This window comes from Luteimonas saliphila (assembly GCF_016774335.1).
Taxonomy (GTDB): domain Bacteria; phylum Pseudomonadota; class Gammaproteobacteria; order Xanthomonadales; family Xanthomonadaceae; genus Luteimonas; species Luteimonas saliphila.
The window spans coordinates 127,152-184,822 of sequence record NZ_JAETWA010000042.1; the positions used below are offsets into that span (position 1 = coordinate 127,152).

Sequence of the window (57,671 nt, forward strand, 5' to 3'; positions counted from 1 at the left end):
TCGGCGGTCTTGTAGCCATCGAACTGCGCGACCAGCTTGCCGGTCCGCTCCTTGAATGCGGCCGCGTCCGCCTCGGTCCACCAGTTCTCGAACTTTCCGGTCGCGCCGAAGCGGCTGCCCTGGTCGTCATAGCCGTGGCTCATCTCGTGGCCGATCACCGCGCCGATGCCGCCGTAGTTCATCTCGTCGGTGGCCTCCGGATCGAAGAACGGCGGCTGCAGGATCGCGGCCGGGAAAACGATCTCGTTCTGCAGCGGGTTGTAGTAGGCGTTGACCATCTGCGGCGGCATCTGCCATTCGGTCCTGTCGACGGGCTCGCCGATCTTGCCGATCTGCCATCTGTAGTTGAACTCCTGTGCGGCCAGGACGTTGTCCAGGTAGCTCTCGCGCCCGGTTTCCAGTCCGTTCCAGTCGCGCCACTTGTCGGTGTAACCGATCTTTGTGGTGAAGGCGGCCTGCTTCTCCAGCGCCTTGGCCTTGGTCTCGCCGCTCATCCATTCCAGGTTCTGGATGCGCGCCTTCAGCGCCTCGCCCAGGTTGGCGACCAGCGCTTCCATCTTGGCCTTGGACTCGGCCGGAAAGGCGACGTCGACGTACATCTGGCCCATGGCCTCGTCGACCTGGCCGTTGATGGTGTCGAGCACCCGCTTCCAGCGCGGCTTCATTTCCTTCTGGCCGCTGAGGGTCTTGTTGTGGAAGTCGTAGTGCTGCTGCACGAACGCCTCCGACAGATACGGCGAGGCGCCATCGACCACATGGAAGCGCAGATAGCTCTTCCACTGCTCGACCGGAACGTCGGACAGCATCGCGTCGACTTCCTTGAAATAGTCCGGCACCGAGACCGAGAACAGCTTCGGCTGCGCGATCCCCTGGGCTTCGAAGAACTTCGTCCAGGAGAAGTTCGGCGTCAGCTTGTCGGCGTCGGCGACCTGCATCGGGTTGTAGTACAGGGAGACGTCGCGCGAGAACTCCGCACGCGACTTGGACACCTTGGCCAGCCGCGTTTCGAACGCCATCACGTCCTTGGCCTGGCGCTGGGCATCGGCAGCAGGCACACCGGACAGTTCCAGCACCTTGGCGATGTGGCTCACGTAGGCGTCGCGGATCTGCGCGTGCGTGTCGTCGCTGTAGTAGGTGGTGTCGGGCAGGCCCAGGCCGCCCTGGCCGGTGGCGGCGATATTGATCGACGAGTCTTGGAAGTCGGGCATCGCGCCGACGCCGATCAGGAAACCCTGGCCCTTGGCCGCGGTCTGCTGCAGCCAGGCGACGACGCCGGCGCTGTCGGACAGCGCGTCGATCGCGGCCAGCTCGTCCTTCAGCGGCTCGATGCCCTGGGCGTTGATCTTCGCCTCGTCCATGCCGGTCGCCCAGAAATCGCCGACCAGCTTCGCCACCCCGGTGGCGCCGGCATCTGCGGCGGCCTGCTGCGCGAGCTGCTGTTGCACGGCGGTGGAGCGTTCGTCGAGCATTTCGAACGCGCCCCAGCTGGTGCGGTCGCCCGGGATCGGGTTGGCGGCGAGGAACTTCGCGTTGGCGTAGCCGGCGAAGTCGGTGCAGGCGTTCTTCGAGGTGTCGAGATCGGCGACCTGGAACCGGTTGACCGGAGGCAGCCTGCCTTCGTCGAGGGCCGGTGGCCTGGCGGCGGGCGTGGCGTCGGTGGCGCCGGGCGACGCGTCGCGCTGGCACGCGGAAACGGCCAGGGTCACGGCGAGGGACAGCAACAGCAATCTGGGCGCGGTGGGGCTCACGGGGATCTCCGGGGTCGGGTGGAACGGCGACGGCAACCGCCGGGGCCGGCTGCGCGGCACTGTACGCCGGCGCATGCGCGCTCGAAGGTGTCGAAGGTCATGCCGGCCGCGGGCACGCGATCCGCGCGCCGCCGCGATTGCGTGCAGAATCAGCCGTTTGGCGAAGGAGGCGGGCATGCAGGTGCATTTCCACGGCGCGGCGGGCGAGGTCACCGGTTCGATGCACCTGGTCGAGGCCGCGGGCAAGCGCGTGCTGCTGGACTGCGGCATGATCCAGGGCGGGCGCGCCACCGAAGCCCGCAACTTCGATCCCTTCCCGTTCGATCCCGCCTCGATCGACGCGCTGGTGGTGAGCCACGCCCACATCGACCACATCGGCCGCCTCCCGCGGCTGGTCTGGCAGGGCTTCCGCGGCCCGGTCTTCGTCCAGCGCGCCGGCGCGGACCTGATGCCGATCATGCTGCTCGACGCGGCGTCGCTGGCCGAGAACGACGCCGACCGCGAGAACCGCAGGCGTCGCGGCGGCGAGCCCGAGGCGATGCCGCTGTTCACCCGCGACGACGTGCACGACGTGCTCGACCTGCTCGAGCCGCTCGCCTACGACGCGCGCACGCAGATCCTGCCGGGCGTCGAGATCGCCTTCCGCGATGCCGGCCACATCCTCGGGTCCTCGATCGTCGAGCTGTGGGCCGACGGGCGCAAGCTGGTGTTCTCCGGCGACCTCGGCCCCAAAGGCACGCCGATCCTGCGCGACCCGGTGCAGGTGCGCGAGGCCGACCTGGTGCTGATGGAATCCACCTACGGCGACCGCAACCACCGCGACCGCCTCGACACCGTCCACGAGTTCGGCGAGCTGCTCGAGCAGGCCTGGAACGATCGCGGCAAGGTGCTGATCCCCGCCTTCGCGGTCGGCCGTTCGCAGGAACTGCTGTACTGGTTCGCCCGTTACTGGGACGAGTGGGGGCTCTCGCGCTGGCGGATTTTCCTCGACAGCCCGATGGCGGCGAAGGTGGTCGGGGTCTACGACCGCCATCAGCAGTTGTTCGACGCCGACGCGCAGCGGGTCTGGAAGGACCGCCCGAACCCGTTCACCCTGCCGAACCTGCACATCACCGCCTCGACCGAGGAATCGATCGCGATCAACCGCATCGAGAACGGCGCGATCGTGATCGCCGGCAGCGGCATGGCCAATGGCGGTCGCATCCTGCATCACTTCCGCCACAACATCGACCGACGCAACAGCCATGTCGTCTTCGTCGGCTACCAGGCCGAGGGAACCCTGGGCCGGCGCCTGGTCGACGGCGCGAAATGGGTCCGCATCCACGGCCACGACCATCGCGTGAACGCGCGCATCCACACCATCGGCGGACTCTCGGCGCACACCGACCAGCGCGGCCTGATCGAGTGGTACGAGGGCTTCGAGGGCCGTCCGCCGCTGGTGCTGGTGCACGGCGAGGACAGGGCGCGCGAAGCGCTGGCGGGCGAACTCGGCGAGCGCGACGGTCTGGACGTGCGGCTGGCGCGACCGGGGATGGTGGTCGAGGTCTGAGGCAACCGGCCGGGTGACCTCCGGCACCCTGACCAGTCACACGGGCTGGCGCCGCGTCCTCCCCGTTAACATCCATGCGGCCGGGCACGAAGCCCGAGGGGACCTTCGATGCTTGCGATCCGCGACCTGTGCAAGACCTACGCCAATGGCGTGCATGCGCTCGACCATGTGAGCCTCGACATCCCGCGCGGGATGTTCGGCCTGCTCGGGCCCAATGGCGCCGGCAAGTCCTCGTTGATGCGCACGCTGGCGACGCTGCAGGAAGCCGACAGCGGCAGCGCCACGCTCGAAGGCGCCGACGGCAAGCCGATCGACGTGCTGCGCGACAAGGACGCGGTGCGCCGCCAGCTCGGCTACCTGCCGCAGGATTTCGGCGTGTATCCGAAGGTCAGCGCCGAGGACCTGCTCGAGCATTTCGCGGTACTCAAGGGGCTGACCGCGCGCGCGCAACGGCGCGAGGTCGTCGACGGCTTGTTGAAGCAGGTCAACCTGTGGGACGCGCGCAAGCGCAAGCTCGGCGGGTTTTCCGGCGGCATGCGCCAGCGCTTCGGGATCGCCCAGGCGCTGCTCGGCAACCCGCGGCTGGTGATCGTCGACGAGCCCACCGCCGGCCTGGATCCCGAGGAGCGCAACCGTTTCCTCAACCTGCTGGCGGAGATCGGCGAGCAGGTGGCGGTGATCCTGTCCACGCACATCGTCGAGGACGTCACCGACCTGTGCCCGACGATGGCGATCCTCGACAGGGGGCAGGTGCTGCTGACCGGGCGTCCGGCCGATGCCATCGCCGCGCTGCAAGGCCAGGTGTGGCGCAAGCAGGTCGACAAGGCCGAGGTCGCCGGCCACGAGGCCGCGCACGTGGTGCTGTCGAAGCGCCTCGTGGCCGGGCAGCCCGTACTGCACGTCTTCAGCCCGGACCGGCCCGAAGCGGGTTTCGAGCCGGTCGCGCCGGACCTCGAGGACGTGTACTTCCAGCGCCTGCGCCTGCACGCGCGCCAGGCGGCCTGACGGGGCACGCGCATGACCTTCGAGTTCTTCCGCTTCGAACTGCGCGAGCAGTTGCGCTCCCCGCTGCTGTGGCTGCTGGCGGCGCTGTTCGCGCTGCTGGCATTCGGTGCGGCCTCCAGCGATGCCATCCAGATCGGCGGCAGCATCGGCAACGTGCACCGCAACGCGCCGGTGGTGATCGCCACCTGGATGACGGCGTTCACGCTGCTCGGGATGCTGATCGTGACCATCTTCGTCGCCGGCGCGCTGCTGCGCGACTTCGAACTGGGAACGTCGGAGCTGTTCTTCGCCAGCCCGATCGGCAAGCGGCAGTACCTCGCCGGACGGTTCGCGGCGGCCATGGTCGCCAGCCTGCTGCTCTACGTGCTGGTCGCGCTCGGCCTGTTCGTCGCGCAGTTCATGCCCTGGATCGACGAGGCGCGGCTCGGGCCGGTGTCGCTGGTGCCGTATGCCTGGACATTCGCGGTGATGGTGCTGCCGAACGTGCTGTTCACCGGCGCGCTGCTCGCGCTGCTTGCGGTCACCACGCGCAGCATCCTGTGGGTGTACATCGGCGTGATCGCGTTCTTCGTGCTGTACGCGGTGAGCGGCACGCTGCTGCGCGATCTGGACGACGTCAGGCTCGCCACGCTGCTCGATCCGCTCGGGCTCCGCGCGATGGGGCGTACCGTACGCTACTGGTCGGCCGAGGAGCGCAACAGCCGGCTGCCGGAGATGGCGTCGTACCTCTGGGCCAACCGCGCGCTATGGGGCGCGATCTCTCTGGCGCTGCTGGGCGCGGCGTTCGCGCTGTTCCGGACCGGGCGTCCGGGCACCTCGGCCCGGCGCTGGGGTCGCAGGGCGAAGGCCGAGCGACAGGATCCCGTAGCTCCTGCGCGCCACGGCATTCCGGCGCCGCGCGGCATTCCCCGCTTCGATACCCGCACCGCCTGGCGCCAGTTTCTCCGCCAGTTGCGCTTCGATACCGCGGGCGTCTTCCGGAGCGTGCCGTTCCTGGTGCTCCTGGTGTTCGGCCTCACCAATTTCGTGCCCCAGGCACTGGACCTGTCGACGCTGTACGACACGCCGGTCTGGCCGGTGACCTCGCAGATGCTGCAGGCGTTGCAGCAGAGCTACAGCTTCCTGCTCGTGATCGTGGTGCTGTTCTACGCCGGCGAACTGGTCTGGAAGGAGCGCGACGCGAAGATCGACGAAGTGACCGACGCGATGCCGGTGCCGGACTGGGTCCCGCTGCTGGCCAAGTTCTGCACGCTGGTCGCCGTGGTCGCCAGCTTCCAGCTTGCCGGCGCGCTGGTCGCCGTCGGCATCCAGCTGTCGGGCGGCTACACCAATCTGGAGCCGCTGACCTACGCCAGGACGCTTGCGGTCGACTCGGTGTTCTACGTGCTGATGGGCGGCTTGGCCCTCGCCCTGCAGGTGCTCGGCAACAACAAGTTCCTGGGATATGCGCTGCTGATCGCGGTGCTGGCGCTGCAGATCGCGCTCGAGGCGATGGACACGCAGCACAGCCTGTACAGCTTCGCCGCCTGGCCCAATGCGCCGTATTCGGATATGAACGGTTACGGCCACTTCCTTGCCGGGCAGTTCGCGTTCCAGGCCTACTGGGCGTTGTTCCTCGGAGCCCTGCTGCTGCTGTCGACGGCGCTGTGGGTGCGAGGCGTCGGCGGCGGACGGCGGCAGCGCCTCGCCCTGGCCCGGCAGCGGCTGCGCGGCGCGGCCCGCTGGGGGTGTCGCTTGCCGTCGTGGTGGCCGTGTTCGTCGCCTGGGGCGGGTTCCTGTTCTGGAACACCAACGTACGCAACGAATTCATCTATCCGGAGACGCAGCTCGATCGGCAGGCGCGCTACGAGCGAGATTACAAACAGTACGAGCACCTGCCGCAGCCGAAGATCGTCGCCAGCCGGCCGCTGGTCGACCTGCGGCCGGAGGCCCAGTCGATGACCGCCGACGTGGTCCATACCGTACACAATCCATACCCGTCCGCGATCGCCGAGGTGCACCTGCAGATGATCGACGACAGGGCGCTGGCCTCGGTCGAACTGGGCGGGCAGACCCTGGTCATGCACGACGGGGAGGTCGGCTACCGCATCTACCGGTTGTCGCGCCCGCTGCAGCCGGGCGAGCGGCGCGAGGTCCGCTTCCGCGTCGAGTACCGTCCCACGGGCATCAGCAACGGCCAGGCGCAGACGCAGTTCGTGGACAACGGCAGCTTCTTCAACAGCCGCCTGTTCCCGTCGTTCGGCTACAACCCGCGCGCCGAGATCGAGGATCGCAACGACCGGCGCAAGCGCGACCTCGGCGAACCACGGCGGATGCCGAAGCTGGAGGACGAGGCCGCGCGCGCCAACACCTACCTCGGCGACGACGGCGACTGGATCGATTTCTCGACCATCGTCTGCACCGCGCCCGACCAGGTGGCGCTGGCGCCGGGCTACCTCGAACGCGAGTTCATGCGCGACGGCCGACGCTGCTTCAGCTACGTCATGGACCAGCCGATGCTCAACTTCTACGCCTTCCTGTCGGCGCGTTGGCAGGTGAAGAAGGGCCTCTACAAGGACATCCCGATCGAGGTGTACCACCACCCGGCGCATGCGTTCAACATCGACCGGATGATCGAGGCGACGCAGAAATCGCTGGCCTACTTCGAGGCGCACTTCACGCCTTACCAGCATCGCCAGTTCCGGATCATCGAGTTCCCGGGATACGCACGCTTCGCCCAGTCGTTCGCAAACACGATTCCGTACTCGGAATCGATCGGCTTCATCACCGACCTGCGCGACCCCGACAGGATCGACTACGTGTTCTACGTCACCGCCCACGAAGCCGCGCACCAGTGGTGGGCGCACCAGGTGATCGGCGCGAACGTGCAGGGCGCGACCATGCTGTCGGAGACGCTGGCACAGTACTCGGCGCTGATGGTGATGGAACAGGAGTACGGTCGCGCCAACATGCGCCAGTTCCTGCGCTACGAGCTGGACCGCTACCTGGGTGGGCGCGGCGGCGAACGGATCGAGGAGCTGCCGCTGTATCGCAACGAGGACCAGCAGTACATCCATTACCAGAAAGGCGCGCTGGTGATGTACCGCCTGCGCGAGGAGCTCGGCGAGGCCGCGGTGAACCGGGCGCTGCGGCGCTTCCTCCGGGACAAGGGCTACCAGCGCGCACCGTTCGCCACCTCGCGCGAGCTGGTGGCCTACTTCCGTGAGGAGGCGGGACCCGGACAGCAGGCGTTGATCACCGACCTGTTCGAGAAGATCGTGTTCTACGACAACCGCGTGGTCGAGGCGACGTCGAAGAAGCGTGCCGACGGGAAGTACGACGTGACCCTTCGCCTGCATGCGGCCAAGCGCGAGGCCGACGGCAAGGGCAAGGAGACGCCCGCGGGACTCGACGACTGGATCGAGATCGGCGTGTTCGCACGTGGCGCATCGGGCAAGGAACGCGACGAGAAGGTGCTCTACCTCGAGCGCCACCACGTGACCACGGAGGATCCGGTGGTCACCGTGACAGTCGACGACGCGCCGTTCGAAGCCGGCTTCGACCCCTACAACAAGCTGATCGACCGGGTCGCCGACGACAATCGCAAACGGGTCTCGATGTGACGCCGCGATGCAACGCCCCGGCGCAGGGTCGCGACGACGCGCGCCGGGTTCGGCCGCGGATCAGGAGCCCGATGCAGACGGCGCCTGCGCGCCGGCGTCGTCGTCGAGCCGCCGGCTTTCGCGGCGCGGCGGGGTGAACGGCGTCGGCTTCGGTGCGGTGCCGCCGGTGTTGTTGATCAACAGCGGGATGCCGGCTCGGGTGTCGTTGCCGGCGATCTCCAGTTCGAAGCGCTCGGCGTCGAGCCGGCGCACGTGTTCGGCGATCCGCGCGGCCTCGTCGGCATCGACGCCGATCTCGCGCAGCGCGGCCTCGCCGAACGCCACCGCGGATTCGAAGGTCTCGCGGATCTGGAAGTCGACGCCGGCGTTGACCAGCTTCAGCGAATGCTCGCGATCGAACGAGCGCACCAGCAGCTTCGCCTGCGGGAAGTGCTGCGTCACCAGTTCGACCACGGTATCGGCGGTGGCGCGGTCGTCGATGCAGACCGCGATCGCGCGCGCGCTGTGCGCGCCCGACGCGTGCAGCACGTCGAGCCGGCCGCCGTCGCCGTAGTAGACCTTGAAGCCGAACTCCGCCGCGCTGGTGATCATCTCGATGTCGGTATCGATGATGGTCACGTCCACGTCGCGCGCCAGCAGCGACTGGCTCATCACCTGGCCGAAGCGGCCGAAGCCGATGATCAGCACGCTGCCGCCCTGGCCGGCCACGGCTTCCACGCCGTCCAGAGAGGGCCGTTCCCTGGGCGACAGCCGGCGCATGGCCAGTACCGCGAGCGGGGTCAGCACCATCGACAGCACCACGATCGCGGTGAGGTTGTCGTTGACCTCGGCATCGATGATGCCGGCGGTTTCCGCCGCCGCGTAGAGCACGAACGCGAACTCGCCGCCCTGCGCCATCAGCGTGGCGCGATCGAGCGCGTCGCCGTGGCTGCTGCGCAGCAGGCGTGCGATCAGGTAGATGCACGCGCCCTTGGCCAGCATCATCGCCGGCACCGCGAGTGCGATCATCGCCCAGTTCGCCTGCACCACCGCAAGGTCGAGCGACATGCCCACGGCAACGAAGAACAGACCCAGCAGAATGCCGCGGAACGGTTCGATGTCGGCCTCGATCTGGTGGCGGAAGGTCGATTCCGACAGCAGCACGCCGGCGATGAACGCGCCCATCGCCATCGACAGCCCGCCCATCTCCATCAGCACCGCGGCGCCGAGCACCACCAGCAGCGCCGCGGCGGTCATCACCTCGCGCGCCTTGGCGGCGGCGAGGATCCGGAACAGCGGGTTGAGCAGGAACACGCCGGCGACGATCAGTGCGGCCAGCGAGGCCACCGCGATGCCGAAGCCGACCAGTCGCGGCGGCGCTTCCGGATCGACCGGCGCGTGCGACATGAACGCCACCAGCGCCAGCAGCGGCACGATCAGCAGGTCCTCGAACAGCAGGATCGAGACCATGCGCTGGCCGCGCGGCAGGGCGATGTCGCCACGCTCGCCCAGCAACTGCATCACGATCGCGGTGGAGGTGAGCACGAAGCCGGCGCCGGCGATGAACGCCACCGGCGGCGACAGGCCGAATGCGAGGCCGACCCCGGTCAGCGCCAGGGTGCAGGCGGCGATCTGCAACGCGCCGAGGCCGAAGATCTGCCGCCGCAGACTCCAAAGGTGCGAAGGACGCATCTCCAGCCCGACCACGAACAGGAACATCACCACGCCCAGCTCGGCGAAATGCAGGATCGATTGCGGGTGCGAGAACCAGGCCAGGCCGAACGGCCCGATCACCAGGCCCGCGGCGAGGTAGCCCAGCACCGGGCCGAGGCCCAGCTTGCGGAACAGCGGCACCGCGACCACGGCGGCGCCCAGCAGCGCGACCGCCTTGATCAGGTGGTCGGGATCGGCGCCGGCGGCCACGTCCTCAGCGCCTGCGCGCGGGCGCGGCCAGCGACAGCAGCAGGAAGCCGCCGACGATCGCGATGTTCTTCATGAAGTGCAGCAGCTGCGCGCTGCGCGCCGGCTCGGCCAGCGACCAGAACGGGTGCGAGAGCACGGCGTCGGCCACCATCAGCAGCGCCGCCAGCAGCGCGGTCCAGCGCAGCTTCCAGCCGGCCGCCATCAACAGCCCCAGCACGAGCTCGGCGGCGCTGAAACTCAGGGTGGCGCCGCTGGTCGGCACGCCCTGGGAGGCATTCCACAGGCGCCAGCCGCCCATCACGATGAAGACGCTGGCCAGCAGCAGGCGGGCGAGGGTGGTGCCGGGGTTCGACGAGGGCGAACGGAAGGACATGCGGCGCTCGGAAGGCGGGACCCGCATAAGGGTGGCATAGCGCCCCGGGCGCTTCCACCCTGGCGGCGCTGGCCCGCGGGCCCGCTGAGCGGCCGTCGGCATCCGGGGGGCATCCGGGGCGATGCGGTCGGCGCTGGAAGAGGATGCCAGCCGTGCCCCCTCTAGGGTGAACGCCCGTGGCGACCGGCGCGGTCCCCCGCTGGCGCGGCGCCCCCGGAATCCGTACAATGCCGGCGTTTGCAAAACGGCTGCCCGCCGCGTTCCGACGCGGCACAACGATCCTGGCAGGCCGGCCACGGGTAACTCCCGCGGCGTCCTCTCCCGCACGTCTTTCGTCGCGCAGACACGGTCCGGAATCTCCGGTTGCCGTCAAAACTTTGCCCGCAACGCGGATCTGGATGGTTCCGGGCAAGCCAGTCGAAGGCGCTTCTTCGATGACCGTGTCCACGCCGTGGCTTCACGGCGCGAAGCGCGGTTGGCTGCCACGGAGTCCTTACCAAATGACGTTTGAATCCCTCGGGCTTTCGCCCGCGTTGCTGCGCGCGCTGTCCGATTCCAACTACACCACGCCCACGCCGATCCAGGCGCAGGCGATTCCGCCCGCGCTCGCCGGCAACGACATCCTCGGCGCGGCGCAGACCGGCACCGGCAAGACCGCCGCGTTCGGCCTGCCGCTGCTGCAGAAGCTCGCCAAGGAAACCCCGGCCAAGGGCCCGCGCAAGGCGCGCGCCCTGGTGCTGGTCCCCACCCGCGAGCTGGCGGTGCAGGTCAGCGACAGCCTCAAGACCTATGGCCGCCACCTGCGGCTCAACGTGACCATGATCTTCGGTGGCGTCGGCATGCAGCCGCAGATCGACAACCTGCGCCGTGGCGTCGACATCCTGGTCGCCTGCCCGGGCCGCCTGCTCGACCATCTCGACTCGGGCCACGCCAAGCTCGACGGCATCGAGCTGCTGGTGCTCGACGAGGCCGACCGCATGCTCGACATGGGCTTCCTGCCCTCGATCAAGCGGGTGCTCGCGCGCGTGCCCAAGCAGCGCCAGACGATGCTGTTCTCGGCCACGTTCGAGCCGCGCATCCGCGCCCTCGCCATGGAACTGCTCGACCGTCCGACCGAAGTGCAGGTGGCCGCGCAGAACACCATCGCCGAGACCATCGTGCACCGCGTGCATCCGGTCGACGCCTCGCGCAAGCGCGACCTGCTGGTGGAGATCCTGTCGACCCGCCACACCGACCAGGTGCTGGTGTTCGGCAAGACCAAGCACGGCTGCAACCGCCTCGCCGAGCAGCTCGAGAAGGCCGGCCTGCCGGCGCTCGCGATCCACGGCAACAAGAGCCAGGCGCAGCGGCAGAAGGCGCTGGACCAGTTCAAGTCCGGCAAGGCCCGGATCCTGGTGGCCACCGACGTGGCCGCGCGCGGGCTCGACATCCCGAACCTGCCGCTGGTGATCAACCACGACCTGCCGATGGTGGCCGAGGACTACGTGCACCGGATCGGGCGCACCGGCCGCAACGGCCTGCAGGGCGAGGCGCTGTCGCTGGTGTCGCCGGAAGAGGGCGGCCTGCTGCGCGACATCCAGCGCATGCTCAAGGCCGACATCGCGATGGAGACCGTGCGCGGCTTCGAGCCTTCGCAGGCACTCCGCCTCGATGGCAACCAGCCCGGTCGCCGTGGCAGCGGCCCGAAGCCCGCCGGCGGCCAGCGTCCGCCGCGCAAGCCCGCGCATCGCGCGCACGGCAAGCCGCAGGACCGCGGCGCGCATGCGCATGCCGGTCCGAAGCAGTCGCGCGGCGGCGATCGCCGCGGCGGGCAGGGTGCCGGACGCTCGCGCGACGGCGGCAGCGTCCGCGCCTGACGCTTCATGCATGAAAAAGAGTCTTCCCCCGACCGGGGGAAGCTCTGCGTGTGTTCGTGGACCGAGGGCGAGGTGCGGATGCCCTCGGGTACGAATGTCCCCCGGCGACGGCCTGTGGCCGTCGCCTCCTCCTTGATTTCGCACCCAAGGACATCCGCACCTCGCGTGACGGAACGTTGGCGCTCCAAGAAAAGCGCATGCACCCGCAAGCCGAGCCTCGCCGTAGCCGGTGGCCCTTCGCGGCGAAATCAAGGAGGAGGCATCCGCCGGCAGGCGGATGCCGGAGGACATTCGCTGCGAAGGGCTGCCGGCTACGGCGAGGCCAGTCAGGTCGCGACGATGTGCGGCAATGCGAAGTGGATCGATCGGGCGGACGCCCCTTTCCGCTCTCGCAACCGCTGACCAACCCGGCATCGGGCGAAGCACCAGAAAATGCCCCTTCCTCGCGGAAGGGGCAGCCGGGGAGGGCCGCGGTCAGCGCGGCAGCCGCAATCTGGTCCGGTGGAAGTTGGCGGGCGCGCCGGCATCGCGGGCGAAGAACAGTTCGCCGCGCTCCCACAGTACGGTGGGATGGAACTCGTCGGCGGCGGTGTTGACGCAGGGGCCGAGGTTGACGCCGGCCGAGAACCCGCCGCGACCGAGCCGGCTCGCGTACAGGTCGCCCCAGCCGTGGCCTTCGTCGTCGAGCCCGTCGTCGGGACGATCGAGGCGTACGAACAGCAGGGTCTTGCCGTCCGGCGAGATCTCCGGGTTGAACTCCCAGCGCTGCGCGGTGTTCACGCCAGGACCGACGCGTTCCGGGGCGCCGTAGCTGCCGTCCCAGCGCCGCTTGCTGCGCCAGATGTCGACGTCCTCGGTGGGGATGGGCGCCTTCACCCGCGCGAAATAGAGATTGCCGTGCAGGTCGACGCTGGGATACAGCTCGTCGTAGCCGTCGGCGTTGACCTCGTTGCCCAGGTGCACCGGTTCGCTCCAGCCGTTCCAGGTGCGGCGGACCATCCACAGGTCCATGTCGCCGCGCGGCTGTCCGTCGACCGGGCGCATCGACGAGAAGAACATCGCCGTGCCGAGCGGGGTGACGAACGGGTCCATGTCCGCGTGCTGCCCCGAGAACGGCACCACCACCGGCGTCGACCATCGGCCGCCGGGCAGCCGGTGCGAGGTACGGATCGTCGCGCGCTCGCGGGTACCCGGCCACCAGCCTTCGCTGTGCGACCAGTAGGCCTGCAGCCGCGTCGGCGTGAACGACAGGCGCCATTGCCAGCTGCCTTCGAGCGAGATCACGCCGGGTGCGAAGACCTCGACCGGCGGGCAACCGTGCGATTTCCCCGAGGACGGACCATCGGCATGCGCGCACGCCGCGGCGGCGATCGCGAACGCACCTGCCATCATTGCCATGCGCTTCATTGCGTCGACTCCTTGCTGGCTGGGGAGCCGATTGGGCGTCGCGACGGGGGTCGCCGCAAACGGCTTGTGACGAAGCGTCCGCAGCGCGTGACGAACGCCATGCCCGCGGTTGCGGACGCCGCAGCGAGGCTCCAGCATGCGGGGCATATGCGCGACCGCCCCTGGCCGATGTTGCCGATCGTCACCGCCTGGTGGACGCTGTATGGCGTCGCCTCCACCAGCCAGTGGCTGAGCATGGAGGGCGCCGACGGCAAGGTGATGCCGTTGCGGCAGGCGGCGACGCTGGGCTTCGCTTCTGCATGGCTGTGGATCCCGATGACGCTGCTGCTGCTGTGGTGCGTGCGCCGGTTCCCGATCGAGCACGGGCGCGCCTGGCGCTCCGCGCTGGTCACGCTGGCCATGGTGCTGCTGCTGGTGGTGCTGCGTGCGGGGGCGGTGATCGCGCTCAACCCATGGGTGGGGTGGTACCAGGCGCCGCCGCCCTACAGCGACGTGCTGATGACCAGCCTGGCCAACAACTTCCTGCTGCTGTGGCTGATCGTCGGTGCCGCGCATGCGCTGCTGTACGCGGCGCGCGCCCGCCAGCGCGAGCGCCAGGCCGAACAACTGCAGGCGGCACTGGTGGAGGCACGGTTGCAGGCGCTGGCCTCCCAGCTCAACCCGCATTTCATGTTCAACGCGCTCAATTCGATCGCGGAGATGGTGCACCACGATCCGGACGCGGCCGACCGCATGCTGGTGGCGCTGGGTGAACTGCTGCGCAGCAGCCTCGATCACCAGGCGCAACCGCTGGTACCGCTGCGCGAGGAACTCGCCCTGCTGCGCCACTACCTCGATCTCGAGAGGATGCGCCTGGGCGAACGCCTGCGCGTGGACTGGGCGATCGAGCCGCGACTGGACGAACGGCCGGTGCCGCCGCTGGCACTGCAGCCGCTGGCCGAGAACGCGATTGTGCACGCGTTGTCGCTGCGGATCTCGCCGGGTCGCCTGTCGGTGGAAGCGCGTGCGGACGGCGACGCGATCGAGATCGCGATCGCCGACGACGGCGGCCACCGCGAATCGACCGTGCACCACGGCAACGGCCTGGCCAACCTGCATGCGCGCCTGCGACACCTGTACGGCGAAGGCGAATGGCTGCGCCTGGAGGCCAACGACCGCGGCGGCACGACCGCGCGTCTGCGGCTGCCGCGGCGCGAGGCAAGCGTCGGAGTCGTGGCATGAGCGTGCCCTTGCGCGCGGTGATCGTCGACGACGAGCCGCTGGCGAGACTGCGGCTGGCACGGATGCTCGACGAAGCGGCCGGGGTCCGGATCGTCGGCAGCTACGGCGATGGCCCCGCTGCGCTGGAGGGCCTTCGCGACGCGCCGGCGGATGTGATGTTCCTCGATATCCGCATGCCGGAGATCGATGGCTTCCAGCTGCTCGAACGCCTGCCGGGCCTCGCGCGGCCGCTGGTGGTGTTCGTCAGCGCGTACGGCGAACGCGCGCTGGAGGCATTCGACGTGCAGGCGGTGGACTACCTGGTCAAGCCGCTTTCGTCCGCGCGCGTGCACGATGCGGTGGCCCGCGTGCGTGCCCGGCTCGAGCACCTGTCGCCCCGGCCTTCACCGGCCGCGGGCGATGCGACCGGTGGCGGACGCTACCTACAGCGGCTCGCGGTCCCCGACGGCGCGCGCCTGCGCATGGTCGCGGTGGAGGAGATCACGATGCTGGTGGCGCAGGGCAACTACGTCGAACTGGTCCTGGCCGGCCGCAGCCTGTTGTTGCGCGAGACGCTCAGTTCGCTGGTGGAACGGCTCGATCCGACCCGCTTCGTGCGCATCCATCGCTCGCGCGCGGTGCGCATCGACCTGATCGAACAGGTCGAGCCCTGTGGCGCGGGCCAGTACTGGATGCGGTTGAAGGACGGCAGCTGTCTGACCTCGGGCCGCAGTTTCCGCAAGCCGCTGCGCGACGCGCTCGGCATCGCCGGTTGAGTTCCGGCTCGCGGGCAGGCCCGGCAACCGCCTCGGCTCAGTCCAGGGCGGCGCGCGCGCGCAGCGCCTGCGCCCGCGTCGGGCCGAGATATGCCGCGATCGCGCGCCGCATCACGTACAGCAGCGGAATCAACGCGATCGCCGCCACCATCTTCCACGCGTAGTTGACGCTGCTCACCGCGAGGAACAGCGAGGTCGGCCACTGCTGCGGGCCGAGCACGAAGGCGATCCAGATCACCACGAAGCTGTCGACCAGTTGCGAGACCGCGGTCGACCCGGTCGCGCGCAGCCACACCAGGCGCTCGCCGGTGGCGCGGCGGATGCGGTGGAACACCCTCACGTCGATCAGCTGGCCGATCAGGAACGCGACCACCGATCCGGCGATCGTCCACATGCCCTGGCCGAACACCGCCGCGAACGCGGCCTGGTAGTCCGGCACGCCCTGCGCCTGCGCAGCCGTCACCCACCAGGCCGCCGGCGCCAGCGCGATGGCGATGAACGCGAACACGAAACCGTACACGATCAGCGCGACGGCGATCCAGGAAATCAGCTTCACGCCACGGCGGCCGAAGTACTCGTTGACGACGTCGGTGAACACGAACACCACCGGCCACAGCAGGGTGCCGGCGGTGAAGCTCAACGAGCCGCTCTGCCCGAACAGGTTCCATTCCCGCGGCGCGACGCCCAGGGTGTCCTCGAGCGCGAAGATCTTGACCCCGATGAACTCGGCCAGCACCGCGTTGACGCAGAAGAACGCGGCGAGCGCGATGAACAGCCGCGTGGCGCGGTCGTCGAGCGGATGCGTCGGTGGCGCGGCGGGCGTCTCCATCCGTCTCAAGTGTAGCGGCCGGCGAACGCTGCGACGAAACAGCAGCTAGTCGAACAGCACCACCTGCCGGATCGCCTCGCCGCCCGCCAGCCGGTCGAAGCCCGCGTTGATCCCGTCCAGGGCCAGGGTGTGGGTCAGCAGCCGGTCCACAGGCAGGCGCCCGGCGCGGTACAGCGCGACATAGCGCGGGATGTCGCGCCGCGGCACGGCCGAACCCATGTACGAGCCTTTCACCGTGCGCTCCTCGGCGACCAGGCTCACCGCCGGCACGCTGAACATGCGGTCGGGCGCAGGCAGGCCGACGCTGATGGTGGTGCCGCCACGCCGGGTCGCGGCGTACGCGTTGGCCAGCACCTGCGCGTGGCCGGCAGTCTCGATGCTGTAGTCGGCGCCGCCGCCGGTGGCCTCGCGCACGCGTTCCGCGACATCGCCTTCGCGCGCGTCGATGCAGTGGCTGGCGCCGAGTTCGCGCGCCAGCGCCAGCTTCGTCTGCACCACGTCCACGGCGACCAGTGGCCATGCCGAGGACGCGGCCGCGCCCAGTAGCGCCGACAGGCCCACGCCGCCGAGCCCGAACACCGCGACGGACTCGCCAGGACGCACGCCGGCGGTGTTCACCACCGCGCCAACGCCGGTCATCACCGCGCAGCCGAACAGCGCCGCGATCTTCGGCGGCAGGTCGGCATCGATGCGCATCGCCGAATGCTCCGAGACCACCGCGTACTCGGCGAATCCGGAGACCCCGAGATGGTGGTGCAGCGGCGTGCCGCCAGCATCGTGCAGGCGCATCGCGCCGCCGAGCAGGGTCCCGCGCGCGTTCGCCGCGGCGCCCGGCTCGCACAGCACCGGGCGGCCGCAGGCACAGGGACCGCAATGCCCGCACATCGGCACGAACGAGAACACGACGTAATCGCCGACGCGCAGGGTCGATACGCCGTCGCCGGCTTCGACCACTTCGCCGGCCGCTTCGTGGCCCAGCAGCATCGGCATCGGCCGCGGGCGCGAGCCGTCGATGACCGACAGGTCGGAATGGCACAGGCCGGCGGCGCGCACCCGCACCCGCACTTCGCCCGGCCCGGGCGGCCGCGCGACGACGGTTTCGATCGCGAGCGGGCGCGAGTCGGCGTAGGGCGCCGGGGCGCCCATCGTCCGCAACACCGCCGCGCGCATCGTGGTCACGGTACAGGCTCCACCAGCAGCGCCTGCAGCGCGGCGCGGATGCGGTCGGGGATCGGCGTGCTGCGCCGACTCCGGCGGCCGACGAACACGTGCACGAACCACCCTTCCGCCGCCGGCCCGGGCTCGCCGGCGCGGAACAGGCCGATGCCGTAGCGCACGCTGCTGTTGCCGAGCTTCTCCACGCGCAGGCCGGCATCGACGCTGCCGGGAAAGGCGATCTCGCCCAGGAAGCGGCAATGCGACTCCGCGCACAGGCCGATCGCTTCGCCGTGGTGGATGTCGAGCCCGCCCTCGGCGATCAGCCAGGTGTTGATCACCGTGTCGAAGTAGCTGTAGTACTCGACGTTGTTGACGTGGCCGTAGACATCGTTGTCCTTCCAGCGGGTGGGGATGGCGAGGAAGTGGCGGTAGCCGTCGCGTGCGCTCATCGCGGTTCCTCGCCGGTCACGCGGGCTGGTGCCTCGGCCCGTGCGGGCGCCTTCGGTTCGCGGCCGACCAGCAGCCACCAGGCGGCGACCGCCAGCGCCAGCGCGATCCACGGATCGAAGAGGGACAGGGCCACGCCCCCCAGAACCGCGCAGCCGCGCTCGGCGTTGGTCCGCGGGATCGCCATGCCGATGTAGGCGCAGGCGAAGCCGGTGGTGACCAGGGTGATCGCCAGGGCCACGCCCATCAGCGGCTGCAGGCCGGTCAGCAGCGGCAGCAGGAAATAGATCAGCGGCAGGCCCATCAGGTAGTAGGACACGAGCCCGCTGTGCAGGTCGCGCATCGCGCCCGGGCCCTCGCGCCAGCGCGACGTGACCACCACGTGCACGCCCGCCCACAGCGAGCCCTGGGTGGGGAAGAACGGCACCACCAGCGCCGAACCGAAGTTGCGCAGCGCCAGCGCCAGGTGCGAACGCCGCGGATCGATCCGGATCGGATCGTCGGTGCGCGACGGCTGGGCGTCGCGCAGCACCGCGTCGCCGGTCACCCAGTCGCCGAACTGGATCACGTAGGTCAGCAGCACCAGCGGCACCACGTCGAGGAACATCGACAATGGCGGCCAGCCGATCGAGAACGGCGACATCTTCGCCACCGCATCGCCCACCGGCGGCCACAGCCAGCCCCATTCGATCTGGTAGTTCACTTCGCCGACCAGGGGGCCGACGATCGCCGCGGCGAGGAATCCCGGCAGCAGGCCCAGTGCGGTCACGCGCCGCAGCCAGGCGTGGCGCGCCTGCAGCCGGTGCACCGGCGCCGAGAACACCAGCGCCAGGCACAGCGCGCAGGCCAGCAGGATCGAAATCGGCTGCTGGTGCAGGAAGCGCGGGGCATCGGTGACGAACACCTGGCGGAATGCCGCCAGCGCCGAACCGATCAGGATCGTCGCCCGCAGCGTCGGCGGCAGCCAGGCCATCAGCCGGGGCCCGGCCCGGGTGACGCCGAGCGCGAACACCAGCAGCGCGTAGGAGATCGACAGCGCGGCCATGGCCTGGAAGCGCAGGTCGGGCGTGTCGTAGCGCGCCAGCACGAATGCCAGCACCAGCGGGAGGGCAGGCGTGGTCCAGCCCGGCGCGTAGGGGTCGCCGAAGACCCACAGCGCGATCACCAGGAAGGTGCTGATCAGCAGCGAGGTGGCGATGCCCTCCTCGAAGCTCATGCCGAAATAGCCGGTGAGGATCGGCACCAGCGCCAGCCCCGTCGCGGTGGCGACCAGGATGCCCTGCAGCAGTTCCGGCCAGCACGGCCGGGTATGCAGGAACGGCAGCCGGAACGTGAACGGCCCCCAGCGCCAGCCGCCGTTCTCGACTACCGGCGGGTCGCCGCGCGAAGCGCTCACGACGCGCGCCCGTCTTCGGCTTCCTGCAGCGCGCGCCACTGCACCTTGCCGGTGGCGCTGCGCGGCAGGGCGGTGCGGAACTCGATCGCGTGCGGCACCTTGTACGCGGCCATGTGCCCGCGCGCCCATTCGATGATGTCGGCTTCGCTGGCATCGTGGCCATCGCGCAGTACGACGACCGCCTTGGCGCTTTCGCCGCGGTGCGGGTCGCGGGTGCCGATGACGCAGGCCTCCTGCACCGCCGGATGCCCGTACAGCAGCGCTTCGACTTCGGCCGGCCAGATCTTGAAACCCGAGGCGTTGATCATGCGCTTGAGCCGGTCGACCATGAAGAAGTAGCCCTCCTCGTCGACATAGGCGAGGTCGCCGGTGCGCAGGAAACGCTTGCCGTCGATCTCGACGAACGTCTCCCGGTCGTCGCCCGGGCGGCCGTGGTAGCCGAGCATCACCTGCGGTCCGCAGGTGACGATTTCGCCGACTTCGCCCGGCGGCAGGTCCTCCAGCGTCTGCGGATCGACCACCCGCGCGTCGGTGTCGAAGATCGGCAGGCCCAGGCACTGCGGCTTCGGCCGGTGCACCGGGTTGAGGTGGGTCGGCGCCATGGTTTCCGACAGGCCGTAGCCTTCCACGTAGTCCAGCCCCCACAGCTCGCGGATGCGTTCGGCGACCGCTTTCGGCATCGCCGCGCCGCCGCCGGTGAGCAGGTGCATCGAGGACAGGTCATGGCCCGACAGGTCCTGGGCGAGGAAATCCATCAGCATGGTCGGGATCGCGGTCCACGCGCCGGCGCGGTGGCGTTCGATCAGCATCGCCGCGCAGCGCCGGTCCCAGCGGGTCATCACCACGATGGTGTTGCCGCGGTAGACCGGTGTGTTGACGCCGTTCTGCAGCCCGGTGACGTGGAACATCGGCAGGCTGGCCAGGACCACGATGTCCTTGGGCGCGAAGCACCATTCCGGACCGGCGACCGTGGTGTGCATCACGCTGCGGTGGGTGTGCAGGCAACCCTTCGGATGGCCGGTGGTGCCGGAGGTGTAGGGCATCATCGCGAGGTCGTCGGGGCCGGCGAGGTGCGCGCAGGGAACCAGGTCTTCGGCCAGCGCGTCGGCCCAGGCGACGGCGCCGTCGATAACGGCGCGTGGCAGCGCCACCACCTCGGGCAGCGGCAGGTCGGTGCCGGCGTCGATGTAGTCCGAGTAGTTGGCGACGACGACATGGTCGAGCAGCTCGCCCTTCAGCGGCAGCAGCTCGGGCGCGAGTTCCTGCGCGACCAGCGCGGTCCGCGCGCCGCTGTCGCGCACGATGTGCCGCACTTCCTCCAGCCGGTTCATGCTGTTGACCGGCACCATCACCGCGTCCGCGCGCAGGATGGCATACAGCGCGACCACGAACTGCGGGCAGTTCTGCATGAACAGCGCGACGCGGTCGCCACGCGCCACACCGCAGCGCTGCTGCAGGAAGCCGGCGAGCGCGGTCGCCTGGACATCGAGCTGCGCGTAGGTCAGTTCCCCGCCGTAGTAGAGGGTGGCGGGACGCGACGGGTAGCGACGCGCACTGATCGCGAGGTTCTCGTACAGCGAGGTCTGCGGCAGTTCCAGGTGGCGGGGCAGGCCGGGCGGCCAGTGCGGCGAAGGCTTCATCGGGCTTGGCTCCTGTGTCGTCGTGTCGGCGGCTCAGTCGGGCTGCTGCGGCACGATCACCAGCTTGCCGACGGCTTCGCGTCCGAGCAGGGCCTCGAGCGCGGCTGGCGCCTGCGACAGCGGATAGCGCCGCGAGATCAGTGGCCGCAGCGCGCCTTCGCGCAACCAGGCCAGCAGCTGGCGGGTGTTGACGGCATTGGCCTCGGGTTCGCGGCGCACGAACTCGCCCCAGAACACGCCGACCAGCGCGCTGCCCTTGAGCAGCAGCAGGTTGGCCGGCAGCTTCGGGATGCCGCCTGCGGCGAAGCCCACGACCAGGTAGCGCCCGCGCCAGCCGACACTGCGCAATGCCGCTTCGGCGATGTCGCCGCCGACCGGGTCGTAGACGATGTCGACGCCGCGACCGCCGGTGAGGGCCTTGAGCCGGTCGCGGAAATCCTCCGCGGTGTAGTCGACCGCTTCGTCCGCGCCACGCGACAGCGCCGCTTCGCGCTTGGCCTCGCTCGAGGCCGCCGCGATCACGCGCAGGCCCATGCGCTTGCCCAGTTCGACCGCGGCCAGGCCGACGCCGCCACCGGCGCCGAGCACCAGCAGGGTCTCGCCGGGCCTGGCTTCGGCGCGATCCTTCAACGCGTGCCAGGACGTGCCGTAGGTCAGCAGGAAGCTGCCGGCGAGTTCCAGTTCGGCGTCGCCGGTATCGCCGGGCAGTGCAACGACATGCCCGGCCTCGGCGATCACCTCCTCGGCATAGGCGCCGAAGGCGGCGCTGCCCACCACCTTGTCGCCGACCGCGGGCGAGGCAACGTCTTCGCCGACCGCGGTCACGGTGCCGGAGAACTCGGCGCCGGGCGCGAACGGGAACTCCGGCCGGAACTGGTACTTGCCCGCGACCATCAGCGCGTCGGGGAAGTTGACCGCGGCCACGCGCACGCGTACTCGCACCTGGCCGGGACCCGGTTCGGGCAGCGGCATGTCCCTGAGCTGCAGCGAATCGGGCGTGCCCCAGGCTTCGCAGACGACGGCTTTCATTGCGGTGGATCCCCCCTGGTGTCAGAAGCGGCCTTCGGTGGCCTCGTAGACGCGGTTGCGCAGCGCCACCAGCTTCGGACCGAAGTCCTGCACCAGCTTCTCGCGCGTCATCACCGAGACGCGGCCGCTGATGTTGAAAGCGAAGTGGCGGGTGCGGTCGGCCGAGACCATCGGCACGCCGACCGCGAACACGTCCGGATTCCAGTCGCCCAGCGAGAACACGAAACCGTAGGTCTCGTAGTCCTGGCGCGCGCGCTCGATGCCGGCGCGGATCTTCGGCCAGGCCTCGGCGCTGCTGGTGCGCGCCAGTTCGGCCAGGCGCTGTTCGAAGATCTCGCGCGGTCGCGCGGCGAGGTCGGCGCGGCCGAGCGCGGTGGTGCCGTGCGGCACGCGCGCGCCCTTTTCCAGACGCAGGTTGAAGGTCTCGTCGCCCTGGCAGACCGCCAGCAGCAGCATGCGCAGGCCCTCGGGCACCGCCAGCATGACCGCGGCCTGGGTGTAGTCGGCCAGTTCCTGCATCAGCGGCAGGGCGGTGTCGACCACGTCGTGGCCGGCCATGTAGGCGTGGCCGAGGCCGAGCACGGCGGGACCGAGCGCGTACTTCTCCAGGGTGGGCGAGTACTCGAGGTAGCCGAGCGCCGCCAGCGTCTGGGTGAGCCGCGACACGGTCGCCTTGGGCAGCCTGGTGCGCCGGGCGATGTCCTGGTTGCCCAGGTAGCGGTTGTCCGGCGTGCCGCGCGTGCGCTCGAAGCAGCGCAGGATCGAGAACGCCCGCACCACCGAGTTCACCAGCTGCGGGTTGCGGCCGTCGGCGTCGGTGCTCAGCGTGTGGATCTCGCGCCTGGGGTTGCCCATCTCAGCGGTCTCCCTGTGTCGTGGCGTACTTCTTCAGCTCGATCCGCGCGATCGCCTCGCGGTGCACTTCGTCCGGGCCGTCGGCCATGCGCAGGGTGCGCGTGTGCGCCCACGCCTTGGCCAGGAAGGTGTCCTGGCTGACGCCGGCCGCGCCGTGCGCCTGCACCGCCCAGTCGAGCACCTGCTCGGCGGCCTGCGGGGCGATCACCTTGATCATCGCGATCTCGGCGCGCGCGGCCTTGTTGCCCACGGTGTCCATCATCCGCGCGGCCTTCATCACCATCAGCCGCGCCTGGTCGAGCAGGCAGCGGGACTGGGCGATGCGTTCGCGCCAGACCGAGTACTCGGACACCGCGCGCCCGAACGCCTGGCGCGAGGCGAGGCGCCGGCACATCGCCTCCAGCGCGCGTTCGCCCGCGCCGATCGCGCGCATGCAGTGGTGGATGCGGCCCGGGCCGAGCCGCCCCTGCGCGATCTCGAAGCCGCGGCCCTCGCCCAGCAGCATGTTCGACGCCGGCACCCGCACGTTGTCCAGCGCCACTTGCATGTGGCCGTGCGGCGCGTCGTCGTAGCCGTACACGTCCATCGCGCGCTCGACGCGGATGCCCGGGGCATCGGCGGGGACGAGGATCATCGAGTGGCGCTGAAGCCTGTCCGCGTCGGGGTCGGTGATGCCCATGACGATGTAGACCGCGCAGCGCGGATCGCCGGCGCCGGACGCGTACCACTTGCGGCCGTCGACCACGTAAGCGTCGCCGTCGCGGCGGATCGTGCATTCGAGGTTGGTGGCATCGGAGGACGCCACCGCCGGCTCGGTCATCAGGAACGCCGAGCGCATGCGGCCGTCGAGCAGCGGGTCGAGCCAGCGGGCCTGTTGCTCCTCGTCGCCGTAGCGGGCCAGGACCTCCATGTTGCCGGTGTCCGGTGCGCTGCAGTTGAACACCTCGGGCGACCAGTGCACGCGGCCCATCAGCTCGCACAGCGGAGCGTAGTCGAGGTTTGAAAGGCCCTGCGGCGCACGCGGAGATCCCGGCAGGAACAGGTTCCACAGCCCCTGCGCACGGGCCTGTGCCTTCAGCCTTTCGATCAGGGGGCTGGCCTGCCAGGGATCGCCGGCGGCGCGCGCGCGGGCTTCTTCCGCGGCGTGCTCGGCTTCGCAGGGCCAGACCTGCTGCTGCAGGAAGTCCAGCAGTCGCTGGTGCAGGGCCTGGGCGTGAAGCGAGGGGGTAAGATCCATAAAGTTCCGTATAACGAAACGTAGTTCCATCAATTGGAAGATCCTACTTCCGCCTGGGCCACGAGTGCAAGCGTTTGAAAATCAGGAGATATCTTGTGCATCGCAGCATACATTCCGCTTGCAGGGTCTTCAGTGGCAGGCTAGATTATTCCGAAATGCAGAATTAAGTTCCATATTACGGAATTAAAGTGACGAATGCGACCCCGCCACGACCGCCCAGCCTGCACCTGCTCGTGCGGCGCGAGGACATCGATCCCGAACGCCTGGGCGGGCGCGTAGTCGTGGTGATCGACGTGCTGTTCGCCACTTCGACCATCGTCCGCGCGCTGGGCGCCGGGCTGGCCGCCATCTATCCCGCCAGCGACGACGACGACGCCCGCCAGGCCGCACGGCGGCGGCCGGATGCGGTCGTGGCGGGCGAATACCTTGCGCGCACTCTGCCGGACCACGCCCCGCCCACGCCACTGGCGCTGGCGGCACGGCTGCACGAGGGTGGCGAACTGGTGTACTTCACGACCAACGGCACCCGCGCCATCGCCGCCTGCCGCGCCGCCGCCGCCGTGTACGCGGGCGCGCTGACCAACGCCGCCGCGCTCGCGCGCCACATCGCGCGCGAACACCCGGGCATGCCGGTGCTGCTGGTCTGCGCGGGATCGATGGGGCGCTTCTGCGTCGAGGATTTCGTCGGCGCCGGCCATCTTGCGCGCGCGCTGCGCCGCTGCGCCGAGTACGCTCCCACCGATGCCGCGCTCGGCGCCGAGTTCGCCAGCCTGGGCGTCGAACCTGGCGCCGCGCTGGCCGGCTCGCGCGTCGGCCGCATGCTCGCCCGCGCGGGCCTGGGCGAGGAGATCGCGCATGCCGCGGACTGCGACAGCTGCGAGGTGGTGCCGGTGCTGCGCGACGGCGTGCTGGTGAGGGCGGCGGCATGAGCGGCCCCTCGCCATTTCCTGCGGTCGAGGCGAACGGGGCGCGGCTCCAGGCCTGGCTGCAGGCACGGCTGGAAGGCTTCGGCGGCGGATTGCAGGTCGACCGGCTCCACGGCGGTCGCTCCAATCCCGGATGGCGCCTGCGCACCGCCGAACGCGACTGCGTGCTGCGCGCGCGTCCCGGCCCGCGCGATCGGCTGCTGCCGTCCGCGCACGCGATCGAGCGTGAGTTCCGCGTGCAGCAGGCGCTGGCCGGCAGCGGCGTGCCGGTTCCGGCGGTGCACGTACTGTGCGAGGACGAATCGATCATCGGCGCGGGCTTCTACGTCATGGATTTCGCCGACGGCGAGATCTTCCGCGAGCAGGCGATGCCCGGCCAGTCGCGCAATGGTCGCGCCGCGCGCTACGACGCGATGAACACCGCGATCGCGACCCTGCACGGGCTCGACGTGGATGCGCTCGGCCTGCGCGACTACGGTCGCGGCGGGCAGTACTTCGCCCGCCAGATCGACCGCTGGACGCGCCAGTACGCGGCCAGTCGCGACGGCACGATCGAGGCGATGGATCGCCTGATAGCGTGGCTGTCGGCGCACGTGCCGCACGAGGACGACGAACCGGTGGCGCTGGTCCATGGCGACTTCCGCCTCGACAACCTGGTGTTCGCCAAGGGCGAGCCCCGCGTGCTCGCGGTGCTCGACTGGGAGTTGTCCACGCTCGGCCATCCGCTGGCCGACTTCGCCTACCACGTGATGAGTTGGCACATCACGCCAGGTTTCCTCACCGGGCTCGGCGGGCTGGACCTCGATGCGCTGGGCATCCCCGACGAGCGCGCCTACGTCCAGGCCTACGAGCGCCGCACCGGGCGCGATGCCGGCGCGCACTGGGATTTCTGCCTGGCCTACAACCTGTTCCGGCTGGCCGCGATCCTGCAGGGCGTCGGCGCGCGCGCGCGCGCCGGCATGGCTACCGATCCGGATGCGCCGCGTTTCGCGGCGCAGGTGCCGATGCTGGCCGAACTCGGCTGGCGTTTCGCGCAGCGCGCGCAGGGCGATGCGTGAACGCGATGCGCACCCCGATTCCCGACGTTTTCCCCTACGGCAAGGCGCAGTCACCATGGCGGTAACCAGAACTTCGCGCGACGGCATCGCCGTCGTCACCTTCGACAACCCGCCGGTCAACGGCCTCGGCCTCGACATACGCCGCGGCCTGGCCGAAGCGCTGGCCGCGGCCAATGCCGACGACGCGATCCAGGGCATCGTCATCACCGGCGGCGGCCGGGTGTTTTCCGGTGGCGCGGACATCAAGGAATTCAACACGCCGCGGGCGACGCAGGCACCGAACCTGCACGACCTGATCGCGGCGGTGGAAGCCAGCATCAAGCCGGTTTGCATCGCCATCAACGGCACCGCGCTCGGCGGCGGACTGGAACTCGCGCTCGGCGCCAACTACCGCGTCGCCAACGCGAAGGCCGAAGTCGGCCTGCCGGAGGTGAAGATCGGCATCCTGCCCGGTGCCGGCGGCACCCAGCGGCTGCCGCGCGCGGTCGGGCTGGAGGCAGCGCTGAACATGATCGTGTCCGGCGCCTCCGTGCCGGCGGCGCAACTGGCCGGCACCGACCTGTTCGACCGCGTGGTGGAGGGCGACGTGGTCGATGCCGCGGTCGAACTTCTGGTGCAGAAGATCGCCGCGGGCGGCCCGCACCCGCGCGTGCGCGACCGCAAGGTGGAGCACGACGACGCACAGGGCTTCCTCGCCTGGGCACGCATGGGCGTGGCCGCGGCATCGAAGCACTTCCCGGCGCCGCTGCGCTGCGTGGACGCGGTGGCGGCGTCGCTGAAACCGTTCGACGAAGGCATGGCCGTCGAGCGCGAAGGCTTCACCGTGCTGGTCGAATCGCCGGAATCCCGCGCGCTGCGCCATGCGTTCTTCGGCGAGCGCGCCGCGGGCAAGATCGACGACATCGGCGCGGACGTGCGGCCACGCAGCAACGACAGGGTCGGCATCGTCGGTGCGGGCACCATGGGCGGCGGCATCGCCATGAACTTCCTCAACGCAGGCATCCCGGTGGCGCTGGTGGAAACCACGCAGCAAGCGCTGGATCGCGGCGTGGCGACCATCGGCCGCAACTACGAGAACAGCGCCAAGAAAGGCAAGCTGACCGCCGAGCAGGTGGCGCAGCGCATGGGGCTGCTGACGCCTTCGCTGGACTACGCCGTGCTTGCCGATGCCGACCTGGTGATCGAGGCGGTGTACGAGGACTACGCAGTCAAGCAATCGGTGTTCGGCAAGATCGACGCCGTGGCCAGGCCTGGCGCGATCCTCGCCACCAACACCTCGACGCTGGACGTGGACCGGATCGCGACGTTCACCTCGCGCCCGCAGGACGTGTTGGGCCTTCACTTCTTCAGTCCGGCCAACGTGATGCGCCTGCTGGAGGTGGTGCGCGGCGCGCAGACCGCGAAGGACGTGATGGCGACCGCGATGGCGATGGCCAAGCGGATCCGCAAGACCGCGGTGGTGTCCGGCGTCTGCGACGGCTTCATCGGCAACCGCATGATCGAGCAGTACTCGCGCCAGGCCGGATTCCTGCTGGACGAAGGCGCGCTGCCGCAGCAGGTCGACCGGGCGATGGAAGCGTTCGGCTTCGCGATGGGTCCGTTCCGCATGGGCGACCTCGCAGGCAACGACATCGGCTGGGCGATCCGCAAGCGCCGCTACATCGAACGACCCGACATGGTCTACGCGCGCAACGCCGACCTGCTGTGCGAAATGGGCCGCTACGGCCAGAAGACCGGCAAGGGCTGGTACGACTACGTGCCGGGCGACCGCACGCCGCATCCTTCGGCCGAGGTCGAGGCGATGATCGTCGCGCAATCGCGGGCGCAGGGCATCGAGCGTCGCGAGATCGGCGACGACGAGATCGTCGAACGGCTGGTGTACGCCCTGGTCAACGAAGGCGCACGCATCCTAGAGGAAGGCATCGCCGCGCGCGCCTCGGACATCGACATCGTCTACCTGTCCGGTTACGGCTTCCCGGTGTGGCGCGGCGGGCCGATGTTCCATGCCGACCAGGTCGGCCTCTACAACGTGCTGGCGGCGATGCGCCGCTACGCGCGCGGCCATCGCGGCGACGCCTGGGAGCCGGCGCCGCTGCTGCTCGAACTGGCCGGCTCCGGCCGCGCCTTCAACGATCCGCCCGCGCGCCCGCGCGCCGTCGCCGCATGAGGTCCGCAGTGAAAGAAGCCGTCATCGTCTCCACCGCGCGCACCGGACTGGCCAAGAGCTGGAGGGGCGCACTGAACCTGAGCCACGGCGCCACCGTCGGCGGTCACGTGGTGCGACACGCGGTCGAACGCGCCGCGATCGAGCCGGCCGAGGTCGAGGACGTGATCATGGGCTGCGCCTGGCCCGAGGGCGCGACCGGCAGCAACATCGCGCGCCAGGTCGCGATCCGCGCCGGACTGCCGGCGAGCGTGCCGGGCGCCACCGTCAACCGCTTCTGCGCCTCGGGACTGCAGGCCATCGCCCAGACCGCGCAGCGCATCGTCGCCGGCGAGGGCGAGGTGTTCGTCGCCGGTGGCGTGGAGTGCATCTCCACCGTGCAGAACACGATCAACCAGCACATGCTCGAAGACACGTGGATGCAGCGGCACTACCCGGCGATCTACATGCCGATGCTGCACACCGCCGAGAACGTGGCCAGGCGCTACGGCATCGACCGCGAGCGCCAGGACCGCTACGGCGTGGAGAGCCAGGTGCGCGCCGCCGCCGCGCAGGCCGCCGGTCGCTTCGACGACGAGATCGTGCCGATCACCGTGCGCATGGCCGTGGCCGACCCGGTCACCCGGGCGATGGGCACGCGCGAAGTCACGCTGTCGGCCGACGAGGGCATCCGCGCCGACACGAACTACGAAGGCGTGTCGAAGATCCGCACCGCGGTGCCGGGCGGTGTGATCTCGGCGGGAAATGCCAGCCAGTTTTCCGATGGCGCATCGGCCTGCGTGCTGATGTCCGCGGACGCGGCGCAACGCAGGGGCCTGCACCCGCTGGGCGCGTTCCGCGACTTTGCGGTCGCCGGCTGCGAGGCCGACGAGATGGGTATCGGCCCCGTGCACGCCGTGCCGAAGTTGCTGAAGAACGCCGGCCTCGGCGTCGACGACATCGGCCTGTGGGAACTCAACGAGGCGTTCGCGGTGCAGGTGCTGTATTGCATGGACAAGCTCGGCATTCCGCACGACCGGCTCAACGTCGACGGCGGCGCGATCGCGGTCGGCCATCCCTACGGCGTCAGCGGTGCGCGGCTGGTCGGCCATGCGCTGATCGAAGGCAAGCGCCGCGGAGTGAAGCACGTGGTCGTCACCATGTGCGTCGGCGGCGGGCAGGGCGCGGCCGGGCTGTTCGAGGTCCTCTGACGGCAATGACCGGCCTGCTCATCTCGCGCGAAGACCTGCGCTTCCAGTTGTACGACTGGCTGGGCGTGGAGGCGCTGTTGCAGGCGCCGCGCTTCGCGGCGCATTCGCGCGAGGTGTTCGATGCGGTGATCGACAGTTGCGAGCGGCTGGCTGCGGACGTGTTCGCGCCTTGCAACCAGGCGGCGGACCGGCAGGAGCCGCAGTTCGACGGCGAGCGCGTCGCGGTGTTGCCGCAGGTAGCGCAGGCCGTGCGCGCCTTCGCCGACAGCGGCCTGCTGGCCGCGACCCAGGATGATGCGGTCGGCGGCATGCAGTTGCCGGTGGTGATCGAGAAGGCGGCGCTGGCCGGGTTGTACGCGGCCAACATCGGTGCCTGTGCGTATCCCGCGCTGACCATCGGCAACGCCTCGCTGTTGCTCGCGCACGGATCGCCCGCGCAGATCGAGGCGTTCGCGTTGCCGCAACTTCGCGGCGAATGGACCGGCACCATGTGCCTGTCCGAACCGCAGGCGGGATCGTCGCTGTCCGACATCACCACGCGCGCCGAATTCGAATGCGAATCGCAGCTGGGGCCGCAGTACCGGCTGGCCGGTCGCAAGATGTGGATCTCCGGTGGCGAGCACGAGATCCTCGGCAACATCGTTCACCTCGTGCTGGCCAAGGTGCCGGATACGGACGGCAAGCTGCCGCCGGGCACCAAGGGCATTTCACTGTTCATCGTGCCGCGTTCGCTCCCCGGCGCGGACGGTGGTGCGGGCGAACGCAACGACGTCAGCCTCGCCGGACTCAACCACAAGCTGGGTTACCGGGCGGCGGTCAACTGCGCGCTCAACTTCGGCGAAGGTCGCTTCACGCCGGGTGGCCGTGCGGGCGCGATCGGCTACCTGGTCGGCAGGCCGGGCGACGGACTGGCCTGCATGTTCCACCTGATGGACGAGGCGCGGATCGGCGTCGGCCTCGGGGCGGCGGCGCTGGGATACACCGCGTGGCTGCACGCGCTCGACTACGCGCGCAACCGCCCGCAGGGACGCCTGCCGGGGCCGGCCGGCAAGGATCCCACGCAACCGCAGGTGCCCCTGGTCGCGCACGCGGACGTGCGCCGGATGCTGCTGGCGCAGAAGTGCTATGCCGAAGGCGGGCTCGGGCTGGTGCTGTACTGCGCGAAGCTGGTGGACGAGGCGCGCATCGCGCGCGAGGCCGGCGACGCCGCGATGGCGGTCGAACGTGGACGGCTGCTGGACATCCTGACCCCGATCGCGAAGAGCTGGCCGTCCCAGTGGTGCCTGGCCGGCAACGACCTCGCCATCCAGGTCCACGGCGGCTACGGCTACACGCGCGACTACAAGCTCGAGCAGTTCTGGCGCGACAACCGTCTCAACGCCATCCACGAAGGCGCGCACGGCATCCAGGGCATCGACCTGCTCGGACGCAAGGTGGCGATGGATGGCGGTGCCGCGTTCGACGCCTACAGCGCCCTGCTGGAATCGGATATCGCGCGTGGCCTCGACTCGCGCCATGCCGACTGGGCCGAGGCGCTCGCGACGCGACTGGCGCGCCTGCGCGAGGTCACCGCGCAACTGCTTGCCGTGCCCGATCCGGTCGCGCGGCTGGCGAACGCGACGCCCTACCTGGAAGCCTTCGGCCACGTCACCGTGGCCTGGGTCTGGCTGGGGCAGGCGCTGGCGCTGGGCACGCACGACGACGACTTCGCGCAGGGCAAGCGACAGGCTGCGCGCTGGTTCATGCAGTGGGAACTGCCGCGCGTGGATGCGTGGCTCGACCGCCTGGCCGACAACGACGACACCGCGCTGGCGATGCGCGACGCATGGTTCTGAAGGAGCACGACATGAACGACGACACCGCGCGACCCGGACGCAGGCTGTTCGACCTCGACGGTCGCGTGGCCCTGATCACCGGCGGCTCGCGTGGCCTCGGCCTGCAGATCGCCGAAGCCCTGGGCGACTACGGCGCCACGGTTGCGATCTCCGCGCGCAAGCAGCATGAACTCGACGCCGCGCTCGCCCACCTGCGCGGGCGCGGCATCCGCGCCGAGGCGTTCGCTGCCGACGTCGGCAAGCCCGAGTCGGTGTCGCAGCTCGTCGCCGCCGTGCTCGATGCGTTCGGCCAGATCGACATCCTGGTCAACAATGCCGGCGCGAGCTGGGGCGCGGATGCTGCCGACTATCCGCTCGAAGCCTGGGACAAGGTGTTCGACCTCAACGTGCGCGGGCTGTTCCTGCTCACCCAGCAGGTCGCGAAACGCTCGATGCTGCCGCGCGGCAGCGGTCGCATCATCAACATCGCCTCCATCGCCGGCCTGCGCGGCAATGCCGGCGGCGCGCTCCGGACCATTGCCTACAACGCCTCCAAGGGTGCTGTCGTGAACCTCACGCGCGCGCTCGCGGCGGAGTGGGGCGGGCAGGGGATCATCGTGAACGCGATCGCGCCGGGGTTCTTTCCCTCGAAGATGAGCCAGGGCGTGATCGACGCGCTCGGCGAGGAGGCGTTGATGGGCAACGCGCCGCTGCGCCGGCTGGGCGGCGACGAGGACCTCAAGGGTGCCGCGCTGCTGTTCGCCTCCGATGCCGGCGCGCACATCACCGGCCAGGTCCTCGCGGTCGACGGCGGATATACCGCGGTATGAGCACCGGCTCGTCGAACATCGGCGCGTCGAAGCCGGGCGCGTTGCGCACGGACCCGCTGGGCATGGGCGACCTGCGCGGCAAGGTCGCGGTGATCACCGGCGCCGGTTCGGGATTCGGACGCGAGTTCGCGCGCTATGCCGCGCGCGAGGGCATGGCGCTGGTGCTGGTCGACGTGGAGGCCGATGCCCTGGGCACCACCGTCGCCGAGCTGGAAGCCATCGGCGCGCCGTTGATGCACCGCCGTCTGGACGTGACCGACGGCGAGGCCATGCACGCGCTGGCGCACGACGCCTGGGCGCGCTACGGCGCGGTGCACCTGCTGTTCAACAACGCCGGCGTGGGTTGCACCGGCCTGGTGTGGGAAGCCAGCGTCGCGGACTGGGAATGGGTGCTGGGCGTGAACCTGTGGGGCGCGATCCACGGCCTGCGCGCGTTCGTGCCGCGCATGCTGGCAGAGGGCCATGAGGACGCCAGCTATCGCGCGCACATCGTCAACACGGCTTCGATGGCGGGCCTGGTCGATCCGCCGCTTACCGGCCCCTACAACGTCGCCAAGCACGCGGTGGTCTCGCTGTCGGAAACACTGCACCAGGACCTGTCGCTGGTGACCGACCGGATCGGTTGTTCGGTGCTGTGCCCGTCGTGGGTCGGCACCGGGATCGCTGCGTCCGACCGCAACCGCGTGGCCGCGGCAGGGGCGCAGACGCGGGGCGCGGCAGTCGGACGCGCGCTGGTGGAGAAGGCCGTGGCCTCGGCACGGCTCACGGCCGCCGAGGTCGCGCGCATGACCTTCGACGCCATCGGCGAGCGCCGCTTCTGGATCCTCCCCCATCCGCAGGCGCTCGACGGCGTGCGCGCGCGCAACGAAGCGCTGCTCGCCGGGCAGGCGCCGCCCGATCCCTACGCCGCGCTGCCGCAACTGCGCGGCCAGCTGGTGGACGCGCTGCGCGCGCCCTGAGCCCGGAGACCCCATGGACCTGAACTTCAGCCCCGAAGAGATCGCGTTCCGCGACGAGGTACGCGCGTTCCTCGCCGCGCACCTGCCCGAAGACATCCGCGATCGCGTCCGCCGCGGCGACGAGCGCCATGTCTCCGACGACCTGCGCCGGTGGCAGCGGATCCTGCACGCGCACGGCTGGGGTGCGGCGATGTGGCCCGTCGAGCACGGCGGCACCGGCTGGGACAAGACCCGCCAGTACCTGTTCGAGATCGAATGCGCCGCCGCCGATGCGCCGATCCAGCTGCCGTTCGGCCTGAAGATGGTCGCGCCGGTGATCATGCGCTACGGCTCGCAGGCGCAGAAGGACCGCTTCCTGCCGCGGATCCTCGACGGCAGCGACTGGTGGTGCCAGGGCTATTCCGAGCCGGGCAGCGGCTCCGACCTGGCCTCGCTCAAGACCCGCGCCGAGCGCGACGGCGACCACTACGTGGTCTACGGCCAGAAGGCCTGGAACACTCTGGGCCAGCATGCGGACTGGATCTTCTGCCTGGTGCGCACCGACCCGGCCGCCAAGCCGCAGCGCGGGATCAGCTTCCTGCTGATCGACATGAAGACACCGGGCATCCGCCTGCAGCCGACGAAACTGCTCGATGGCGGCTTCGAGGTCAACGAGGTGTTCTTCGACGACGTGCGCGTGCCGGTGGAAAATCTCGTCGGCGAGGAGAACGCCGGCTGGACCTACGCCAAGTTCCTGCTCGGCCACGAGCGCACCAACATCGCCGGCATCGGCGCCAGCCGCCGCGAACTGGCGCGGCTGCGGCGCATGGGCCGCGAATTCCGCCGACATGGTGCGCCGCTGATCGACGATCCGCTGTTCGCCACCCGCATCGCGCAGGTGGCACTCGAACTCGAGGCGCTGGAGGTCACCAACCTGCGCGTGATCTTCGCAGAGGCGCGGCAGCAGGCGCCGGGACCGGAAGCGTCGATGCTCAAGATCCGCGGCACCGAGATCCTGCAGCGGATCAGCGAACTGCAGGTCGAGGCGCTGGGCGCCAGGGCGCTGGCATACGAGGAAGACGTGGATGGCGACGGCGAGGACGTGCCACGCGCAGCGGCCCAGTACATGAACCTGCGCAAGCTCAGCATCTACGGCGGGTCCAACGAGATCCAGCGCAACATCATCGCGCAGACCATCCTCAAACTCTGACGGCCACGACGCATGGATTTCGCCTTCACCGAAGAACAGCAGATGCTGCAGGACTCGATCCGACGCTACCTGGAATCGGGTTACGGACTGGAACACCGCGCGCGGATCGTCGCCGGCGACGAGGGCTGGTCGCCGCGGACCTGGGCCGAACTCGCCGAACTCGGCCTGCTGGCGCTCGATATCGACGAGGACGACGGCGGCATCGGCGCGGGACCGGTCGGCACGATGCTGGTCTCGCAGGCGACCGGAGCGGGACTGCTGGTCGAACCGTTCCATTCCAGCGCGGTGCTGGCCACGCGCGTGGTGTCGTTGCTGGCGCAGGGCGAACGTCGCGCGCAATTGCTCGATGCGCTGGCTTCGGGCGAGGCGATCGCGGTGCTCGCGCACGAGGAAGGCGATGGCTGGGACGCGCCGCTGGAGACCACGGCGGTTTCCGAAGGCGATGGCTGGCGCCTGCGCGGCCGCAAGGCCTGCGTCTACCACGCGCCGATGGCGCGCTGGCTGCTGGTCACCGCGCGCTGCGCCGACGGCGTGGGCGTGTTCGCGGTGGAGTGCGGGGCCGATGGCGTCGACCTGCGCGCCGTGCGCACCCTCGATGGCCAGCGCGCCGCCGACATCGCGCTCGATGTGCTACTGCCGACCGATGCGCGGTTGGGCGCAGGCGATGCCGCTGCTGCGCTGGGACAGGCGCTGGACCGCGGCATCGCCGCGCTGTGCGCCGACGCGCTCGGCGTGCTCGACCGGATCCTCGTCGCGACCGTGCGGTACGCCCGCGAGCGCGTCCAGTTCGGCAGCCCGATCGGGCGCTTCCAGGCGCTGCAACACCGCATGGCCGACATGTACATGCAGGTCGAACAGGCGCGGTCGATGACCTACCTCGCCACCTCGGCCTGCCTGCAGGACGATCCGGACGCGCGGCGCGCAGCGATCTCCGCGGCCAAGGTGATCGTCAGCCAGGCCGCGCGCCGGGTCGGTCAGGAAGCGGTCCAGCTGCACGGCGGGATGGGCATGACCGACGAGCTCGACGTCAGTCACTGCTTCAGGCGGCTGCTCGCCTTCGAGCTGCGCATGGGGACCATCGACGAACATCTGCGGCGCTACCGGGAGACGGTGCAGGCGGACGGTGCGTAGCAACGAAGGACGATCGCGACACGAGACAAGGACACACAACAGGGATCCGGGGGCCGCGGCGATACCGCGGCCGACACGGCTCCTCCATCAGGGGTACTACGGGAGGGTAGATCCATGAACCGCAACACGATGCACCACGACATGCTGGCCTGGGCGGTCGCGCTCGCACTGGGAAGCGTGGCCGCGAACGCCCACGCGGCCGGAAGCCCGCAGGCGGAGACGGACCCGCAATCGCAGCCGCAGGCGCAACCTGCACGCGACGAGGTGCCGACCACGCTCGACGCACTGATCGTCACCGCACAGAAGCGCGAGGAAGCGCTGCAGGACGTGCCCATCACCATGAGCGTGCTGCCCGAGCAGCTCCTGCAGGACGCCGGCGCGCGCGACATCAAGGAGATGCAGACCCTGGTCTCGGGCCTGAGCGTCAGCAGCACCAGTTCCGAAAGCCAGACCACGGTGCGCATCCGCGGCGTCGGCACGGTCGGCGACAACCCGGGGCTGGAGTCCTCGGTCGGCGTGGTGATCGACGGCGTGTACCGCCCGCGCAACGGCGTCGGCTTCGGCGACCTCGGCCCGGTGGAGCGCATCGAGGTGCTCAAGGGACCGCAGGGCACGGTATTCGGCAAGAACACCTCGGCCGGCCTGATCAACATCATCACCCGCAGCCCCGGGTTCAACCAGGGCGCGGAAGCCGAGGTGACCGTGGGCAATTACGGCGCGATCGGCGTGGCCGCCGGCTACAACGACGCCTTCAGCGACACCGTCGCCTTCAGCGTACATGCGGTCAAGCGCGTGCGCGATGGCTTCATGGATGTAGAGACCGGCGCCGGACCGCGCACCAGCCGCGAGGACGGCGACCAGAACTTCCACTCGCTGCGCGGCCAGTTGCTGTTCGAACCGAACGACGACCTGCGCATCCGCCTGATCGCCGATTACGCCAACCGCGAGGAGGAATGCTGCGCGGCGGTGACCACCACCCGCGGCCCGACGGCCGCGATCGTCAACGCGCTGGTCGGCGGCAATGCGGTGATCCCGGTGCCCGATCCGGACCGGCGCCTGGCCTACGGCAACGACATCACCCGCCAGTCGGTCGAGGACAAGGGCGTGTCGGCGCAGGTCGACTGGGACATGCCCTGGCTGGGCAATGCGACCCTGACCTCGATCACCGCCGCGCGCGAATGGAAGAACATCGGCGCCCAGGACCTGGACTTCACCACCGCGCCGATCTGGACGAGGTTCTACGGCGAGGGCGAGAACGATGTCGGCTTCGAGACCTTCAGCCAGGAACTGCGCCTGACCGGCTCCGGCGAAAGGATCGACTGGATGGCGGGCGTGTTCTACGCCGACGAGGACCTGGTGCGCAACGACAGCATCACCATGGGTCCGGCCTACGAGCCCTACCTGTCGATCGCGCTCCTGAGCAACATCGCCGCTTCGTTCCCGCCGGGACTGGTCGATACCAGCAATCCCGCGCTGTTCCTGTCGCAGGCGGCGGGACGTCCCTACGGCACCACCTTCGTCGGCCCCGGCAGCCACGACCATTTCGAGCAGAACGCGCGCAGCACGGCGCTGTTCACCAACAACGTCTGGCATGCCAGCGACGCGCTCGATGTCACCTTCGGCGCGCGCTACACCCGGGAGCGCAAGCAGCTGGCCTCGACCTACGCCAATCCGAACGGCGGCGTCGGTTGCCTCAACGGACTCACCAACCCGGCTCAGGTCGGCGCGGCGCTGGGTGCGCGTGGCGTGCCCGGTCCCTACATCGCCGCGCTGGTGCCGACGGTGATCGGCTACATGTGCCTGCCGTGGAGCAACGTGCAGCACCACGGCCGGCGGACCCGGCAGGAGCGCGAGGAGGAGGAATGGTCCGGCGCGCTGCGCGCCTCGTACCGCTGGAACGACAGCCTGATGACCTACGCCTCGGCGGCGCGCGGCTACAAGGCCGGCGGCTTCAACCTCGACCGCGTGCAGTCGGCGAACGGGCTGTCGTCGGGCGCGGCGGGCATCACCCCGGTGGACGACACCTCTTTCCCGGGCGAGTTCGTCGACAGCTACGAGATCGGCGCCAAGTCCACGCTGGCCGGCGGCAATCTGCTGTTCAACGCCGCGCTGTTCCACCAGACCTTCAGCGACTTCCAGCTCAACAGCTTCATCGGCACCAGCTACGTGGTGCGCTCGATCCCGGAACTGCGCAGCCGCGGCCTCGACCTCGACCTGATGTGGCGGACGCCGGTCGACGGACTCTCGCTGCAGGGCGGCGCGACCTACCTGCGGGCGAGGTTCGGCGACGACCTCCTGCCCGACGCCGACCTGGCGCTGCTGCCGGGCGCCACCCCCGGCTTCATGCCGCGCTGGCAGGCCAACGCATCGGCCACCTGGGAATGGGACATCGCCGAGCGCATGCTGGGCCGCGCCTACCTCGGCGCGCGCTACACCGCCGACCACAACACCGGTTCCGACCTCGACCCGCAGAAGTTCCAGCAGGCCTACACCCTGGTCGATGCGCGACTGGTGCTGGGTGCGCGCGACCGGCGCTGGTCGGTGGAACTGTGGGGACGCAATCTCACCGACGAGACCTACAGCCAGGTCGGTTTCGATGCGCCGATCCAGACCGGTTCCTGGAACGCCTTCCTCGGCGCGCCGCGCACCTACGGCGTGACGCTGCGGTTGATGTACTGAACGGGGAGGGGCGCGTGCGTCCGCCGGGAGAGGGCGGCCGCATAGCGTCCACTGGCGCGCGAAGCGCGTCGGGCGCGGTATCGGTGGCGCGCGGGGCTCCGCGCGATGCGCGTTCGCGGCGTTCGCGGATCTCAGGTGCCCGTGGCCGTACCCCGATCGCGTCCCGGCGGCTCGAACGGAATCGTCTCCGGCGCCACCGCGCCGCCGCTGATGATGAAGCTCATCGCCTGGTCGACGGTCCAGTCGGTGGGCGTGAGCTTCTCCACCGGCACGATCTCGAGATAGCCGGAGGTCGGGTTGGGCGTGGTCGGCACGTAGACCGCGGCGAGCTCGCGACCCGTGCCCTGCTCGCGGATCACGCGGGTGACGAAGCCGACCGACTTCATCTGGTCGTGCGGGAAATCGATCAGCACCACGCGCTGGGTGCCGTCGGGCTTGGTCTGCAGGATGTCGAGCAGCTTGCGCGCACTGGAGTAGATCACGTTCGCCAGCGGGATGCGCTGCACGAGGGCCTCCACCCAGCCCAGCAGGCGCTGGCCGACCACGCGCCGCGCCAGCCAGCCGACCGCGAGGATCAGAAACAGCGTCGCCACCATCGCGATCGTGGCCTGCACCGAATCGGCGTTGATCCATCCCAGCGCGCTCGGGAACCAGGCCGCGATCTGGTGCGACAGCGGGCCGACCCAGTGCCGGCTCATGTCCGACAGCAGCACGAAGACGAACTTGACCACCACCCAGGTCAGCCAGATCGGCAGCAGGGTCAGCAATCCGGTGAGGAACAGGCGCTGCAGGCGCTGCGCCAGCGAAGGGGGCGATGACATGCGCCGATCTTACCGGCTGGCGAGCCGCTCGCCGTCCCGAGCTTCGCTAGAGCTCGCGCACCAGGCGGAAGCCGACGTCGTCGTAGCCGCGGTCGGGGTCGAGCGTGCGCGACGCGCTGTCGGTGCGCCAGCTGGCACCGGCGACGGTGCGCCGCGAGCAGTTGGCCGTACAGTCCGCGCGCCACTCGGACACGATGCGCGCGCCGCCGGCAGCCGCCAGGCTGGCCGCCTCGGCGGTGGTCGGCAGGCGGTAGCGGTAACCGTCGCGCTGCCCGAGCCACTGCGCGTAGGCCTCGGCGTCCTTCCACGACACGCAGACCACGGGATCGCCGCCGCCCTGTTCGAACCCGGGGGTGGTCCAGTCGCGGCGGTCCAGCACGCGCAGCAGCGAGATGCGTTCGCGGCACAGCGCCGGTTCGCGCCCGGTGACCTCGGCGAAGCGCGCGTAGCCGGCGCGGCTGACCGGACTGACGAACGCCGCCAGCGGACGCGTGGCGCCGTCCAGCACCACCATCCCGTCGAGATTGCCGGGGTCGCGGCCCTGCAGGTCGGGGATGCGTTCGGCCTGCGCACGCAACTGCTGCACGGTCGCATCCGGCAGGCCGGCCACGCGCGCGTGCTCGACCAGGCGCAATGCATCGGTGCGATTGACGCGGCGCGAGGCGATCGCGATCCGCGCGCGCAGCGCCTTGTCCACGCGCGCCCGGTGGTTGGCGCGCGCGCTGGCGGACGGCGACGCGGCTTCCTGCACGCGCGCAGCCGCCTGCAGCAGGTGGGTGGCCTCGGCATCCCGACCCGCGACGATCGCCCCGGTCGCGGATTCGCCCAGCGCATCGAGCAGGGCGGTGGAAGCGACGGCCAGCTGCGGGTGCCCGGCTTCCGCCCGCACGGCTTCGAGCAGGCTGTCGAGTGCGCTCTCGCCGTTGGGGGTCGCGAGCCGGCCGGTACGCATCCGTTCGCGCGCACGTTCGATCGCCTGGTCCGCGACCGACAGCGGCGCGGCGCCGTGCATCGTCGCGGCGCCGCCGTCGGCGATCCCGCCGTTTCCGGGCGCCATCGCCGCGGCGGAGACGGAGGACGCGTCCGTCGGCGAACTCGCCGACGAGGCGGGTGCGGCCTCACCGTCGGCGACGTCCTCCGCCAGGTGCCGCCATGGCATCCCCAGGCCGATGGCGGCGGCGCAGACCAGGCCCACCGCCACCCATGCGGGCTTCGGCAAGCGCTGCAGGCGCGCGGCAGCGCCGTAGGCGAAGTCCTGCAGCCGTGCGCCATGGCTGCCTCCGGAGAGCGGGACGCGTTCGAGCGCCGCGAGCATCTGCGTGGCATCCGGGAATCGCTTGCGCGGCGACTTGGCGAGCGCGCGGTCCATGAAGGACTGCCACTGGCGCAGGCCCGGCGGCAGCTTCGGCAGCGGACTCTGCGCGTGCTGGATCGCCATCGCCAGCGCGTCGTCGGCCTTGTAGGGCAGCTCGCCGGTCAGCATTTCCCAGGCCAGTACGCCGACGCTGTAGAGGTCGGCGCGATGGTCGACCTGCTGCCCGCGCGCCTGTTCCGGCGCCATGTACGCGGTGCTGCCGACGGCCAGGCCGGTCATCGTCACCCGGGTGCCATGGCCGCGGCGCAGGGCGATGCCGAAGTCGGCGAGCAGCGGCCGGTCGGCCTCGTCGAACAGCACGTTCTCGGCCTTGACGTCGCGGTGGATCACGCCGCGCGCATGGGCGAACGCGAGCGCGGACAGCAGCGCGCGCAGGATCTCGCGCACCCGCTGCGGATCGCCGGTGAGCCTGCGCTGGCCGACATGCCCGCGCGGCAGGTGCGGCATGGCGTACCAAGGCAGGCCGTCGGCGGTGCGGCCGACCTCGTGGATGCCGACGATGTGCGGATGCTCGAGCCGGGCGATCGTGCGCGCCTCGTTCTCGAAGCGGCGACGGCTGACTTCGTCGGCCAGCGCCTCGGGCAGCATCACCTTGATCGCGACCTCGCGCCCCAGCGACAGCTGGGTGCCCAGGTACACCGTCGACATCCCGCCCGTGCCGACCACGCGCGAAACGCGGTAACCGGCGATCTCCGGCAACGGTCGGTGTGCGTCCTGTGTCGGCCAACCCGTCATGCAGCCCCCTGTCCAACGCCGCCGAGCATACACAGCCCGGGCTGCGCGCCCGGTGAACCGTCGCCCGCGCGATGCGGGCGCGGCAGGTCGTGGGGGCGCGATCCGCGCCCGTGCGCGGAGGGATGTCGCGAAGAATCCCCACGACATGGCTCGCGGACCTAGCGGGAGTCCGGGGATGGGTCGCTCAGCGGCGCTTGCGCCGCACGTAGAGCTGCTTGCGCACCCGCGCGACCACGTCGCCTTCGGCATCGACCACGGCGGTCTCGAACCAGTGCAGGTGCTTGTCGCCGGCCGCGGTCGCCTCGCGGATGCCGTCCAGCGTGGCCTCGTCGAGCCGGAATTCCGCCGCTACCGTGCCCTTGCCCGGCTTGACGAATTCGATCGCGCCGGCGCGGTCCCAGACGATGTAGTCGCGACCCAGCGCCTGCAGGGTCATGATCATCCAGAACGGATCGGTCATCGAGAACAGGTTGCCGCCGAAGTGGGTGCGCACGTAGTTGCGGTTCCACGGCCGCATCCGCAGCTCGACCCGGGCGTGGCGCCAGTCGCCGGACAGATGGGTGACGTGGATCCCGGCGGCGGCGAACGGCGGCCACAGGTTGAAGACCCAGCGCAGCAGGGAAGGACGCATCGCGGCACCGTTCGGGCGGGGAACGCGAGCCTACCATACGCAAAAGTATGGAGGTGGCCCGGCGCTCCTCAAGGATGTTCGGAACGTGTCGCGCAAGTCCCGGCGCTGGACCCAGAGGTGGGCACGCCAGGCCCCGATCACCACGTTGTGCTGCGTGCCTCCCCGGGGAGCCGGGGTCGCGTCCGACGGCGACCCGGCCCCGCCGCGGCGACCGCTACACCAGCAGCAGCGATGCCATCCGGCGCCGGTAGCGGCCCACCAGCTCCGCATCCTCGATCACGCGGAAGGCGTCGATCAACGCCTTGCGTGGCAGGCCGTCGGCGTGGGCGCGGTCGATGCGCAGCATCTCCAGGAACTGCTCGAGCGCCTCCTCGTTGCGTCCCGCGACCAGGCGGTGCGCACCCAGCAGGTGGCGTGCGCGCAAGTCGGCCGGATCCGCGGCGATGGCCGCTTCCAGCGCCTCGGGCGGTGGCGCGTCCGCGAGCAGCGCGGAGAACTCGAGTCGCGCCCGCGCCTTGACCGCGCGTTCGTCGGTGGAGAGGTTGGCCGGCAGGCCATCGAGCAGGGCCTTGGCCTCGGCCGCTCCACCGGTCTGCAGCAGGGCGAGCGCGAGGTCGAGTTTGAGCTCGTCGTTGCCCGGCTCGGCCGCGATCGCCTGGCGCAGGCGCGGCACTTCGGCATGCGGGTCCGGCGGCGGCGCCTCGACGGGTTCTTCGTCGACCGCTGCGCCGGGTTCGATCCCGTGGTGCTTGAGGAACTCGCGCACCTGGCCTTCGGGCAGCGCCCCTTGGAAACCGTCCACCAGTTGCCCGCCCTTGACCAGGAACACGGTCGGGATCGAGCGGATCTGGAATGCGGCCGCGATCTGCGACTCGCGTTCGGTGTCGACCTTGGCCAGCAGGAAGGCGCCGTGGTAGTCGGCGGCGAGCTTCTCCAGGATCGGCCCCAGGGTCTTGCACGGCCCGCACCACTCTGCCCAGAAGTCGACCAGCACCGGCACTTCCAGCGACTTCTGCAGGACCTCGGCCTCGAATCCGGCGGTGGTGGCGTCGAAGACGTGCGGCTTTGCGGTGTCGGCGGGCATGGACTCGGTTCCTGGCAACGGACTCCCGACATTGTGGCAGAGCCACGAAAAACAACCGATCCATGGGCACAATGCGGCCTCGTCCCCGCTGTCCGGAGTGAGCGTGACCGTTGCACTGAGCCGCGCGCAGGCCCGCCGCATCGCGCTCGCCGCGCAGGGTTTCGGCGACCGCCGCCACGCGGTGCCGACCCTGCGTACCCTGTCGCGCACGCTGCAGCGCACCGGCGTGCTGCAGATCGATTCGGTCAACGTGCTGCAGCGTGCCCACTACATGCCGCTGTTCAGCCGGATGGGCCCGTACGACACCGGCCTGCTCACGCGCGCCTCGGAGCAGGCGCCGCGGCGGATGGTCGAATACTGGGCGCATGCCGCCGCATTCATGCCGGTGGACCTGTGGCCGCACATGCAGCACCGCATGCGCCGCTACCGCGAGCGCGGCCACGCATGGGCGGGGATGCGACACGATCCGAAGCTGCTGGACGCGGTGCTGGCCCAGGTGCGCGAGCGCGGCGCGTCGACCGCGCGCGACCTCGACGACGGCCTGCCGCGCGCGAAGACCCATTGGGGATGGAACTGGTCGAACACCAAGCGGGCGCTCGAACACCTGTTCGCCACCGGCGAGCTCGCCGTCGCCGGGCGCAACAGTGCATTCGAACGCGTTTACGGCCTTCCGGAACGGGTGCTGCCCGCCGAGGTCCTGGCGCGCCCGGTCCCCACCGATGCCGATGCGCACATCGAACTGGTGCGGCGCGCGGCGATCTCGCACGGCGTCGCCAGCGAGCCCTGCCTGCGCGACTACTACCGCATGCACCACAGCCACAGCCGCCCGGCAGTGGCGGCGCTGGTCGAGGCCGGCGAACTGCTGCCGGCCAGCGTCGAGGGCTGGGCGCGACCGGCGTACCTGCATCGCGATGCGAGGATCCCGCGACGGATCCAGGCGCGCGCGCTGCTCAGCCCGTTCGATCCCGTGGTCTGGGACCGCGAGCGCTGCGAGCGGCTGTTCGATTTCGTCTACCGGATCGAGATCTACGTGCCCGAACACCAGCGTACCCACGGCTATTACGTGCTGCCGTTCCTGCTGGGGGATCGGCTGGTGGCGCGGGTCGACCTCAAGGCCGGGCGCCGGCTGGGCGAACTGGTGGTGCGCAGTGCGCATGCCGAAGCCGATGCGCCCGCGGAGACCGCGCAGGCGCTTGCCGCGGAACTGGTCCTGCTCGCCGGCTGGCTCGGCCTGGACCGGGTCCGCGTGGAGCGCCGCGGCGGACTGGCCAACGCCTTGCGCCGGGCGGTGGCGGCGCAATGACGGGGACCTGCATCCGTGGCCGGATCCGCTCCCGGCGAATCGGGCGCGGCGCGGGGATCGGGCGCGCGCGGGCCGACGACCGCCGCGCAGCGTCGCAGACGATCATGGCGCGGCAGGCCCGCCGGACTGCGCCGCGGCAGGAGCCGAGGCTGCGCACCCCACGTCCCTTCGGGGTGGGCATCGGGGATCCTTTGCGCCGGGAGCGCGCATGAGCGAAGCGAACGCAAGACTCGCCTGGACGGCCCTGCTGGTCTGGGCCTGCGCGCTGCTGGCGCTGGGCGCGCAGGTGCCGGGCTATTCGCAGGCGGTGCATCCGATGGCCCTGCCGGGCGCGCGCGGGATGCCGGGGGCATGGCTGTTCAACGCCATGGTGTTCGTGCTTCCGGGGCTGCTCGTCGCGCTGGTCGCATGGCGACTGCGGACGCTGCTGCCTGCGCGATCGGGCACCGCCGCGCGGATCGGCGCGACGCTGTTGCTGCTGTCCGCGTCGGCGTTCGCGGCGCAAGGCGCGTTCCGGCTGGATCCCGCTGACGTGGACGGCGCCGCCACCGCCCTGCACGCGTCGGCATGGACGGTGTGGTGGATCGCCTTCGCCACCGGTGGCGCGGTGTTGTCGGCGGCGGTGCGCGACTGGCGCGTGCCGATGCTGCTGTCGCTGGCGGCCGTGCTCGCCACCGCGCCGATGGCCGGCGTGTGGCTGCCCGGCGGCATCGCGCAGCGGATCGCCTGCGCGTCCTGGTTCGCCGGGATCGCGTGGATCGCCTCGCGCCGCCTCAGCCGTGGCGCAGCTTGAGCGCGAGGACGATCGCGGCCAGCACGAAGGTGATCGCATTGGCGATGATCATCGGCCACGAGCCGAGTGCGATCCCGTAGCCGAACCAGCACACGACGCCGACGATGAACAACAGGTACATCCCCAGCGAGATGCTGCGGGTGTCGCGGCTGCGGATCGTCTTGATCGCCTGCGGCACGAACGCAAGCGTCGTCAGCGTCGCCGCGACATAGCCAAGCCACTCGTGGTTCATTCGCGCTCCGGCGTCCGGTACACGACGCCGTCCTTCATCACGAAGTCGACGCCGAGCACCGCCTCGATGTCGGCCACCGGGTCGCCAGGCAGGGCGATGATGTCGGCGCGCCGGCCTTCCTCGATCACGCCCTGGTCGTCGAGGCCGAGCACCTGCGCGGCGTGCAGCGTGGCCGACTGCAGCGCGTAGGCCGCGGGAATCCCGGCCTCCACCATGTAGACGAACTCGCGCGCGTTGTCGCCGTGCGGGCCCACGCCCTGGTCGGTGCCGAAGGCGATCTTCACCCCGCCGCGATAGGCGCGCCCTGCCGTCTCCTGGATCTGCGCGCCGATGCGCGCCGCCTTCGGCCGCACGATCTCGGGGAAATAGCCGTCGATCTTCGCCTTCTCGGCGACGAAGCGCCCGGCGTAGATCGTCGGCACGTACCAGGTACCGTGCTGCTTCATCAGCCGCATCACCTCGTCGGTCATGTGGGTGCCGTGCTCGATGCTGGTCACGCCGGCCTCGACCGCGCGCTTCATGCCCTCGGTGCCGTGCGCGTGCGCGGCGACGGAATAGCCGTAGTCCTTCGCGGTGTCGACAATCGCGCGGATCTCCTCGAGCGTGAACTGTGGCGCGTCGCCGGACTTGGCGTAGCTCAGCACGCCGCCGGTGGCGGTGATCTTGATCACGTCGCTGCCGTCCTTGTAGCGCTGGCGCACGGCCTGGCGGGCGTCGTCGACCGAGTTGATCACGCCTTCGGTGGGCCCGGGCGGGCCGATGAGGTGCGAGAGCATCGAATTGTGGCCGTTGGTCGGGTCCGCGTGGCCGCCGGTGGTGGCGATCGACTTGCCCGCGGCGAAGATGCGCGGGCCCTCGACCAGGCCCTGGTTGATCGCGTCGCGCAGGTGCGGGCTGACCTCGCCGCCGAGGTCGCGCACGCTGGTGAAGCCGGCCAGCAGGGTCTTCTTCGCATATCCGACGGACCGGTAGGCGTAATCGACCGGATCGAGCCGGAAGCCTTCCGAATAGCTCTGCGGACTCGACTGGCCGCCCATGTGCACGTGAAGGTCGGTCCAGCCGGGCAGGCAGGTGCGTCCGGCAAGCACGATCGACGCGGTGCCGTCGGGCAGTTTGGCCCGGCCCGGCAGCAGCGAACGGATGCGTCCGTCCTCGACCACGATCGTGTGTTCACCCAGGACCTTGCCGCTGCGGGCGTCGAACAGCCGTTCGCAGTGCAGCGCGACCGGGTCGGCGGCGAGGGCGGGCAAGGCGGCGGAAGCGGCGAGGGCGAGGCTGGCGACGGACAGGCGCATGCGGCGTATTTCCCGGGGAGTTGGTTCCGCGATCATAGCCGGCCCGATGGCGGCTTCCGGGGCGCTGGGGTAGGCTGTCCGGCTCCCCGATCCCGTCGTCGTGCCGTGTCCGAAGTCACCGCCAGCCCCGAGCCCGCCTACCAGCCCGCCGCCGTCGAGGCCGCCGCCCAGCGGTTCTGGGACGGGACCCGCGCCTTCGAGGTCACCGAGGAGCCGGGCAAGCCGAAGTACTTCTGCCTGTCGATGCTGCCGTACCCGTCCGGTGCGCTGCACATGGGCCACGTGCGCAACTACACCATCGGCGACGTGATCAGCCGCTACCAGCGCATGACCGGCAGGAACGTGCTGCAGCCGATGGCCTGGGACGCGTTCGGCCTGCCGGCCGAGAACGCCGCCATCAGGAATGCGACGGCGCCGGCGAAATGGACCTACGCCAACATCGACCACATGCGCGCGCAGCTGAAATCGCTCGGCTACGCGATCGACTGGAGCCGCGAGTTCGCCACCTGCTCGCCGGACTACTACGTCCACGAGCAGCGCATGTTCACCCGGCTGATGAAGAAGGGCCTGGCCTACCGCCGCAATTCGGTGGTGAACTGGGATCCGGTCGACAAGACGGTGCTGGCCAACGAGCAGGTGATCGACGGCCGCGGCTGGCGCAGCGGCGCGCTGGTGGAGAAGCGCGAGATCCCGCAATGGTTCCTGCGCATCACCGACTACGCGCAGGAACTGCTCGACGGGCTCGACGCGCTCGACGGCTGGCCGGAGTCGGTCAAGACCATGCAGCGCAACTGGATCGGCCGCAGCGAGGGCCTGGAGATCGAATTCCGGGTCGACGGCGAGGACGCGCCGCTGTCGGTCTACACCACGCGCCCGGACACGCTGATCGGGGTGACCTTCCTGTCCATCGCCGGCGAGCACCCGCTGGCGATCAAGGCCGCGCGCGACAATCCCGAACTCGCCGCGTTCCTCGACGAACTGAAACGCGGCGGCGTGTCGGAAGTCGAGATCGAGGCGCAGGACAAGCGCGGCATGGCCACCGGCCAGTGGGCGATCCACCCCGTCACCGGCGAGGACCTGCCGATCTACGTCGCCAACTTCGTGCTGATGGGCTACGGCACGGGCGCGGTGATGGCGGTGCCGGCGCACGACCAGCGCGACTGGGAGTTCGCCAAGGCCTACGGCCTGCCGGTCAGACCGGTGGTCGTGCCGGCGGCGGTGCGCGACGCGCTCGCGGAAATCTCCTCCCACGTCGCCGACCACGACGACCCGATGGCGGTCGCGCTCGGCGCGCATGGGCCGATCGACGTGGTCGAGATCGATGCCGCGGTCGCGGTGGTGCGCGGGTACCTGGAAGGCGTCGAGCAGCGCGAGGCGTGTACCGAACGCGGTTACCTGATCAATTCCGGCGAGTACAACGGCCTCGACTACGACGGCGCCTTCGCCGCGCTGGCGCAGCGGTTCGAGGCGGCCGGCAACGGCCGGCGCAAGGTCAACTTCCGCCTGCGCGACTGGGGCGTGAGCCGCCAGCGCTACTGGGGCTGCCCGATCCCGGTGATCTACTGCGACGCCTGCGGCGCGGTCCCGGTGCCGGAAGACCAGTTGCCGGTGGTGCTGCCGGAGGACGTGGCCGATGCGTTCGCCAACCCGGGCGTGGTGCATTCGCCGATCAAGTCGGATCCGCAGTGGCGCAAGACCACCTGCCCGACCTGCGGCGCCGCGGCCGAGCGCGAGACCGACACCTTCGACACCTTCATGGAGTCGAGCTGGTACTACGCGCGCTACACCTCGCCGGGCGCGGCCGACATGGTCGACGGTCGCGCGAAGTACTGGGCGCCGGTCGACCAGTACATCGGCGGCATCGAGCACGCGATCCTGCACCTGCTGTACTTCCGCTTCTACCACCGGCTGCTGCGCGACGAAGGCCTGGTGGACGGCGACGAACCGGCCACGCGCCTGCTCACCCAGGGCATGGTGATCGCCGAGACCTATTACCGCGAACACGTGGACGGCTCGAAGGAGTGGATCAACCCCGCCGATGTCGAGGTCGTGCGCGACGAGAAGGGGCGGATCACCGGCGCGACGCTCCGGGCCGACGGCCATCCGGTGATGATCGGCGGCGTCGAGAAGATGTCGAAGTCGAAGAACAACGGCGTCGATCCCCAGGCGATGATCGCGCGCTACGGCGCCGACACCGTGCGCCTGTTCTCGATGTTCGCCGCGCCGCCCGACCAGTCGCTGGAATGGAACGAGGCGGGCGTGGAGGGCATGTCGCGCTTCCTGCGACGGCTGTGGGCGCTGGTGCAGCGGCACGCGGCGGGCGGCGCGGTCGACCGGTTCGACCCGGCTGCGGCCACGCCTGCGCAGAAGGCGCTGCGCCGCCAGTTGCACGAGACGATCCAGAAGGTCGGCGACGATTACGGCCGCCGCCATGGGTTCAATACCGCGATCGCGGCGGTGATGGAGCTGCTCAACGCGGTGGCGAAGTTCGATCCCGCCGCAGGCGCGGGGCCGTCCGAGGCCGACAATGGACGCGCGCTGCGCCAGGAATGCCTGGAGGCGATGGTGCTGCTGCTCAACCCGATCACCCCGCACGCCAGCCATGCGTTGTGGCAGGCGCTGGGCCATGCCCAGACGCTGCTGGAGGACGTGCCGTTTCCCCGGGCCGATCCCGCCGCCCTGGTCCGCGAGGCGGTGACCCTGGCGGTGCAGGTCAATGGCAAGCTGCGCGGCACCATCGAGGTGCCGGTCGACGCGGGCCGGGAGGCGATCGAGGCCGCGGCGCTGGCCGAGCCCAATGTGCAGGCCTTCCTGTCGGGCCTGGCCGTGCGCAAGCTGATCGTGGTGCCGGGCAAGATCGTCAATGTCGTCGCCGGCTGAACGCCTCTCGCCGGCGCGCTTGCCGGCGCCAGCGGCCTCCGCCAGACTTCGCCGATGATCCGGACCAGCCTGTTCGCCCTCACGCTCGCCGTCGGCCTGTCGGCCTGCGGCTTCCACCTGCGCGATGCCCTGGTCCTGCCGGACGACATGGGCCAGGTGCGCATCACCGCACGCGATCCCTACAGTCCGCTGGCGCAGTCGCTGGAGCGCGCGCTGGAGCGCGCCGGCGCGCGCGTGGCCGACGCCGGGACCGAGGGGCGGCTGGCGACGCTGGCGATCCGCTCCGAGCGCTGGGCTTCGACGCCGCTGAGCATCGACCAGTTCGGTCGCGCCCAGGAGTACACGCTGCGCTACGCGGTGGTGTTCGCGCTGATCGACGCCAATGGCGACGAGATCGTGCCGCAGCAGGCGGTGGAGCTGTCGCGCGACTACATCTCGGTGCCGACCGATTCCACCGGCACCGACACCGAGCGCGAGCTGCTCGGCCGCGAACTGGAGCGCGAAATGAGCGCCTCGATCCTGCGCCGCATCGACGCGGCCACGCGCGAGCTGCGGGAAGCCGCGCAATGAACCGCGCCGGCGGATGGAACTGAAGCCCGACCGCCTCGCCGCACAGCTCGCCGCCGAGCCGCTGCGACCCGCCTACCTCGTCGCCGGCCCGGAGCCGTTGCTGGTGCTGGAAGCCGCGGACCTGATCCGCGCCCGCGCCCGCGAAACCGGCTTCGGCGAGCGCGAGGTGTTCGACGCCGATGGCCGCGATTTCGACTGGAACGCGCTCGATGCCAGCTTCCGCTCGCCGGGCCTGTTCTCGGCGCAGCGGTTGATCGAGCTGCGCCTGCCGACCGGCAAGCCGGGCAAGGAAGGCGCGGACGTCGTCGCCGGGTACTGCGCGCAGCCGCCGGGCGACATCGTGCTCCTGGTCACCGCCGGCGACTGGAGCCGGCAGCACGGCGGCAAGTGGAGCGAGGCGATCGCGAAGTGCGGCCATTTCGTGCAGGCGCCGCAGGTGCGCCCGCACGAACTCGAAGGCTGGCTCGAGGCGCGCCTGCGCCAGCGCGGCGTGCGCGCCGAGCGCGACGCGGTACAGCGCCTGGCCGAACGCGTGCAGGGCAACCTGCTGGCCGCGGCCCAGGAAGTCGACAAGCTGGCGCTGCTGGCCGATGGCGCGCCGCTCGATGCCGCGCGCATGGAGTCGCTGGTCGCCGATGCCGCCCGCTTCGACGTGTTCCGCCTGGTCGATGCGGCGCTGAACGGGCAGGCGGCCCAGGCCTCGCGCATGCTCGCCGGCCTGCGCGGCGAGGGCGGGGCGGTGCCGGCGCTGATGGGCATGGTGGCGATGGAGCTCAACCGCGTCGCCGCACTGGCACGGGTGCAGGCGCGCGGCGGCAACCTCGCCGCCGAATTCAAGGCGCAGCGCGTGTGGGACTCGAAGCAGGCGGTGTACCGGCGCGCGCTGTCGCGTCATCCCGCGCCGCGGTGGGAAGGCTTCGTGGCGATGGCCGGGGGTGTCGACCGCATCGCCAAGGGCCGGGTGCGCGTGGGCGAGGAGCCGGCCGACGCCTGGCTGGCGCTCGAACGGTTGCTGGTGGCGGTCGCCGAACCGAAGGCCGCGGCGCTGCTGGCGTGAAGGCCGGGAATGGGGAATCGGGAATGGGGAATGGAAAGCAGGCAGCAGGGCGCATGTCGCCCGATGCGTCCCCCGATTCCCGATTGCCGATTCCCCATTCCCTGCTCGTCTTCTACGGCGGCACCTTCGATCCGGTGCACCTGGGGCACCTCGCCATCGCGTGCCACGCGCGCGACGTGCTCGACTGCACCATCCGGATGATGCCGGCAGCCGATCCACCGCACCGCGCGCCTCCGGGCACGGATGCCGCCCATCGCGCGCGCATGCTGGCGCTGGCCGTCGACAGCGAGCCGGGGCTGCAGGTCGATCTGCGCGAGCTGGGGCGCGAGGGGCCGAGCTACAGCGTCGACACCTTGCGCGGCATCCGGGCCGAGTACGGGGACGCGCTCCCGGTCGCGCTGCTGATCGGCGCCGACAGCCTGCTCGGCCTGCCGACCTGGCGCGAATGGACCGCGTTGTTCGGTCTTGCGCACATGGTCGTCGCGGAGCGGTCCGGCAGCGCCCTCGACCTGCGCCTGCCCCCGGTACTCGCGGAGGCCACCGCCGGGCGCTGGGTCGACTCCGCTCAGGCGCTGCGCGGATCGCCCGCAGGCCGCCTGCTGCGTCTGCAGCAGCCCATGCATCCAGGCTCGGCGACCGAGGTGCGGCGCCGCATCGCCGCGGGCTGTGGCTGGCGCGAGCTGGTGCCCGCGGCGGTTGCGGATTACATCGCCCGACACCGCCTGTACGGCCTGAACGGGGCCGCGACACCGGCTTCGCTATAATCGCCCCGCAGCCGCCAGAGCCCTTGCCCTTGACCAGTTCCGCGCACGTCATCAAGACCCGCCTCCCCAATCCGCCGCCGCCGGCCGATGTGCTGCTCAGGTCGATCCACGGCGCGGTCGACGAACTCAAGGCCAGGGACGTCACCGAGATCGACGTGCGCGGCAAGACCAGCGTCTGTGACTACCTGGTGATCGCCTCGGGCACCTCGACCCGGCACGTGAAATCGATCGCCGACGAGGTGGTGCGCAAGGCCAAGCAGCTCGACTGCCAGCCGCTCGGCGTCGAGGGCGAGCGCGAGGCCGAGTGGGTGCTGGTCGACCTGGGCGACGTGGTGGTTCACGTCATGTTGCCGCGGGTGCGCGAGTTCTACGCGCTCGAGCGCCTGTGGACGGTCGGCGACCAGCCGCCGGAAATCCCCGCCGACGCACCGGACGACGACCGCGCCTGACGCGCGGCAGCGACCGTGGACGGGCGCTGGGACTTCTACTTCCTGCTCGTGGATGATCGACCCGCGTCGATCTTCGTCGACCTCGCCCGCATCGAACACGCCCCGCTGGCCCGATTCCCGGTGATGGCCTGGGTCAGCGTCGAAATGCGCCGGCCGCGCGAGGACGGCCTGTCCGGCAGCGACGAGTTCGACGCCCTCGTCAGGCTCGAGGATGCGGTGGTCCCCGCGCTCGAGCGCGATGGCGGCGTACTCTACGTCGGCCGCAACACCTCGGCCGGCCGCCGCGACTTCTACTTCTACGTGGCCGACGGCAGCGACTGGGAAACGCGCGTGCTGTCCGCCATGCGCCTGGCGCCGGACTATCGCCACGAGGCGGGCCAGCGCCCGGACGCCGACTGGTCGGTCTACCGGGATTTCCTGTACCCGCGTCCGCGCGAACGCCACGGCATGCAGAACCGCTCCGTCTGCGACGCGCTCGAACGCCAGGGCGACGCCCTCGTCGCCGCGCGCGAGATCGACCACTGGGCGTACTTCCCGGATGCCCGGGGCCGCGACGCCTTCGTTGCCGGTGCGCTCGCCCTCGACTATCGCCTGCGCGAACAGGCCGACGATGCCGACGAGGGCGGCGAGCGATGCATGGCGCGGGTCTTTCGCAGCGACGTGCCCGCGCATGGCGCGATCGACGGCATCTGCCTGCCGCTGTACGACCTGGCGCTGGAATGCGGCGGACGCTACGACGGATGGGAATGCCCGGTGGTCGAGGGCGGGCGGCTGCAGTGAAGGCGCGCCTGGTGGCCGTCGGCGAACGCGCGCCCGCCTGGGTGGCCGAGGGGTTCGGCGAGTACCGCAAGCGGCTCTCGCACTGGCTGCCGCTGGACCTGCTGGAGGTCGCGCCCGGCGTGCGCGGCAAGGGGCGGGACGTCGCACGCGCGATGCAGGACGAAGGCGCCCGCGTGCTGGCCGCGTTGCCGAAGAATGCGCACGTGGTCGTGCTCGACGGTGGCGGCACGATGCATTCTTCGGAACAGCTCGCGCAGCGCCTGGAACACTGGCGCGGGCAGGGGTGCGACCTGGCCTTCCTCATCGGCGGTCCCGAGGGCCACGCGCCCGAGGTACTGGTCCGCGCCGACGAACGCTGGTCGCTCGGCCCGCTGACCCTGCCGCACATGCTGGTGCGGCTGGTGCTGGCCGAGCAGCTTTACCGCGCCGCGGCGCTGCTGGCGAACCATCCCTATCACCGCGCCTGAGGACGAGGCCGCGCGGACGCGGACCCACCGCGGCGACCGTGAAGCCCGCCAGGGGGAGCAGGCTTCACGGCTGCGATGGCGCGGACCGCTCAGCCGCGATCGAGCTTGAACTCGATCGGCACCAGGCCGATGGCCTGCACCGCCTGGCCATCGCGCATCGCCGGGCGGAAGCGCCAGCTGTGCTGCACATGGCGCACCGCCTCGCGGTCCAGCACGCCGTGGCCGCTGCTGCGTTCGATCCCGACCTCGAGCGGGCTGCCGTCGGTGCCGACCAGCACGCGCAACAGCACCGTGCCTTCGAGGTTACGCTGGATCGCCGCGCGCGGGTATGCCGGCGAAGGCGCGCTCTCGTACTGCAACTGCATGCCCAGGACCGGGCCCGACGGTTCGATCGAGGGGGGCGCGTCGTTCGCTGGCGGCGCGTCGACCATCGTCTCGGGCAGGGCGATGCCCTGGTCGACGAGCACGGGCGCCTCGATCGCGGGTCGCGACGCCGGCGTCTCGCGTACCGATGGCTGGGGCTGCGGCTTGGGTCTGACGATTTCCACCACTTCCGGGGGCGGTGTAGCCGGCTTGATCGGGACGATGTCGACCACGATCAGGCCCGGCGTCCTCTCCACCACGGAGGGAGGCGATGGCATGGTCATCGGCATCAGCAGGAACGACAGCGCCAGCACGTTCAGCGCCAGCGTGCTGCTGATTCCAAGGATGCGGTTGAAGTCGAGGCGCGACGGCTGCGCCTTGCGGGGAACGGAATGCGTCTGTTGCAACACCATGGCCCACCTCCGCTGTTGCCGGCGGCCGTCGCGGCCGTCCGTGTGGCTGCGAACGCGTCAGTGGAGGGTCCGGGGTCGATCCCGGTGGAGCCTGCCCGCGCTGGCGCGTGACCCGACTGCAACTCCACGCTACGCCCGCACGACGTGCGAGCGCAATGCGACGGAAGTCGAACCTGGCGCCCGCGAGGGTTCCCGGCAGTCGGTTCAGCCGAAGGTCTCGTTGAGCAGGCGTGCCAGCCTGGCGCCGCCCGCCTGCACCTGCTTCTCCGCCGTTGGCCGATGCCGTTGCAGGTAGGCGTTGTCGATCTTCGCCGCTCTCGGGTACACCCCCTGCGCCGTGGCGGTCTGGCAGGACAGCTCCGCCCACGCTTCCGGCGCGACCGGCGCATAGGGACTGGTGTCGGACGACAGGTCCGCCGGATCGAGGCGCAGTTTGCGCGCGTAGGCGTCCTCATCCAGGCGCGCCGAGGCCAGCAGGCGGCCGTCCCACACCGCGTGCAGGTTGGTGCCCTCGCCATGCAGGTTCAGCTGCACGGTGTTGCCGCCGCGGTCGCGGGCGTAGCCGGCGTGCATCGGCTGGTGGATGTCGCCGACGAAGTGGACGAGGAACTTCAGCGCCTGCAGGCGCTCGGCATCGCTGCGGGCGCGGTCGCCGAGGATCGCGGCCTGGGCGCGGATCGCCTCGACCACGCAGTCGCCGCCCGGGCAGGCGCTGGCGGCGTCGTAGGTGCAGGCGTGCTCGCCGATGTTGATGTAATGCCACTTGGCCGACTGCTTGCCGAGGACGGGGTCGTTGGCGCGCACGTCGTCGGCCCAGTTGGCGACGTCGGCCAGCGAATCCAGGCCCTCGGTGGCGAGCAGGCGCTGCACTTCCGCGCGTGCGGGCGGGGTGAGCAGCGGTTCGGCCAGCCGCGCCACCAGGCGGTGGCCGAGCGGGCCCCAGGCGTATGCGGCGGGCGCGGCGAACAAGGCGTAGGCGATGATGAGGGCGGCGATCAGGCGATGCATGTTGGAACTTTACCCGAAGCCTCACGCGCGAACGATGCGACGCGCGTGATGCGCGCGACTGGGAATGGGCAAGTGCCACGACTCGTGGCACCGCAACACGCGCCTGCGGCTCGCGCCCCCATCCGCCTTCGGCACCTTCCCCCGCAAGCGGGGGAAGGGCGGCCGGTCCCGGGCACGCGATGGGTCAGAACTTCATGACCCAGGCGGCGCCGTAGACCAGCGGGTCGATGTTGGCGGTGCCGACCTTGACCCCGTTCACCTTCACGTCGGCGTCGATGTCGATCCAGCGCGCGTCGATGCGGATCGCGCTGCGTTCGCCGATGGCGAAGTCGATGCCGGCATGCGCGGCCAGGCCCCAGGAATCGTCGAGCGAGAGTTTGGTGCCGGCGAGCGCGCTGGTGGTCTCCTCGCTGAAGAAGGTGGTGTAGTTCAGGCCCACGCCGACGAAGGGGGTGGCCTTGCTGGCGTTGGCGAAGTGGTACTGCAGCGAGACCGTCGGCGGCAGGTGCTTGGTGCCGCCGACCTTGCCGACGCCGCGGATCTCGATGTCGTGCTGGAAGGGCAGCGCGGCCAGCACCTCGATGCCGAGGTTGTCGCGGATGAAGTACTCGGCGGTGATGGTGGGGCGCACGCTGCTGCCCACTTCGGTCGGAGGCAGCGGGCCGAGGCCCAGGGCGGTGGCGTCGAGGCTGCCGTTGTCGGATTTCGGGTCGACGTTGTGGGCGCCGAGGCCCAGGGTCCAGTCGCCCTTGGACTGGGCGGCGGCGGGCAGGGCGAGGGCGGCGGCCAGCGCGGCGAGCAGCCAAGGGGTAGTGCGTGTCATGGGGATCGCTCCGTGTGGAATGACGCCAGTCTGCGGCCCGCGTCGGGGCGCCACCTTGATCCTGATCATTGCAGCCGCAACCAGTCCGGAGCCGTGAGTGCGGTCGGACCGTCGCGCCGGGCCTGCTAGAATCCATAGTCCTCTCCAACCCTGTCCGGGAGTCCGCGCACCATGGCGATCAAGGTAGGCATCAACGGGTTCGGCCGCATCGGCCGCAACGTGCTGCGTTCGGCGGTCCAGAACTTCGACGACATCCAGATCGTCGGCATCAACGACCTGCTCGAACCCGATTACCTGGCCTACATGCTGCGCTACGACTCGGTGCACGGCCGCTTCAAGGGCGAGGTGTCGGTCGACGGGAACACCCTGGTTGTCAACGGCAACCGCATCCGGCTCACCCAGGAGCGCGACCCGGCGAACCTCAAGTGGGACGAGGTGGGCGCCGAGGTCGTGATCGAGTCCACCGGCCTGTTCCTGACCAAGGACACCTGCCAGAAGCACATCGACGCGGGCGCGAAGAAGGTGATCCAGTCCGCGCCGTCCAAGGACGACACGCCGATGTTCGTGTTCGGCGTCAACCACGAGACCTACAAGGGCGAGGCGATCGTCTCCAACGCCTCGTGCACCACCAACTGCCTGGCGCCGCTGGCCAAGGTGCTGCACGACAAGTGGGGCATCAAGCGCGGCCTGATGACCACCGTGCACGCGGCCACCGCCACCCAGAAGACGGTGGACGGCCCGAGCAACAAGGACTGGCGCGGCGGCCGCGGCATCCTCGAGAACATCATCCCGTCCAGCACCGGCGCGGCCAAGGCGGTGGGCGTGGTGATCCCCGAGCTCAATAAGAAGCTCACCGGCATGAGTTTCCGCGTGCCGACCTCGGACGTTTCGGTGGTCGACCTCACCGTGGAACTCGACAACCCGGCCAGCTACGACGAGATCAAAGCCGAGATGAAGGCGCAGAGCGAAGGCGCGCTCAAGGGCATCCTCGGCTACACCGAGGACAAGGTGGTGGCTACCGATTTCGTCGGCGAAACCTGCACCTCGGTTTTCGACGCCGACGCCGGCATCGCGCTCGACCCCACCTTCGTCAAGCTGGTGGCCTGGTACGACAACGAGTGGGGCTATTCCAACAAGTGCCTGGAAATGGTGCGCGTCGTCGCCGGCAAGTAAGCCGGCGGTAGCCTGCGGCACTACCAGAAGCCCCGCCCGTGCGGGGCTTCTTGTTTTCATCGGCGGCCCCGTTAAGGTGGCCGGCAATGCGCCTGGTCCGGCGCCCGAGGGGATGACGCGATGGAAGGATTCCTGGTTCTGCTGGGGCTGGCGGCGCTGGCCGTACCGGTGCTGCTGGTGGTGGCGCTGGTGTCGATCGGCGGGCTCAAGCGCCGGGTGGCCGAGCTGGAGGATGCGGTGGGGCGGCTGCGCGCCGACGCGTCGGCCGCCGATGACGTGGCGGGGCGGGTGTCCGCGCCCGGGTCGGCCACGCAGGCGCAGGCGGCTCGCCAATCGCAATCGCAGTCCCAGTGGCGCGCGGCGGGCGACGGGTCCGATTCCGGATCGCGCTCGCCTGAGCGTGTGGCGGCGCGTACGGCGATGCCCGACGCAGCGGTCGAGTCACCTGTGATCGCGGATGACTCCGCCGTCCGGCGCGAGGCCGATGCCGCGGCGATCGGGTCCGCCGGATCGCAGTCCAGTGCGCCCGGACCGGCGACACCGCAGCCGCCGCCGCTGCCTTCGCGCGGGGCCGGTGCCACGGCGCCGCTTCCTCCCACGCCACCGCGCCAACCGCCGCCGCGCGACGTCGCGGGCACGTTCGTGCGCGCGGTGCAGCGCTGGTTCACCGTCGGCAACGTACCGGTCAAGGTCGGCATGCTGGTGC

The 57,671-nt window shown here is 70.3% G+C and carries 47 protein-coding genes and 1 pseudogene (2 of these 48 cut by a window edge); 27 read left to right on the plus strand and 21 right to left on the minus strand.

What is annotated here, in order from left to right; translation table 11 throughout:
* A protein-coding gene (locus JMO03_RS13215) for a M13 family metallopeptidase (protein ID WP_202844515.1) crosses the window boundary here: on the minus strand, positions 1 to 1,724 show its 5' portion. The gene continues 346 nt to the left of window position 1, outside the view; 1,724 of the gene's 2,070 nt are visible here — the first part of the coding sequence; its start codon is at positions 1,722 to 1,724; its stop codon lies beyond the left edge, outside the window.
* 199 nt (positions 1,725 to 1,923) lie between these two features.
* Here JMO03_RS13215 and JMO03_RS13220 point away from each other — a divergent pair, with 199 nt between their 5' ends.
* The 3 genes and pseudogenes from JMO03_RS13220 to JMO03_RS13230 all read left to right on the plus strand — a co-directional run bounded on the left by JMO03_RS13220 (position 1,924) and on the right by JMO03_RS13230 (position 7,904).
* Positions 1,924 to 3,297, plus strand: a complete 1,374-nt coding sequence (locus JMO03_RS13220) for an MBL fold metallo-hydrolase RNA specificity domain-containing protein (RefSeq protein WP_202844037.1) — start codon at positions 1,924 to 1,926, stop codon at positions 3,295 to 3,297.
* Between the two features lie 108 nt (positions 3,298 to 3,405).
* Entirely contained in the window at positions 3,406 to 4,302 is an 897-nt protein-coding gene (locus JMO03_RS13225) for an ABC transporter ATP-binding protein (protein ID WP_202844038.1), read from the plus strand.
* A gap of 12 nt (positions 4,303 to 4,314) precedes the next feature.
* Positions 4,315 to 7,904 (plus strand): annotated as a pseudogene (locus JMO03_RS13230) (ABC transporter permease/M1 family aminopeptidase).
* A gap of 60 nt (positions 7,905 to 7,964) precedes the next feature.
* On the opposite strand, the gene JMO03_RS13235 reads toward JMO03_RS13230, so the two are convergent.
* Entirely contained in the window at positions 7,965 to 9,806 is a 1,842-nt protein-coding gene (locus tag JMO03_RS13235; protein WP_202844039.1) for a monovalent cation:proton antiporter-2 (CPA2) family protein, read from the minus strand.
* Between the two features lie 4 nt (positions 9,807 to 9,810).
* Positions 9,811 to 10,179: a hypothetical protein gene (locus JMO03_RS13240; protein ID WP_202844040.1), complete on the minus strand. Its 369-nt coding sequence runs from the start codon at positions 10,177 to 10,179 to the stop codon at positions 9,811 to 9,813.
* Between the two features lie 500 nt (positions 10,180 to 10,679).
* On the opposite strand from JMO03_RS13240, the gene JMO03_RS13245 reads away from it, so the two are divergent.
* Positions 10,680 to 12,035, plus strand: coding sequence for a DEAD/DEAH box helicase (locus tag JMO03_RS13245; protein WP_202844041.1), 1,356 nt, complete (start codon positions 10,680 to 10,682; stop codon positions 12,033 to 12,035).
* A 474-nt stretch (positions 12,036 to 12,509) separates the two neighbouring features.
* Here JMO03_RS13245 and JMO03_RS13250 read toward each other — a convergent pair whose 3' ends face one another.
* A complete protein-coding gene (locus JMO03_RS13250; RefSeq protein WP_202844042.1) occupies positions 12,510 to 13,442 on the minus strand; it encodes a PD40 domain-containing protein in 933 nt (310 codons plus the stop codon).
* 147 nt (positions 13,443 to 13,589) lie between these two features.
* On the opposite strand from JMO03_RS13250, the gene JMO03_RS13255 reads away from it, so the two are divergent.
* Together JMO03_RS13255 and JMO03_RS13260 are read left to right on the plus strand one after the other, a co-directional pair.
* A complete protein-coding gene (locus JMO03_RS13255) occupies positions 13,590 to 14,663 on the plus strand; it encodes a sensor histidine kinase (protein ID WP_202844044.1) in 1,074 nt (357 codons plus the stop codon).
* Positions 14,660 to 15,418, plus strand: a complete 759-nt coding sequence (locus JMO03_RS13260) for a LytR/AlgR family response regulator transcription factor (RefSeq protein WP_202844046.1) — start codon at positions 14,660 to 14,662, stop codon at positions 15,416 to 15,418. The genes JMO03_RS13255 and JMO03_RS13260 overlap by 4 nt, the downstream gene beginning before the upstream one ends.
* A gap of 37 nt (positions 15,419 to 15,455) precedes the next feature.
* Here the strand turns inward: JMO03_RS13260 and JMO03_RS13265 are convergent, their stop codons facing one another.
* The 8 genes from JMO03_RS13265 to JMO03_RS13300 are packed head-to-tail and all read right to left on the minus strand — an operon-like array spanning position 15,456 to position 24,009.
* Positions 15,456 to 16,247 carry a queuosine precursor transporter gene (locus JMO03_RS13265; protein WP_202844048.1) on the minus strand — a complete coding sequence of 264 codons (792 nt, stop codon included), beginning with the start codon at positions 16,245 to 16,247 and terminating at the stop codon, positions 15,456 to 15,458.
* A gap of 45 nt (positions 16,248 to 16,292) precedes the next feature.
* A complete protein-coding gene (locus JMO03_RS13270) occupies positions 16,293 to 17,417 on the minus strand; it encodes a zinc-dependent alcohol dehydrogenase family protein (RefSeq protein ID WP_238346199.1) in 1,125 nt (374 codons plus the stop codon).
* A gap of 5 nt (positions 17,418 to 17,422) precedes the next feature.
* Positions 17,423 to 17,854 carry an acyl-CoA thioesterase gene (locus tag JMO03_RS13275; RefSeq protein ID WP_202844052.1) on the minus strand — a complete coding sequence of 144 codons (432 nt, stop codon included), beginning with the start codon at positions 17,852 to 17,854 and terminating at the stop codon, positions 17,423 to 17,425.
* Positions 17,851 to 19,248, minus strand: a complete 1,398-nt coding sequence (locus JMO03_RS13280) for a hypothetical protein (RefSeq protein ID WP_202844054.1) — start codon at positions 19,246 to 19,248, stop codon at positions 17,851 to 17,853. Before JMO03_RS13280 ends, JMO03_RS13275 begins: the two co-directional genes overlap by 4 nt.
* On the minus strand, positions 19,245 to 20,888 hold the full coding sequence (locus JMO03_RS13285) for a long-chain fatty acid--CoA ligase (protein WP_202844056.1): 1,644 nt from the start codon (positions 20,886 to 20,888) through the stop codon (positions 19,245 to 19,247). The genes JMO03_RS13280 and JMO03_RS13285 overlap by 4 nt, the downstream gene beginning before the upstream one ends.
* Positions 20,889 to 20,921: 33 nt before the next feature.
* Positions 20,922 to 21,917, minus strand: coding sequence for an NADPH:quinone oxidoreductase family protein (locus JMO03_RS13290; RefSeq protein WP_202844058.1), 996 nt, complete (start codon positions 21,915 to 21,917; stop codon positions 20,922 to 20,924).
* 21 nt (positions 21,918 to 21,938) lie between these two features.
* Complete coding sequence (locus JMO03_RS13295) at positions 21,939 to 22,772, minus strand: IclR family transcriptional regulator (protein ID WP_202844059.1); 834 nt, start codon at positions 22,770 to 22,772, stop codon at positions 21,939 to 21,941.
* A gap of 1 nt (position 22,773) precedes the next feature.
* On the minus strand, positions 22,774 to 24,009 hold the full coding sequence (locus JMO03_RS13300; RefSeq protein WP_202844060.1) for an acyl-CoA dehydrogenase family protein: 1,236 nt from the start codon (positions 24,007 to 24,009) through the stop codon (positions 22,774 to 22,776).
* A 188-nt stretch (positions 24,010 to 24,197) separates the two neighbouring features.
* On the opposite strand from JMO03_RS13300, the gene JMO03_RS13305 reads away from it, so the two are divergent.
* The 10 genes from JMO03_RS13305 to JMO03_RS13350 all read left to right on the plus strand — a co-directional run bounded on the left by JMO03_RS13305 (position 24,198) and on the right by JMO03_RS13350 (position 37,949).
* Positions 24,198 to 24,938 (plus strand): 2-phosphosulfolactate phosphatase, encoded by a 741-nt coding sequence (locus JMO03_RS13305; protein ID WP_202844061.1) that lies wholly within the window; start codon positions 24,198 to 24,200, stop codon positions 24,936 to 24,938.
* The gene (locus tag JMO03_RS13310) at positions 24,935 to 25,993 is read left to right on the plus strand and encodes a phosphotransferase family protein (protein WP_202844062.1); all 1,059 of its coding nucleotides are present in this window, start codon (positions 24,935 to 24,937) and stop codon (positions 25,991 to 25,993) included. The genes JMO03_RS13305 and JMO03_RS13310 overlap by 4 nt, the downstream gene beginning before the upstream one ends.
* A 55-nt stretch (positions 25,994 to 26,048) precedes the next feature.
* Positions 26,049 to 28,160, plus strand: coding sequence for a 3-hydroxyacyl-CoA dehydrogenase NAD-binding domain-containing protein (locus JMO03_RS13315; RefSeq protein ID WP_202844063.1), 2,112 nt, complete (start codon positions 26,049 to 26,051; stop codon positions 28,158 to 28,160).
* A gap of 8 nt (positions 28,161 to 28,168) precedes the next feature.
* Positions 28,169 to 29,347 carry an acetyl-CoA C-acyltransferase gene (locus tag JMO03_RS13320; RefSeq protein ID WP_202844065.1) on the plus strand — a complete coding sequence of 393 codons (1,179 nt, stop codon included), beginning with the start codon at positions 28,169 to 28,171 and terminating at the stop codon, positions 29,345 to 29,347.
* 5 nt (positions 29,348 to 29,352) lie between these two features.
* Positions 29,353 to 31,182: an acyl-CoA dehydrogenase gene (locus JMO03_RS13325; protein ID WP_202844067.1), complete on the plus strand. Its 1,830-nt coding sequence runs from the start codon at positions 29,353 to 29,355 to the stop codon at positions 31,180 to 31,182.
* A gap of 11 nt (positions 31,183 to 31,193) precedes the next feature.
* Positions 31,194 to 31,991, plus strand: coding sequence for an SDR family oxidoreductase (locus JMO03_RS13330; RefSeq protein ID WP_202844069.1), 798 nt, complete (start codon positions 31,194 to 31,196; stop codon positions 31,989 to 31,991).
* Positions 31,988 to 32,950: an SDR family oxidoreductase gene (locus JMO03_RS13335; protein ID WP_202844070.1), complete on the plus strand. Its 963-nt coding sequence runs from the start codon at positions 31,988 to 31,990 to the stop codon at positions 32,948 to 32,950. The genes JMO03_RS13330 and JMO03_RS13335 overlap by 4 nt, the downstream gene beginning before the upstream one ends.
* Positions 32,951 to 32,963: 13 nt before the next feature.
* Entirely contained in the window at positions 32,964 to 34,139 is a 1,176-nt protein-coding gene (locus JMO03_RS13340) for an acyl-CoA dehydrogenase family protein (RefSeq protein WP_202844072.1), read from the plus strand.
* A 12-nt stretch (positions 34,140 to 34,151) separates the two neighbouring features.
* Positions 34,152 to 35,270 (plus strand): acyl-CoA dehydrogenase family protein, encoded by a 1,119-nt coding sequence (locus JMO03_RS13345; RefSeq protein ID WP_202844079.1) that lies wholly within the window; start codon positions 34,152 to 34,154, stop codon positions 35,268 to 35,270.
* Between the two features lie 114 nt (positions 35,271 to 35,384).
* Positions 35,385 to 37,949, plus strand: coding sequence for a TonB-dependent receptor (locus JMO03_RS13350; protein WP_238346161.1), 2,565 nt, complete (start codon positions 35,385 to 35,387; stop codon positions 37,947 to 37,949).
* 131 nt (positions 37,950 to 38,080) lie between these two features.
* Here JMO03_RS13350 and JMO03_RS13355 read toward each other — a convergent pair whose 3' ends face one another.
* The 4 genes from JMO03_RS13355 to trxA all read right to left on the minus strand — a co-directional run bounded on the left by JMO03_RS13355 (position 38,081) and on the right by trxA (position 42,595).
* Complete coding sequence (locus JMO03_RS13355) at positions 38,081 to 38,770, minus strand: DUF502 domain-containing protein (protein ID WP_202844081.1); 690 nt, start codon at positions 38,768 to 38,770, stop codon at positions 38,081 to 38,083.
* Positions 38,771 to 38,816: 46 nt separating this feature from the next.
* On the minus strand, positions 38,817 to 40,844 hold the full coding sequence (locus tag JMO03_RS13360) for a bifunctional serine/threonine-protein kinase/formylglycine-generating enzyme family protein (protein WP_238346162.1): 2,028 nt from the start codon (positions 40,842 to 40,844) through the stop codon (positions 38,817 to 38,819).
* A 220-nt stretch (positions 40,845 to 41,064) separates the two neighbouring features.
* On the minus strand, positions 41,065 to 41,511 hold the full coding sequence (locus tag JMO03_RS13365; RefSeq protein WP_202844085.1) for a DUF4442 domain-containing protein: 447 nt from the start codon (positions 41,509 to 41,511) through the stop codon (positions 41,065 to 41,067).
* Between the two features lie 214 nt (positions 41,512 to 41,725).
* The gene (gene trxA, locus JMO03_RS13370; RefSeq protein ID WP_202844087.1) at positions 41,726 to 42,595 is read right to left on the minus strand and encodes a thioredoxin; all 870 of its coding nucleotides are present in this window, start codon (positions 42,593 to 42,595) and stop codon (positions 41,726 to 41,728) included.
* Between the two features lie 103 nt (positions 42,596 to 42,698).
* Between trxA and JMO03_RS13375 the strand changes: the two genes are divergently transcribed.
* Together JMO03_RS13375 and JMO03_RS13380 are read left to right on the plus strand one after the other, a co-directional pair.
* Positions 42,699 to 43,898 carry a DNA glycosylase AlkZ-like family protein gene (locus JMO03_RS13375; RefSeq protein ID WP_202844088.1) on the plus strand — a complete coding sequence of 400 codons (1,200 nt, stop codon included), beginning with the start codon at positions 42,699 to 42,701 and terminating at the stop codon, positions 43,896 to 43,898.
* Positions 43,899 to 44,106: 208 nt separating this feature from the next.
* Positions 44,107 to 44,691, plus strand: coding sequence for a DUF998 domain-containing protein (locus JMO03_RS13380; RefSeq protein ID WP_202844089.1), 585 nt, complete (start codon positions 44,107 to 44,109; stop codon positions 44,689 to 44,691).
* Here the strand turns inward: JMO03_RS13380 and JMO03_RS13385 are convergent.
* On the minus strand, positions 44,672 to 44,923 hold the full coding sequence (locus JMO03_RS13385; protein ID WP_202844090.1) for a SemiSWEET transporter: 252 nt from the start codon (positions 44,921 to 44,923) through the stop codon (positions 44,672 to 44,674). The genes JMO03_RS13380 and JMO03_RS13385 overlap by 20 nt on opposite strands.
* Positions 44,920 to 46,218, minus strand: coding sequence for a metal-dependent hydrolase family protein (locus JMO03_RS13390; protein ID WP_202844091.1), 1,299 nt, complete (start codon positions 46,216 to 46,218; stop codon positions 44,920 to 44,922). The genes JMO03_RS13385 and JMO03_RS13390 overlap by 4 nt, the downstream gene beginning before the upstream one ends.
* Positions 46,219 to 46,323: 105 nt before the next feature.
* Here JMO03_RS13390 and leuS point away from each other — a divergent pair, with 105 nt between their 5' ends.
* From leuS to rlmH, 7 genes are read left to right on the plus strand one after another with little or no spacing between them, the layout of a single operon-like run.
* The gene (gene leuS / locus JMO03_RS13395; RefSeq protein WP_202844092.1) at positions 46,324 to 49,098 is read left to right on the plus strand and encodes a leucine--tRNA ligase; all 2,775 of its coding nucleotides are present in this window, start codon (positions 46,324 to 46,326) and stop codon (positions 49,096 to 49,098) included.
* A gap of 54 nt (positions 49,099 to 49,152) precedes the next feature.
* Positions 49,153 to 49,668 (plus strand): LPS-assembly lipoprotein LptE, encoded by a 516-nt coding sequence (locus JMO03_RS13400; protein WP_202844093.1) that lies wholly within the window; start codon positions 49,153 to 49,155, stop codon positions 49,666 to 49,668.
* A gap of 13 nt (positions 49,669 to 49,681) precedes the next feature.
* The gene (gene holA, locus JMO03_RS13405) at positions 49,682 to 50,725 is read left to right on the plus strand and encodes a DNA polymerase III subunit delta (protein ID WP_202844095.1); all 1,044 of its coding nucleotides are present in this window, start codon (positions 49,682 to 49,684) and stop codon (positions 50,723 to 50,725) included.
* A gap of 53 nt (positions 50,726 to 50,778) precedes the next feature.
* Complete coding sequence (nadD, locus tag JMO03_RS13410) at positions 50,779 to 51,489, plus strand: nicotinate-nucleotide adenylyltransferase (protein WP_202844097.1); 711 nt, start codon at positions 50,779 to 50,781, stop codon at positions 51,487 to 51,489.
* A gap of 29 nt (positions 51,490 to 51,518) precedes the next feature.
* Positions 51,519 to 51,938, plus strand: coding sequence for a ribosome silencing factor (gene rsfS / locus JMO03_RS13415; RefSeq protein ID WP_202844100.1), 420 nt, complete (start codon positions 51,519 to 51,521; stop codon positions 51,936 to 51,938).
* Between the two features lie 15 nt (positions 51,939 to 51,953).
* Positions 51,954 to 52,718 (plus strand): DUF695 domain-containing protein, encoded by a 765-nt coding sequence (locus tag JMO03_RS21530; protein WP_202844106.1) that lies wholly within the window; start codon positions 51,954 to 51,956, stop codon positions 52,716 to 52,718.
* Complete coding sequence (rlmH, locus tag JMO03_RS13425) at positions 52,715 to 53,185, plus strand: 23S rRNA (pseudouridine(1915)-N(3))-methyltransferase RlmH (RefSeq protein WP_202844108.1); 471 nt, start codon at positions 52,715 to 52,717, stop codon at positions 53,183 to 53,185. The genes JMO03_RS21530 and rlmH overlap by 4 nt, the downstream gene beginning before the upstream one ends.
* Before the next feature lie 89 nt (positions 53,186 to 53,274).
* Here the strand turns inward: rlmH and JMO03_RS13430 are convergent, their stop codons facing one another.
* The 3 genes from JMO03_RS13430 to JMO03_RS13440 all read right to left on the minus strand — a co-directional run bounded on the left by JMO03_RS13430 (position 53,275) and on the right by JMO03_RS13440 (position 55,792).
* Complete coding sequence (locus tag JMO03_RS13430) at positions 53,275 to 53,961, minus strand: energy transducer TonB (protein WP_202844110.1); 687 nt, start codon at positions 53,959 to 53,961, stop codon at positions 53,275 to 53,277.
* Between the two features lie 204 nt (positions 53,962 to 54,165).
* Positions 54,166 to 54,969: a S1/P1 nuclease gene (locus JMO03_RS13435; RefSeq protein ID WP_202844112.1), complete on the minus strand. Its 804-nt coding sequence runs from the start codon at positions 54,967 to 54,969 to the stop codon at positions 54,166 to 54,168.
* 184 nt (positions 54,970 to 55,153) lie between these two features.
* Complete coding sequence (locus JMO03_RS13440) at positions 55,154 to 55,792, minus strand: OmpW/AlkL family protein (protein ID WP_202844115.1); 639 nt, start codon at positions 55,790 to 55,792, stop codon at positions 55,154 to 55,156.
* Positions 55,793 to 55,963: 171 nt separating this feature from the next.
* Here JMO03_RS13440 and gap point away from each other — a divergent pair, with 171 nt between their 5' ends.
* Together gap and JMO03_RS13450 are read left to right on the plus strand one after the other, a co-directional pair.
* The gene (gap, locus tag JMO03_RS13445; protein ID WP_202844120.1) at positions 55,964 to 56,965 is read left to right on the plus strand and encodes a type I glyceraldehyde-3-phosphate dehydrogenase; all 1,002 of its coding nucleotides are present in this window, start codon (positions 55,964 to 55,966) and stop codon (positions 56,963 to 56,965) included.
* A gap of 120 nt (positions 56,966 to 57,085) precedes the next feature.
* Positions 57,086 to 57,671, plus strand: the beginning of a protein-coding gene (locus JMO03_RS13450; RefSeq protein WP_202844121.1) for a DUF2339 domain-containing protein. The gene runs 2,228 nt beyond the window's last position; only the first 586 of its 2,814 coding nucleotides appear in the window; its start codon is at positions 57,086 to 57,088; its stop codon lies off the right edge, out of view.

Bases quoted from the DNA above. Each gene is read 5' to 3' on its own strand.
- JMO03_RS13380 (WP_202844089.1), top strand. From the start codon at position 44,107: ATGAGCGAAGCGAACGCAAGACTCGCCTGGACGGCCCTGCTGGTCTGG.
- JMO03_RS13435 (WP_202844112.1), bottom strand. From the start codon at position 54,969: ATGCATCGCCTGATCGCCGCCCTCATCATCGCCTACGCCTTGTTCGCC.
- holA (WP_202844095.1), top strand. From the start codon at position 49,682: ATGGAACTGAAGCCCGACCGCCTCGCCGCACAGCTCGCCGCCGAGCCG.
- JMO03_RS13385 (WP_202844090.1), bottom strand. From the start codon at position 44,923: ATGAACCACGAGTGGCTTGGCTATGTCGCGGCGACGCTGACGACGCTT.
- JMO03_RS13300 (WP_202844060.1), bottom strand. From the start codon at position 24,009: ATGGATCTTACCCCCTCGCTTCACGCCCAGGCCCTGCACCAGCGACTG.
- JMO03_RS13255 (WP_202844044.1), top strand. From the start codon at position 13,590: ATGCGCGACCGCCCCTGGCCGATGTTGCCGATCGTCACCGCCTGGTGG.
- trxA (WP_202844087.1), bottom strand. From the start codon at position 42,595: ATGCCCGCCGACACCGCAAAGCCGCACGTCTTCGACGCCACCACCGCC.
- JMO03_RS13285 (WP_202844056.1), bottom strand. From the start codon at position 20,888: ATGAAGCCTTCGCCGCACTGGCCGCCCGGCCTGCCCCGCCACCTGGAA.
- JMO03_RS13330 (WP_202844069.1), top strand. From the start codon at position 31,194: ATGAACGACGACACCGCGCGACCCGGACGCAGGCTGTTCGACCTCGAC.
- gap (WP_202844120.1), top strand. From the start codon at position 55,964: ATGGCGATCAAGGTAGGCATCAACGGGTTCGGCCGCATCGGCCGCAAC.
- JMO03_RS13340 (WP_202844072.1), top strand. From the start codon at position 32,964: ATGGACCTGAACTTCAGCCCCGAAGAGATCGCGTTCCGCGACGAGGTA.
- JMO03_RS13325 (WP_202844067.1), top strand. From the start codon at position 29,353: ATGACCGGCCTGCTCATCTCGCGCGAAGACCTGCGCTTCCAGTTGTAC.
- JMO03_RS13365 (WP_202844085.1), bottom strand. From the start codon at position 41,511: ATGCGTCCTTCCCTGCTGCGCTGGGTCTTCAACCTGTGGCCGCCGTTC.
- JMO03_RS13265 (WP_202844048.1), bottom strand. From the start codon at position 16,247: ATGGAGACGCCCGCCGCGCCACCGACGCATCCGCTCGACGACCGCGCC.
- JMO03_RS13315 (WP_202844063.1), top strand. From the start codon at position 26,049: ATGGCGGTAACCAGAACTTCGCGCGACGGCATCGCCGTCGTCACCTTC.
- JMO03_RS13335 (WP_202844070.1), top strand. From the start codon at position 31,988: ATGAGCACCGGCTCGTCGAACATCGGCGCGTCGAAGCCGGGCGCGTTG.
- JMO03_RS13245 (WP_202844041.1), top strand. From the start codon at position 10,680: ATGACGTTTGAATCCCTCGGGCTTTCGCCCGCGTTGCTGCGCGCGCTG.
- JMO03_RS13225 (WP_202844038.1), top strand. From the start codon at position 3,406: ATGCTTGCGATCCGCGACCTGTGCAAGACCTACGCCAATGGCGTGCAT.
- JMO03_RS13270 (WP_238346199.1), bottom strand. From the start codon at position 17,417: ATGCGCGCGGCGGTGTTGCGGACGATGGGCGCCCCGGCGCCCTACGCC.
- JMO03_RS13240 (WP_202844040.1), bottom strand. From the start codon at position 10,179: ATGTCCTTCCGTTCGCCCTCGTCGAACCCCGGCACCACCCTCGCCCGC.
- JMO03_RS13220 (WP_202844037.1), top strand. From the start codon at position 1,924: ATGCAGGTGCATTTCCACGGCGCGGCGGGCGAGGTCACCGGTTCGATG.
- JMO03_RS13250 (WP_202844042.1), bottom strand. From the start codon at position 13,442: ATGAAGCGCATGGCAATGATGGCAGGTGCGTTCGCGATCGCCGCCGCG.
- nadD (WP_202844097.1), top strand. From the start codon at position 50,779: ATGTCGCCCGATGCGTCCCCCGATTCCCGATTGCCGATTCCCCATTCC.
- JMO03_RS13275 (WP_202844052.1), bottom strand. From the start codon at position 17,854: ATGAGCGCACGCGACGGCTACCGCCACTTCCTCGCCATCCCCACCCGC.
- JMO03_RS13260 (WP_202844046.1), top strand. From the start codon at position 14,660: ATGAGCGTGCCCTTGCGCGCGGTGATCGTCGACGACGAGCCGCTGGCG.
- JMO03_RS13350 (WP_238346161.1), top strand. From the start codon at position 35,385: ATGAACCGCAACACGATGCACCACGACATGCTGGCCTGGGCGGTCGCG.
- JMO03_RS13355 (WP_202844081.1), bottom strand. From the start codon at position 38,770: ATGTCATCGCCCCCTTCGCTGGCGCAGCGCCTGCAGCGCCTGTTCCTC.
- JMO03_RS13390 (WP_202844091.1), bottom strand. From the start codon at position 46,218: ATGCGCCTGTCCGTCGCCAGCCTCGCCCTCGCCGCTTCCGCCGCCTTG.
- JMO03_RS13430 (WP_202844110.1), bottom strand. From the start codon at position 53,961: ATGGTGTTGCAACAGACGCATTCCGTTCCCCGCAAGGCGCAGCCGTCG.
- JMO03_RS13345 (WP_202844079.1), top strand. From the start codon at position 34,152: ATGGATTTCGCCTTCACCGAAGAACAGCAGATGCTGCAGGACTCGATC.
- JMO03_RS13440 (WP_202844115.1), bottom strand. From the start codon at position 55,792: ATGACACGCACTACCCCTTGGCTGCTCGCCGCGCTGGCCGCCGCCCTC.
- JMO03_RS13310 (WP_202844062.1), top strand. From the start codon at position 24,935: ATGAGCGGCCCCTCGCCATTTCCTGCGGTCGAGGCGAACGGGGCGCGG.
- JMO03_RS13290 (WP_202844058.1), bottom strand. From the start codon at position 21,917: ATGAAAGCCGTCGTCTGCGAAGCCTGGGGCACGCCCGATTCGCTGCAG.
- JMO03_RS13400 (WP_202844093.1), top strand. From the start codon at position 49,153: ATGATCCGGACCAGCCTGTTCGCCCTCACGCTCGCCGTCGGCCTGTCG.
- JMO03_RS13295 (WP_202844059.1), bottom strand. From the start codon at position 22,772: ATGGGCAACCCCAGGCGCGAGATCCACACGCTGAGCACCGACGCCGAC.